Source organism: Paracoccus sp. R12_2, from assembly GCF_017744015.1.
In the GTDB taxonomy this organism is placed as follows: domain Bacteria; phylum Pseudomonadota; class Alphaproteobacteria; order Rhodobacterales; family Rhodobacteraceae; genus Paracoccus.
The window spans coordinates 1-57,671 of record NZ_JAGHRA010000012.1 but is presented as its reverse complement, the minus strand read 5'-3'; the positions used below and the strand labels follow the sequence as shown (position 1 = coordinate 57,671).

At 65.3% G+C, this 57,671-nt stretch carries 50 protein-coding genes and 1 riboswitch (1 of these 51 running past the window's edge); of the genes, 25 read left to right on the top strand and 25 right to left on the bottom strand.

Annotated elements, in window-relative coordinates:
- From J7359_RS14180 to kynU, 4 genes are all read right to left on the bottom strand, one after another.
- Positions 1–2,020 carry the 5' portion of an efflux RND transporter permease subunit gene (locus J7359_RS14180; RefSeq protein ID WP_209057547.1) on the bottom strand. It extends 1,046 nt beyond the left edge of the window, so 2,020 of the gene's 3,066 nt are visible here — the first part of the coding sequence; it begins with the start codon at positions 2,018–2,020; its stop codon lies off the left edge, out of view.
- A complete protein-coding gene (locus J7359_RS14175; RefSeq protein ID WP_209057545.1) occupies positions 2,017–3,126 on the bottom strand; it encodes an efflux RND transporter periplasmic adaptor subunit in 1,110 nt (369 codons plus the stop codon). Before J7359_RS14175 ends, J7359_RS14180 begins: the two co-directional genes overlap by 4 nt.
- Before the next feature lie 14 nt (positions 3,127–3,140).
- Positions 3,141–4,202 carry an efflux RND transporter periplasmic adaptor subunit gene (locus tag J7359_RS14170; protein ID WP_209057543.1) on the bottom strand — a complete coding sequence of 354 codons (1,062 nt, stop codon included), beginning with the start codon at positions 4,200–4,202 and terminating at the stop codon, positions 3,141–3,143.
- Positions 4,203–4,265: 63 nt separating this feature from the next.
- On the bottom strand, positions 4,266–5,453 hold the full coding sequence (kynU, locus tag J7359_RS14165) for a kynureninase (RefSeq protein ID WP_209057542.1): 1,188 nt from the start codon (positions 5,451–5,453) through the stop codon (positions 4,266–4,268).
- 62 nt (positions 5,454–5,515) lie between these two features.
- Here kynU and J7359_RS14160 point away from each other — a divergent pair, with 62 nt between their 5' ends.
- Positions 5,516–6,307, top strand: a complete 792-nt coding sequence (locus J7359_RS14160; protein ID WP_209057541.1) for an alpha/beta hydrolase — start codon at positions 5,516–5,518, stop codon at positions 6,305–6,307.
- Here the strand turns inward: J7359_RS14160 and J7359_RS14155 are convergent.
- Together J7359_RS14155 and J7359_RS14150 are read right to left on the bottom strand one after the other, a co-directional pair.
- Positions 6,297–7,121 carry an aldo/keto reductase gene (locus J7359_RS14155; protein WP_348524395.1) on the bottom strand — a complete coding sequence of 275 codons (825 nt, stop codon included), beginning with the start codon at positions 7,119–7,121 and terminating at the stop codon, positions 6,297–6,299. The two genes, J7359_RS14160 and J7359_RS14155, sit on opposite strands and share 11 nt — an antisense overlap.
- A gap of 61 nt (positions 7,122–7,182) precedes the next feature.
- On the bottom strand, positions 7,183–7,653 hold the full coding sequence (locus J7359_RS14150; protein WP_209057540.1) for a YbaK/EbsC family protein: 471 nt from the start codon (positions 7,651–7,653) through the stop codon (positions 7,183–7,185).
- 162 nt (positions 7,654–7,815) lie between these two features.
- On the opposite strand from J7359_RS14150, the gene J7359_RS14145 reads away from it, so the two are divergent.
- On the top strand, positions 7,816–8,151 hold the full coding sequence (locus J7359_RS14145; protein ID WP_209057538.1) for a hypothetical protein: 336 nt from the start codon (positions 7,816–7,818) through the stop codon (positions 8,149–8,151).
- Between the two features lie 116 nt (positions 8,152–8,267).
- On the top strand, positions 8,268–9,524 hold the full coding sequence (locus J7359_RS14140) for a lytic murein transglycosylase (RefSeq protein WP_247740409.1): 1,257 nt from the start codon (positions 8,268–8,270) through the stop codon (positions 9,522–9,524).
- Between the two features lie 81 nt (positions 9,525–9,605).
- Here J7359_RS14140 and leuB read toward each other — a convergent pair whose 3' ends face one another.
- From leuB to glgB, 7 genes are all read right to left on the bottom strand, one after another.
- Positions 9,606–10,730, bottom strand: a complete 1,125-nt coding sequence (gene leuB / locus J7359_RS14135) for a 3-isopropylmalate dehydrogenase (RefSeq protein WP_209057536.1) — start codon at positions 10,728–10,730, stop codon at positions 9,606–9,608.
- 84 nt (positions 10,731–10,814) lie between these two features.
- Positions 10,815–12,980 carry a malate synthase G gene (locus J7359_RS14130; protein WP_209057534.1) on the bottom strand — a complete coding sequence of 722 codons (2,166 nt, stop codon included), beginning with the start codon at positions 12,978–12,980 and terminating at the stop codon, positions 10,815–10,817.
- A gap of 158 nt (positions 12,981–13,138) precedes the next feature.
- Positions 13,139–15,523, bottom strand: a complete 2,385-nt coding sequence (locus tag J7359_RS14125) for a glycogen/starch/alpha-glucan phosphorylase (RefSeq protein WP_348524394.1) — start codon at positions 15,521–15,523, stop codon at positions 13,139–13,141.
- A 215-nt stretch (positions 15,524–15,738) separates the two neighbouring features.
- Positions 15,739–17,832 carry a glycogen debranching protein GlgX gene (gene glgX, locus J7359_RS14120; RefSeq protein WP_209057528.1) on the bottom strand — a complete coding sequence of 698 codons (2,094 nt, stop codon included), beginning with the start codon at positions 17,830–17,832 and terminating at the stop codon, positions 15,739–15,741.
- Positions 17,829–19,256 (bottom strand): glycogen synthase GlgA, encoded by a 1,428-nt coding sequence (glgA, locus tag J7359_RS14115; protein WP_209057526.1) that lies wholly within the window; start codon positions 19,254–19,256, stop codon positions 17,829–17,831. The genes glgX and glgA overlap by 4 nt, the downstream gene beginning before the upstream one ends.
- Positions 19,253–20,512, bottom strand: coding sequence for a glucose-1-phosphate adenylyltransferase (gene glgC / locus J7359_RS14110; protein ID WP_209057524.1), 1,260 nt, complete (start codon positions 20,510–20,512; stop codon positions 19,253–19,255). The genes glgA and glgC overlap by 4 nt, the downstream gene beginning before the upstream one ends.
- 12 nt (positions 20,513–20,524) lie before the next feature.
- The gene (glgB, locus tag J7359_RS14105) at positions 20,525–22,711 is read right to left on the bottom strand and encodes a 1,4-alpha-glucan branching protein GlgB (protein WP_209057637.1); all 2,187 of its coding nucleotides are present in this window, start codon (positions 22,709–22,711) and stop codon (positions 20,525–20,527) included.
- A 142-nt stretch (positions 22,712–22,853) separates the two neighbouring features.
- Here glgB and J7359_RS14100 point away from each other — a divergent pair, with 142 nt between their 5' ends.
- On the top strand, positions 22,854–24,458 hold the full coding sequence (locus J7359_RS14100; RefSeq protein WP_209057522.1) for an alpha-glucosidase: 1,605 nt from the start codon (positions 22,854–22,856) through the stop codon (positions 24,456–24,458).
- Positions 24,459–24,464: 6 nt separating this feature from the next.
- Here the strand turns inward: J7359_RS14100 and J7359_RS14095 are convergent, their stop codons facing one another.
- The 3 genes from J7359_RS14095 to J7359_RS14085 all read right to left on the bottom strand — a co-directional run bounded on the left by J7359_RS14095 (position 24,465) and on the right by J7359_RS14085 (position 27,213).
- The gene (locus J7359_RS14095) at positions 24,465–24,650 is read right to left on the bottom strand and encodes a hypothetical protein (protein ID WP_209057520.1); all 186 of its coding nucleotides are present in this window, start codon (positions 24,648–24,650) and stop codon (positions 24,465–24,467) included.
- 116 nt (positions 24,651–24,766) lie between these two features.
- Positions 24,767–26,287 carry a malonyl-CoA synthase gene (locus tag J7359_RS14090; RefSeq protein WP_209057519.1) on the bottom strand — a complete coding sequence of 507 codons (1,521 nt, stop codon included), beginning with the start codon at positions 26,285–26,287 and terminating at the stop codon, positions 24,767–24,769.
- Positions 26,284–27,213 carry a LysR family transcriptional regulator gene (locus J7359_RS14085; RefSeq protein WP_209057518.1) on the bottom strand — a complete coding sequence of 310 codons (930 nt, stop codon included), beginning with the start codon at positions 27,211–27,213 and terminating at the stop codon, positions 26,284–26,286. The genes J7359_RS14090 and J7359_RS14085 overlap by 4 nt, the downstream gene beginning before the upstream one ends.
- A gap of 125 nt (positions 27,214–27,338) precedes the next feature.
- On the opposite strand from J7359_RS14085, the gene J7359_RS14080 reads away from it, so the two are divergent.
- The 3 genes from J7359_RS14080 (at position 27,339) to J7359_RS14070 (ending at position 29,705) form a co-directional block, all read left to right on the top strand.
- A complete protein-coding gene (locus J7359_RS14080) occupies positions 27,339–28,280 on the top strand; it encodes a ring-cleaving dioxygenase (RefSeq protein ID WP_209057516.1) in 942 nt (313 codons plus the stop codon).
- 48 nt (positions 28,281–28,328) lie between these two features.
- Positions 28,329–28,871 carry an NADPH-dependent FMN reductase gene (locus tag J7359_RS14075; RefSeq protein ID WP_209057515.1) on the top strand — a complete coding sequence of 181 codons (543 nt, stop codon included), beginning with the start codon at positions 28,329–28,331 and terminating at the stop codon, positions 28,869–28,871.
- Between the two features lie 72 nt (positions 28,872–28,943).
- Positions 28,944–29,705, top strand: a complete 762-nt coding sequence (locus tag J7359_RS14070) for a VOC family protein (protein WP_209057514.1) — start codon at positions 28,944–28,946, stop codon at positions 29,703–29,705.
- Between the two features lie 60 nt (positions 29,706–29,765).
- Here the strand turns inward: J7359_RS14070 and J7359_RS14065 are convergent, their stop codons facing one another.
- Together J7359_RS14065 and J7359_RS14060 are read right to left on the bottom strand one after the other, a co-directional pair.
- Positions 29,766–30,095: a GNAT family N-acetyltransferase gene (locus tag J7359_RS14065; protein WP_209057513.1), complete on the bottom strand. Its 330-nt coding sequence runs from the start codon at positions 30,093–30,095 to the stop codon at positions 29,766–29,768.
- Positions 30,088–31,614: a VOC family protein gene (locus tag J7359_RS14060; protein ID WP_209057512.1), complete on the bottom strand. Its 1,527-nt coding sequence runs from the start codon at positions 31,612–31,614 to the stop codon at positions 30,088–30,090. Before J7359_RS14060 ends, J7359_RS14065 begins: the two co-directional genes overlap by 8 nt.
- A 151-nt stretch (positions 31,615–31,765) precedes the next feature.
- Between J7359_RS14060 and J7359_RS14055 the strand changes: the two genes are divergently transcribed.
- From J7359_RS14055 to J7359_RS14030, 6 genes are all read left to right on the top strand, one after another.
- Positions 31,766–32,701: a pirin family protein gene (locus tag J7359_RS14055; RefSeq protein WP_209057511.1), complete on the top strand. Its 936-nt coding sequence runs from the start codon at positions 31,766–31,768 to the stop codon at positions 32,699–32,701.
- A gap of 9 nt (positions 32,702–32,710) precedes the next feature.
- Positions 32,711–33,256, top strand: coding sequence for a DUF924 family protein (locus J7359_RS14050; protein WP_209057510.1), 546 nt, complete (start codon positions 32,711–32,713; stop codon positions 33,254–33,256).
- Positions 33,257–33,485: 229 nt separating this feature from the next.
- Positions 33,486–34,985 carry a UbiA family prenyltransferase gene (locus J7359_RS14045; RefSeq protein ID WP_209057509.1) on the top strand — a complete coding sequence of 500 codons (1,500 nt, stop codon included), beginning with the start codon at positions 33,486–33,488 and terminating at the stop codon, positions 34,983–34,985.
- Entirely contained in the window at positions 34,982–36,217 is a 1,236-nt protein-coding gene (locus J7359_RS14040; protein ID WP_209057508.1) for a glycosyltransferase family 39 protein, read from the top strand. Before J7359_RS14045 ends, J7359_RS14040 begins: the two co-directional genes overlap by 4 nt.
- The gene (locus J7359_RS14035; protein ID WP_209057507.1) at positions 36,217–36,582 is read left to right on the top strand and encodes a hypothetical protein; all 366 of its coding nucleotides are present in this window, start codon (positions 36,217–36,219) and stop codon (positions 36,580–36,582) included. The genes J7359_RS14040 and J7359_RS14035 overlap by 1 nt, the downstream gene beginning before the upstream one ends.
- 24 nt (positions 36,583–36,606) lie before the next feature.
- Positions 36,607–37,644 carry a histone deacetylase family protein gene (locus tag J7359_RS14030; protein WP_209057506.1) on the top strand — a complete coding sequence of 346 codons (1,038 nt, stop codon included), beginning with the start codon at positions 36,607–36,609 and terminating at the stop codon, positions 37,642–37,644.
- Positions 37,645–37,697: 53 nt separating this feature from the next.
- Here J7359_RS14030 and J7359_RS14025 read toward each other — a convergent pair whose 3' ends face one another.
- The 3 genes from J7359_RS14025 to J7359_RS14015 are packed head-to-tail and all read right to left on the bottom strand — an operon-like array spanning position 37,698 to position 40,915.
- A complete protein-coding gene (locus J7359_RS14025) occupies positions 37,698–38,297 on the bottom strand; it encodes an Isoquinoline 1-oxidoreductase subunit (RefSeq protein ID WP_209057505.1) in 600 nt (199 codons plus the stop codon).
- Positions 38,298–38,308: 11 nt separating this feature from the next.
- Positions 38,309–40,450 (bottom strand): molybdopterin cofactor-binding domain-containing protein, encoded by a 2,142-nt coding sequence (locus tag J7359_RS14020; RefSeq protein ID WP_209057504.1) that lies wholly within the window; start codon positions 40,448–40,450, stop codon positions 38,309–38,311.
- 3 nt (positions 40,451–40,453) lie between these two features.
- A complete protein-coding gene (locus tag J7359_RS14015) occupies positions 40,454–40,915 on the bottom strand; it encodes a (2Fe-2S)-binding protein (protein WP_209057502.1) in 462 nt (153 codons plus the stop codon).
- Positions 40,916–41,093: 178 nt separating this feature from the next.
- Between J7359_RS14015 and J7359_RS14010 the strand changes: the two genes are divergently transcribed.
- Positions 41,094–42,587, top strand: coding sequence for an asparaginase domain-containing protein (locus tag J7359_RS14010; protein WP_209057500.1), 1,494 nt, complete (start codon positions 41,094–41,096; stop codon positions 42,585–42,587).
- A 303-nt stretch (positions 42,588–42,890) separates the two neighbouring features.
- On the opposite strand, the gene J7359_RS14005 is transcribed toward J7359_RS14010, so the two are convergent.
- The 3 genes from J7359_RS14005 to cobO all read right to left on the bottom strand — a co-directional run bounded on the left by J7359_RS14005 (position 42,891) and on the right by cobO (position 45,733).
- Complete coding sequence (locus tag J7359_RS14005) at positions 42,891–44,240, bottom strand: trehalose-6-phosphate synthase (protein WP_209057498.1); 1,350 nt, start codon at positions 44,238–44,240, stop codon at positions 42,891–42,893.
- Positions 44,241–44,251: 11 nt separating this feature from the next.
- Positions 44,252–44,977 (bottom strand): trehalose-phosphatase, encoded by a 726-nt coding sequence (gene otsB / locus J7359_RS14000; RefSeq protein WP_209057495.1) that lies wholly within the window; start codon positions 44,975–44,977, stop codon positions 44,252–44,254.
- A 126-nt stretch (positions 44,978–45,103) separates the two neighbouring features.
- The gene (gene cobO, locus J7359_RS13995) at positions 45,104–45,733 is read right to left on the bottom strand and encodes a cob(I)yrinic acid a,c-diamide adenosyltransferase (RefSeq protein WP_209057492.1); all 630 of its coding nucleotides are present in this window, start codon (positions 45,731–45,733) and stop codon (positions 45,104–45,106) included.
- Positions 45,734–45,772: 39 nt separating this feature from the next.
- Positions 45,773–45,979: riboswitch (cobalamin riboswitch) on the top strand.
- A 98-nt stretch (positions 45,980–46,077) separates the two neighbouring features.
- Here cobO and J7359_RS13990 point away from each other — a divergent pair.
- From J7359_RS13990 to cobJ, 7 genes are read left to right on the top strand one after another with little or no spacing between them, the layout of a single operon-like run.
- The gene (locus J7359_RS13990) at positions 46,078–46,428 is read left to right on the top strand and encodes a DUF1636 domain-containing protein (protein WP_209057490.1); all 351 of its coding nucleotides are present in this window, start codon (positions 46,078–46,080) and stop codon (positions 46,426–46,428) included.
- A gap of 3 nt (positions 46,429–46,431) precedes the next feature.
- The gene (gene cobW, locus J7359_RS13985; RefSeq protein ID WP_209057488.1) at positions 46,432–47,478 is read left to right on the top strand and encodes a cobalamin biosynthesis protein CobW; all 1,047 of its coding nucleotides are present in this window, start codon (positions 46,432–46,434) and stop codon (positions 47,476–47,478) included.
- Positions 47,478–50,711: a cobaltochelatase subunit CobN gene (cobN, locus tag J7359_RS13980; RefSeq protein ID WP_209057485.1), complete on the top strand. Its 3,234-nt coding sequence runs from the start codon at positions 47,478–47,480 to the stop codon at positions 50,709–50,711. Before cobW ends, cobN begins: the two co-directional genes overlap by 1 nt.
- Positions 50,708–51,817 (top strand): precorrin-3B synthase, encoded by a 1,110-nt coding sequence (gene cobG, locus J7359_RS13975; RefSeq protein WP_209057483.1) that lies wholly within the window; start codon positions 50,708–50,710, stop codon positions 51,815–51,817. Before cobN ends, cobG begins: the two co-directional genes overlap by 4 nt.
- Positions 51,817–52,446: a precorrin-8X methylmutase gene (locus tag J7359_RS13970; RefSeq protein ID WP_209057481.1), complete on the top strand. Its 630-nt coding sequence runs from the start codon at positions 51,817–51,819 to the stop codon at positions 52,444–52,446. Before cobG ends, J7359_RS13970 begins: the two co-directional genes overlap by 1 nt.
- A gap of 3 nt (positions 52,447–52,449) precedes the next feature.
- Entirely contained in the window at positions 52,450–53,193 is a 744-nt protein-coding gene (gene cobI / locus J7359_RS13965) for a precorrin-2 C(20)-methyltransferase (protein WP_209057479.1), read from the top strand.
- Positions 53,190–53,933: a precorrin-3B C(17)-methyltransferase gene (cobJ, locus tag J7359_RS13960; protein WP_209057477.1), complete on the top strand. Its 744-nt coding sequence runs from the start codon at positions 53,190–53,192 to the stop codon at positions 53,931–53,933. Before cobI ends, cobJ begins: the two co-directional genes overlap by 4 nt.
- Here the strand turns inward: cobJ and J7359_RS13955 are convergent.
- On the bottom strand, positions 53,897–54,655 hold the full coding sequence (locus tag J7359_RS13955) for a cobalt-precorrin-6A reductase (protein WP_209057475.1): 759 nt from the start codon (positions 54,653–54,655) through the stop codon (positions 53,897–53,899). The genes cobJ and J7359_RS13955 overlap by 37 nt on opposite strands.
- Here J7359_RS13955 and cbiE point away from each other — a divergent pair.
- From cbiE to J7359_RS13935, 4 genes are all read left to right on the top strand, one after another.
- Positions 54,654–55,844 carry a precorrin-6y C5,15-methyltransferase (decarboxylating) subunit CbiE gene (gene cbiE / locus J7359_RS13950; protein WP_209057473.1) on the top strand — a complete coding sequence of 397 codons (1,191 nt, stop codon included), beginning with the start codon at positions 54,654–54,656 and terminating at the stop codon, positions 55,842–55,844. The two genes, J7359_RS13955 and cbiE, sit on opposite strands and share 2 nt — an antisense overlap.
- Positions 55,841–56,194 (top strand): cobalamin biosynthesis protein, encoded by a 354-nt coding sequence (locus J7359_RS13945; protein ID WP_209057471.1) that lies wholly within the window; start codon positions 55,841–55,843, stop codon positions 56,192–56,194. The genes cbiE and J7359_RS13945 overlap by 4 nt, the downstream gene beginning before the upstream one ends.
- Positions 56,191–56,964, top strand: a complete 774-nt coding sequence (gene cobM / locus J7359_RS13940; RefSeq protein ID WP_209057469.1) for a precorrin-4 C(11)-methyltransferase — start codon at positions 56,191–56,193, stop codon at positions 56,962–56,964. The genes J7359_RS13945 and cobM overlap by 4 nt, the downstream gene beginning before the upstream one ends.
- Positions 56,965–56,975: 11 nt before the next feature.
- The coding region (locus J7359_RS13935; RefSeq protein ID WP_209057468.1) for a cobyrinate a,c-diamide synthase at positions 56,976–57,671 on the top strand (696 nt) is incomplete at its 3' end.

Below are 57,671 nucleotides of genomic sequence, written 5' to 3'. Positions count from 1 at the left end.
TGTCGATATCCTGCGCACTGACGCGGTACTGGACCGGCTTGCCGACCGGCGGGCCGATTTCCAGGTTCTTCACATAGATCTCGACCCCCGGAAAATCCTCTGCGGCCAGTTGATTGATCCGCGCCTTGACGCGATCGCGCGCGGCAAGATCCGGCGTCTGGATCACGATCTGGCCCATGTGTGGGCCGGGCGTCGGCACGTCCATCGACAGAACGAACCGGGGCGCGCTGCGGCCGACATAGGATGTCCAGAACAGCACATCCGGGTCATCGGCGAATGTCGCCTCGAGCCGATCCATGTCGGCACGGGTCTTGGCGATCGAGGCGTTCTGGCGTTCGGTGATATCCACCAGAACCTCGGTCCGGTCCGAGGTCGGAAAGAACTGCTGCTCGACAAAGCGCATCCCGAACACGGACAGCGCAAAGACCGCCAGCGTCACGGCGATTGTCAGCCATTTCAGCCGCATCGCCACCAGCAGCAGCGCGTGGAAGTTGCGGCGCAGCAGGCCGGGGCGCTGTCCTTCATGACGCGCGACGGCGGTTGTCAGGAAGGTCACTCCCAGAAGCGGCGCGAACAGAACCGCCACGATCCACGAGATCACCAGGGACACCGCGATCACCACGAACAGCGAGAAGGTGAATTCACCCGCCGCAGAATTGTTCAGCCCGATCGGAATGAAGCCGGCAACCGTGACCAGCGTGCCCGTCAGCATCGGAAAGGCGATCGACGTCCAGGCATAGCTTGCAGCGGCAGTCAGCGATTCGCCGACCTCCAGCCTCGAGATCATCGTTTCGATGGCGATCATGGCGTCATCAACCAGCAGTCCCAGCGCGATGATCAGAGCACCCAGTGAAATGCGTTGCAGCGTGATTCCATAAAGAGCGAGGATCACGAAAGTGATCGCCAGGACCAGCGGAATGGTCAGCGTGACCACGAACCCCGCCCGGAACCCAAGACTGATGAAGCTGACGACCAGCACGATGATGACCGCCTCGGCCAGCGCGCGGACAAAATGGCCGACCGCATGATCGACCACATGCGGCTGATCGGCGACCTTGGCCATCTCGATCCCGATGGGCAAATCCGCGGCGACGTGCTGCATCAGATCGTCAAGCTGGCTGCCGAACTCGAGGATGTTCTCGCCCTCGCGCATCCCGATCTGCAAGCCAATCGCGGGCTGGCCGCGGTAGCGGAACAGCGTGTCAGGAGGATCCCTGTACCCGCGGGTCACGGTCGCCACGTCCGCCAGGTTGAAGAACCTTTCCCCAACCCGCAGATTGACGGCGGCGATCGCGGACACATCGTCGAATTCGCCATCGACCCTGACCAGCACCCGTTCCTGCCCGGCCTGGATCACGCCCGACGGGGCGATGGCGTTTTGTGACGCAAGGGTGGACAGGACCTGCTGTTCGTTCAGCCCTAGCGCCGCCAGCCGCTGGGTCGAGAATTCCAGGTGGATTTCTTCATCCTGCTGGCCCAGAAGTTCGGTCTTGCCCGCCGCGGGAAGCGCAGCCACCTGCCGGCGAATATCCTCGACCCGGTCCCGCAACTCTCGCTGGGTGAACCCGTCCGAGGTGAAAGCATAGATATTCCCGAACACGTCGCCGAAATTGTCGTTGAACTGAAAACCCGCGAATTCTTGCGGAAAATCGGCGCGGATATCGCCCATCATCTGTCGGACACGGTTCCAGATTTCGGGGACCGCAGGCCCGCGCGTGGTCGGCAGCAATTCGACATAGACCACCGCCTGACCTGGCGTCGTGACGGATCGGGTGAAGTCGAGCTCGTCCAGTTCCTCCAGCTTGGTCTCGATCCGCGTCGTGACCTGCTTCAGCGTCTCCTCGATACTGGCACCGGGCAATGCCGCGCCAATGATCATGGTCTTGATGGTGAAATTCGGATCCTCTTCGCGCCCCAGATTGCCATAGGCCAGCACACCGGCCACCATCGACACGACCAGCAGGAACCACACGAAGCTGCGATGCTGAAGCGCCCAGTCGGACAGGTTGAACCGGGTCATGGCACCACTCTCCGACCTACCGCCTGTCCATCATGAAGGGAATGCACACCGCGTATCACCACCTCGTCACCCTCGGACAATCCCGACATGACCATGACCCTGTCCTGCAGGGCGGGGCTGGTCTCGACCACCACGGCCTCGACGCGACCGGCCGCATCCGCGGCACCGCCCTCGCGGATCACGCGCCAGACGATGTCCCGGCCGTCCTCCACACGGATCGCCGCAGTCGGCAATGTCAGGACAGGCTCTCCTGCCGAACCAAGGCGGGCCCGCACCAGCGCACCCAGGCGGAAGGGCGTGTCGGGTGGCAATGTAAGATACAGTCGCCTAGTGCGGGTGGCGGTATCTGCGATCGGGTCGATGCGATCCAGAACGGCGGTCACCTGCTTGTCCGGGTCGGTGCGTTGCCAGACCGTGAAGGTCGCGTCCGACGGCAGTCCGACGATCGCGGATTCCGGCAGATCCACCACGGCCTCGCGGCGATCCTCGGCAGACAGCTGCAGGATCGGCGCGCCGGCACTGACCACCGCGCCCGGTGCCTCGAAGACATCGCTGACCACGCCCGAGAACGGGGCGATCATCGTCGCGTTGTTTTCCGAATCCTGCGCCTGGACCAGTTCGGACCGGGCCTGCTCGGCGGCAGCGTCGGCGGCGGCGGCGGCCTGTTGGGCCTGTTCAAGCTGCGCATCGGATGCGACGTTCCGGGCCGCCAGCGCCTCGGTTCGTTGCAGCGTCGTGCGCGCGGTGCTGAGCTGGACCTCGGCCGCATCGACGGCGGCCTGAGCGGCCCGTGTCGTCGCGGCCATGTCCTCGGTCGCAAGTTCGGCCAGAACCTGCCCGGTGCGGACCCTGTCGCCCAATTCGGCATTGCGAACGACCATGCGACCCAATGTCTGAAACGCCATCGTCACCTGCGTGCGGGACTGCACGATGCCCGGAACCCAGCGCGCCGCCTCGCCGCGATCCTCGACGATTTCGGTGACGACCGGGCGCGGCGCCAGTTGTTCCTGCGCACGGCTTCCGAAACTCAGCCACGCTGGCAGATCAAGTGCGACCGCGGGCATGGTCCACATCAATGCGCCGCCAAGGCACAGGATCCGCGCCATGTGATGCCGGGCAATCACGGCGACACCCCGGCGGGTTGAACCTTGCGGCCCGGATAAAGCAACTGAGACCCGGCCCCGACCACGGTCTGACCCGCCGCCACGCCGTCCGATACATAGACGATCCCGTCCGCGAAACGGTCGATCCGAACCGGCGTCAGATGCACCCGGTCTTCGTCATCGACCACCCAGACCGCACTTGTATCCCCATGCCGCATCAGCGCCGTCCATGGCAGGACAACCCCCGGCTCTGCCGACATCCTCAGATGTCCGCGCACCGCAGCCCCCAGCAACGACACATCGCTGCCCACCTCGCCGATCAGGGCGCGAACCGTGACCGTTCCGGTCTGTGGATCGACAAGCGGGGCGATCTCGGTGATGGTGCCGGACATCTGCTGGCGGTTGAAATCGATCGTCGTCAGTTCGACGGTCAGTCCCATCGCCTCGCGCAGCAGCGGGTGGTCGGCGGCCTGAAACACGGCCTCAAGGCCGTTCAGCGTGGCCAGCGAGAATGCCGGCTGCGCGGCGCCCACGACCTGCCCCGGTGCAATGTCGCGACTGGTGACAACGACGGGCTGCGGAGCTCGCAGCACGGTCTCATCCACGGCGCGGCTTGCCTGATCGACGGCGCTTTCCGCGCGCCTGACCGAACCGTCCGCCTCGGAAAGCGCTTGTGCGGCCGCATCGCGCGCGGCGCGGGTGCCCACCCCGCGTTCCAGCATGGCCCGCGCGCGCTCATCGGCCTGCCTTGCCTGCGCCTGCGCTGCCCGGGCAGCGGCAAGATTGGCCTGCGCAACTTTCAATGCCTGATCCTGCTGGACCGAATCCAGACGCGCCAATGGCTCTCCGGTCTGAAAATGATCGCCTTCCTCGGCCAAGACCTCGACCACGCGCCCGCTCTGGCGGAACCCCAGCGCGATACTGTCCAGCGCCTCGATCGTGCCGGTCAGCTGTATGTCCATCTGCAACGCCTCTTCGCGCGCCACCACGTACTCGACGCGCAGATCGGCGGCCTGCGCCGGCAACCCGCACGCGGCCAACCCTGCGATCAGCAATTTCAGGACGTCCGGGACGTGCATGGAATAAGCTTTCAAATGCGGGCGTTGTGCAACAGAACAAGCTGTTTGGGAAGCCCCCTGCCCTTACGTCACCGCGGCTTGTTGATGAAATTGTTCACTATTCCAGCTTTCATCACGAAGAATTCGCGACAGCGTGTCCACCGCGCGCTCCACATCATGAAGATCGTTATACAGCGGCGCAAATCCGAATCGCAGAACATCTGGCGCACGGAAATCCCCGATCACGCCGTTCGCGATCAGCGCCTGCATCACCGCATAACCCTGCGAATGGCGGAAGCCGACCTGGGAACCGCGCCGTTCCGGATCGCGCGGCGAATGCAGGGTCAGGTCGGGACACGCCGCCTCGACCCTGGCGATGAACGCTTCGGTCAGTTCGACGGACCGGGCACGCAGGTCCGGCAGGTCCACATCGTCCCAGACATCCAGCGCCGCCTCCAGCGCCGTCATCGCGATCACCGGCGGCGTGCCGACGCGCATGCGTTCGATCCCCGGCGCCGGGGCATAGTTCGTCTCAAAGGCAAAAGGCGCCTTGTGGCCCATCCAGCCCTGCAAGATCGGCTGCGCGGCATCCGCATGCCGGGGATGAACCCAGATGAAGGCCGGCGCGCCCGGCCCGCCGTTCAGGTATTTATAGGTGCAGCCGACGGCAAAATCGGCATCAGCCCCGGTCAGATCGACATCCACGGCGCCCGCAGAATGCGCCAGATCCCATACCGTCAGCGCCCCGGCATCATGCGCCCTGTCAGTCAAAGACCGCATGTCGTGACGCCTGCCCGTGCGGTAATCGACCTCGGTGATCATCAGAACGGCCAGATCATCGTCTATCGCTGCCTCGACCTCTTCGGGGGCGACGACGCGCAATTCCGCCCCGACGGCGCGCGCCAGCCCCTCGGCGACATACAGATCCGAGGGGAAATTGCCGCTGTCGGACAGGATCACCCGCCGATCCGGCCGCAACGCGCGCGCAGCACTGACCGCCTGAAACACCTTGATCGACAACGTGTCGCCCATCACCACCTGGCCCGGCCCCGCCCCGATCAGCCGCGCGATCCGGTCCCCGACCCGGCGCGGCTGGGTGAACCATCCAGCCTTGTTCCAGCCGGTGATCAGCATCTCGGACCATTCATCCTGCATCATCGCCGCGACCCGCGCCTTGGCGGCCTGGGGCATCGGCCCCAGCGAATTGCCGTCAAGATAGGTGACGCCCTCGGGCAGGTGGAACGCGGCGCGGGTTCTGGCGAAATCGGTCATGGTCTCTCTCCCTACTTGACCGGATGCTAGCAGCCCGATCTGCTAGGCGGAAGGAGGCCAAGATGCTGTACCGGATCACCGACTGGGACGACGCCTATGCCAACGGCGCGCATATCGCGCGGGCCGAGGACTATCCGCCCCGCTGGTCGCGGCGTGCGGCGGAATTCCGGGCCGCGCACCCGCCCGAACCCCTTGGGCGTGGGCATCTGTTTCGGCCTGCTGGTGCCGCACGCGGCCTCGTGGTGTTCGTGCATGGCGGATACTGGATGAAATTCGACCCCACGTTCTGGTCGCATCTGGCGGCGGGTCCGCTTGGCGCTGGCTGGGCCGTGGCGATACCCGCCTACTCGCTGGCGCCAGCGGCACGGATCGGCCAGATGACCCGGGACATCGCCGCCGCTATCTGCGAGGCGGCAACCCGTGTCGACGGGCCGATCGCGCTGACCGGACATTCGGCGGGCGGGCACCTTGCCGCGCGGATGGTCTGTGATGACGGCACGCTTCCAGACGTCATCGCGTCGCGGATCATATCCTGCCTGCCGATCTCGGGGCTGTTCGATCTGCGCCCGCTGATGCGCACCGCGATGAACGACACGCTTGGCATGGATACAGCCGAGGCGGAAACCGAGAGCCCCGCCCTGCTGCCGCCACGTGCGGGCATGCACCTGACCGCCTGGGTCGGCGGGTCAGAGCGACCGGAATTCATTCGCCAGTCGCGCCTGATCGCCGATATGTGGGCGGGGCTGGGCGCGGCGACCTGCCATGTGGTCGATCCCGGCCGCCAGCATTTCGACGTGATCGACGCGCTGGCCGACCCCGACAGTGCCTTGACGCGCGCCCTGATCAGCCGCTGAAGATATCGGGATCAGGCCCGGTCCGCGCGTCGCTGTCCAGGGCGTCGATCTCGTCAAGTTCGGCGTCGGTCAGGCGCAACTTGAGCGCATCGAAATTCTGCTGAAGCCGCCGGGGATCCTGCGATTTGGGGATCGCGGACAATCCACGCGCCAGATGCCATGCGATGATGACCTGCGCGGGACTTGCCCCGTGGTGCGCGGCGGCCTGCGCGACCGGCGCCGCGTCGAAATCCGCGGTCCGGCCCAAGGGCGCCCAGCTTTGCGTGACGATCCCCAGCCGTCGATTGACCGACCGCATCGCGGGCTGGTTGAAGGTGGGATGCAGCTCGATCTGGTTGACGGCGGGCGCGACGCCGGTTTCGTCGATCAGCCGACGCAGATGCGGTTCCTGAAAATTCGCGACGCCGACCGACTTGATCCTGCCCTGATCGCGCAGTTCGACCAGTGTCTTCCATGTCTCGACATACAGATCCTGCTGCGGAGCCGGCCAATGGATCAGAAACAAATCCAGCCAGTCCAGCCCGATGCGCTGCATCGTGGCATCAAAGGCCCGCAACGTCCTGTCGCGCCCGTGCTGATCGTTCCACAGCTTCGAGGTCAAGAACACCTCGTCACGCGGCACATCGCCATCGCGCACCGCCTGCCCCATCCCGGCTTCGTTGCCATACATCGCCGCACCGTCGATCAGGCGATAACCGATGCGCAGCGCCGTTCTCACGGCGTCGGCGGTGCCTTCATCGGGCATCTGCCACACCCCCAGTCCCAGCTGCGGCATCTGTCGTCCGTCGTTCAGTGTCAGCATCGGTTGGGTCACCGCGGCACCTCTTGTTGGTCAGATCACGACCAACGAACGCATGCGTCTGCGGTCGGTTGCCTCAGCCGGTGAAATCCGCGACCGTCGCGCCGGTGATCGCCAGAAGACGCGCAGGTGCGATGGCAAAGATATGTCGCGGCGTTCCTGCCGCAGCCCAGACGATGTCGAAATCCGACAGGCGGGGGTCGAAGAACGCCACGACCGGGCGCAGATGCCCGACCGGCGCGACGCCGCCGATCGCGAAACCGGTCTCGCGGCGGATCAGATCGGCATCGGCCTTGCCCAGTTCCTGACCGGCGACGGCAGCGGCCTTCAGCGGATCGACGCGATTTCCGCCCGCCGTCAGGAACAGCGTGACATGGCCATCGTCCAACCCGCGAAAGATGATCGACTTGGCGATCTGATCGACATCGCAATCTGCGGCGGCGGCTGCCTCGGCCGCCGTCCGCGTCGATCCGGCCATTTCCATCACCTCGACCGTCTCGCCCGCTTCTTCCAGCGCCGCCCTGACCCGTTTCAGACTCTTGCTCACCACACGCCTCCGGCACTGACCGTCCGAACACTACCCCGCACGCGCCGGACCGCAACCCGTCCCGGCCAACGGGTATCGGGCGCACGCATTTCCCCGTTACGGGCTTGCACAGTGGGGCGAGACATGTTGTTGCGGTCGCGGCGGCCCTGTCGTCCGCCATGCATGATCGCGACGAGGCCCCGCCCGATGGAAGTCTATACGCTGCTGATCCAACTTGGACGCAAGACCGGCGACGGCCTGCCCAAGGGCGCCACCGGCGCCGCCCTGATCTGCTATGCCTCGGGCCATGACGAGGCCGAGGCCGTTCGAGAGACGGTCGCGATCCTGAAACAGGCCGACATGGCCCCGCTGGACGTGACCGGCCACGGAACTCTGGACGAACGGATCGCCGACGGCCATCAGATCGACGCCGACGAACGCGCCCTGATGCAGAGGGCGCTGGATGAAAACGCCGTCATCATCGCCAGTCTGGAACCGTTCTTCGACGATCCGGCCTGAGCAGTCGCCTGCAAATCTGCCGACAGTGAATGTCGCGGCCGATCTATCCAAGCCGAACGGTGACTGCTACATTCGTTCACAACAAGAACAGCAGCAGTCAATAACAGGCGATCCACATGACATTTTCCCGCTTTTTCATGTCCACGGCGCTGATCGGCGCATTGGCGTCCTGCGCCGGCTCGGTCAACCGCACGCCAGCCTCGTACGGGGCGCCGGTGACGCCGGCCAGCATTCCCGCTGCCTCGCCCGGCGACGCGGCGGGGCTGCAGAACTTCGTGCAGTCATTCCGGCCCCGCGCATTGTCGGCAGGGATCTCGGCCGGCACCTATGACCGTGCCATGCGGATCGCCCGCTATAACCCCGACGTGATCCGTCTGGACCGCAAGCAGGCCGAATTCTCGCGCCCGGTCTGGCTGTATCTTGACAGCGCGGTTTCGGACGCACGGATCAGCACGGGACGCGAAAAGAACGCCCAGCTTTCCAGTACGCTGTCGTCGATCGAAGCGCGCTACGGCGTCCCGCGCGAGATCGTGCTGGCCGTCTGGGGGATGGAGTCGAATTTCGGGGCCAATCGCGGCAAGATGCAGATCATCCCGTCGCTGGCCACACTGGCTTATGACGGTCGCCGCGGCGAGATGTTCCAGAACCAGCTGATCGCGGCGCTGCGCATCCTGCAGGCAGGCGACACCGACCCCGAGCACATGCTTGGAAGCTGGGCGGGGGCGATGGGGCACACCCAGTTCATGCCGACATCCTATCTTGATTACGCGGTCGATTTCACCGGCGACGGTCGTCGCGACATCTGGTCCGAAGATCCGACCGATTCACTGGCCTCGACCGCGAACTATCTTGCCCGGAACGGCTGGCAGCGTGGCCAGGCCTGGGGTGCCGAGGTCCAGCTGCCGTCGAGTTTCAACATGGGCCAGGTCGGCAAGGGAAATCGCAAGTCCAGCAGCGCGTGGGCCGCGCAGGGCGTCACGCGGATGGGCGGCGGCGGTCTGCCGGGCGGCACCGGATCGATCATCATGCCCGCCGGCGCACGTGGTCCGGCCTTCCTGATCCTGGACAATTTCCGGTCGATCCTGCGCTACAACAACTCTGACAACTATGCGCTTGGCGTGGCGTTCCTGGGCGAACGCATCGCAGGCCGGTCGGGGATCCAGGGCGCATGGCCACGCAACGACCGGCCGCTCAGCACCGCCGAACGGAAAGAGATCCAGCAGCGACTGAAGGCCAAGGGCTTCTACGACGACGAGATTGACGGGCTGTTCGGCTCTGGCACGACCGAGGCGGTCGTGGCCTATCAGCGGTCGATCGGCGTGACGCCGGACGGGTATCCGACCTCGATCCTGCTGGGTCAGTTGCGGCGCTAGCTGCCGCGACGCAGCCCCCAGATCAGGAAAGGCGGCCCCTCGGGGCCGCCTTTTCGTTGATGCGATGCGGGTCGCGCCTGCCTAGCCTGCGGCAAGCGCGGCGATGATGCGATCACCCATCTGGCTGGTCGATACAGCCGTGCCACCCTGTGGTCCCATCAGATCGGCAGTGCGCACCCCATCCGCCAGCACGCGTTCGACCGCACGTTCCAGTTCGGCCGCGGCGTCTCCCTGATCGAAGGAATAGCGCAGCGCCATCGCAAAGCTGAGGATACAGGCGATGGGGTTCGCCTTGCCCTGACCGGCAATATCGGGGGCGCTGCCGTGGACGGGCTCATACAGCGCCTTGGGCCGGCTATTCGCCATCTTCGCGCCAAGGCTTGCCGAGGGCAGCATGCCAAGGCTGCCGGTCAGCATCGCCGCCGCGTCCGACAGCACGTCGCCGAACAGGTTGTCTGTCACGATCACGTCGAACTGGCGGGGATTGCGCACCAGCTGCATCGCGCCGTTGTCGGCATACATATGCGACAGTTCGACATCGGAATATTCGTTGTCGTGGACCCACTGCACCTCTTCGCGCCACAGGATCCCGGATTCCATCACATTGGCCTTCTCCATCGAGCAGACCTTGTTTCCGCGGCGCCGGGCCAGGTCGAAGGCCGACCGGGCGACCCGGCGGATCTCTCCGCTTGTGTATCGCTGGGTGTTGATGCCGACCCGACCGCCCTCGTTCTCGGGGTTGTTGTTGTCGTCATGGATCCCGCGTGGTTCACCGAAATAGACGCCCGAGGTCAGTTCCCGCACGATCAGGATGTCCAGGCCAGCCACGACCTCGCGCTTCAGCGACGAAAAATCGGCCAGCGCGTCGAAGCATTGCGCGGGGCGCAGATTGGCGAACAGGTCCATCTCCTTGCGCAGGCGCAGCAGGCCCCGCTCGGGCTTAACGCTGAAATCGAGGCTGTCGTATTTCGGCCCGCCGACCGCGCCCAGAAGAACCGCGTCGACCGATTGCGCGCGGGCCAGGGTCTGGTCGGCGCAAGGCGTGCCATATTCGTCATAGGCCGATCCGCCCACCAGATCATGCGAGACATCGAAGGACATGCCGCGATTGTCCTGGAACCAGTCGATGACCTTGACGACTTCGGCCATCACCTCGGGGCCGATCCCGTCGCCGGGCAGGATAAGAAGCGAATAGCTGTCGGGCATGCGGGATCTCCTTCTGGCACGCCAGAGGGGTTAGCCCCCGGCCCGCGTGGGGTCAAGATCGCCGCGATCAGGGCCCACCGAAGGTCAGCCGCCAGCCCGCTTCAATGCCAGCCGTGCGGCGTGCAGAACCGGTTCGGTATAGCCCGACGGTTGCTCGGTTCCCTTGAACACCAGATCGCGCGCCGCATGGAAGGCGATGCCGTCAAAACCCGGCGCCATCGGCCGATAGGACGGATCATCCGCGTTCTGACGATCGACGATTTCGGCCATGCGCTGCATGATCTCATCGACCTCATCGCCTGAGACGATGCCGTGATGCAGCCAGTTCGCGATGTGCTGGGCCGAGATGCGGCAGGTCGCACGATCTTCCATCAGGCCGACATCGTTGATGTCGGGCACCTTGGAACAGCCGATACCCTGATCGACCCAGCGCACGACATAACCTAGGATGCCCTGGGCGTTGTTTTCCACCTCGCGCCGGATCTGATCGCGCGTCCACATCCGATAGCTGGCAACCGGGATATCCAGCAGCGCCTCGACATAGGCGCGGCGTCCGCCCTTGGCCAATTCGGCCTGCACCGCGAAGACATCGACCTTGTGATAGTGCAGCGCATGCAGCGTCGCGGCCGTGGGGCTGGGCACCCAGGCCGTGTTTGCACCGGCCTTCGGATGTTCGATCTTGGCCTCCAGCATCGCGGCCATCTTGTCGGGAACGGCCCACATACCCTTGCCGATCTGCGCCTTGCCCGACAGTCCGCATTCCAGTCCGATATCCACGTTCTGGTTTTCGTAGGCGGTGATCCAGCCCTTGCGCTTGATGAAATCCTTGCGGCTGAACGGCCCTGCCTGCATCGAGGTATGAATTTCGTCGCCGGTCCGGTCGAGGAACCCGGTATTGATAAAGCAGACCCTGTCCCGCGCGGCGCGGATGCATTCCTTCAGGTTGACGCTGGTGCGCCGTTCTTCGTCCATGATGCCAAGCTTGACCGTATTGCGCGGAAGGCCCAGCACGTCCTCGACCAGCGTGAAGGTAGCGTCGGCGAAGGCGACCTCTTCGGGACCGTGCATCTTCGGCTTCACGACATAGATCGACCCGTTGACCGAATTGCGCGGTCCCTGGGTCTTGCGCAGATCATGCATCGCGATCAGCGTCGTGACCATCGCGTCCATCAGGCCTTCCTGGATCTCGCGTCCGTCTCGATCCAGAATCGACGGATTGCTCATCAGATGGCCGACATTGCGGACCAGCAGCAGTGCCCGCCCCTTCAAGGACAGCGCATCACCGTCGGGTCCGGTATAGTCGCGGTCGCCTGCAAGACGGCGATCGACCTGCATGCCGTTCTTCACGAAGCTTTCGGACAGATCGCCCTTCATCAGCCCCAGCCAGTGGCGATAGGCCAGAACCTTGTCCTCGGCATCCACGCAGGCGACCGAATCCTCGCAATCGATGATCGCCGACATCGCGGATTCGATGATCACGTCCGCAAGCCCGGATGCAGCCGTCTTGCCGATCGGGTGGCTGCGATCGAAGACCAGTTCCACATGCAGCCCGTTGTTGCGCAACAGGATGCTGCCTGGCTGCTGAGGGTCGCCGCGATAGCCCGCGAACTTTTCCGGCTGCTTCAACGGCGAACCGTCAACCAGCAACCGGCCATCCTCGACCCGGTATTCCTCGGCCCGTCCGTGGCTGGTGCCGGCCAGCGGAAAAGCCTCGTCCAGGAATACGGCCGAACGCATCACGACACGCGCGCCCCGACCCTTGTCGAAACCGGCCTCCGACGGGGGTGGTCCCATCGCGTCCGTGCCATACAGACCGTCGTAAAGGCTGCCCCAGCGGGCATTCGCCGCATTCAGCACAAATCTGGCATTGGTGATGGGAACCACAAGCTGTGGCCCCGCGACGCTGGCGATCTCGGGATCGACATTTTCCGTGCCGATGCGGAAATCCTCGCCTTCGGGCAGCAGGTAGCCGATCTCGGACAGGAACTTCTTGTACGCGGCGCCATCATGCGCCTTGTCGCGCCGCGCCAGATGCCAGTCATCGATCAGGCGCTGAAGCTTTTCGCGCGTCGCCAGCAGTTCACGGTTGCGGGGACCGAATTCGTGGACCAGTCGCGACAGCCCGCCCCAGAACCTGTCGGCGTCGAAATCCAGCCCGGCAAGCGCCTCGACCTCGATGAAATCGGCCAATCGATCCGCGACCTGCAGTTCGTGGCGAACGACATAGCTGGTTTCCGTCGGTTGGGACATCTTGGCTCTCGCTCTGGTCACTGGCGCGTCACTGCGTTCGCATACCACCGTATACGATCAGCGCACCCGGTTAAATCCGGGCTGAACGGCGCCATTCCCTTTGTCTGGGCAATACTGTTTCGCGGTTTCCTGAAGAATGGCGCGGCGGACGCGCCAAGTCAAAGCCCCATCGGCTGAACGTGCCAGATATCGTCCATATAGCCCCTGATGGTGCGGTCAGAGGAAAAGAACCCGGATCGTGCGATGTTCAACGTCGCCATCCGGTCCCACCCGGCCTGATCGCGATAGGCGGCATCGACCTTGCGTTGCGTCGCGAAATAGTCGTCGAAATCCGAGGCGACAAGGAACGGATCGTCGTTCCATGTGCGATCCAGCAGTGCATAGTAGGGATCCGGACGACCGAACCTGCCTTCGGCGATCAGGTGCAGCGCGGCTTTCAGATCATCGCTTGCCTCGATCGCGGCGCGCGCGTGGCCCGGCATTGCGCGGGCCTTGTCGGCCTCGTCCGTAGTCAATCCGAACAGGAAGAAATTCTCGGGCCCGACACGCTCTCGGATTTCGACATTCGCACCGTCCAGCGTTCCGATGGTCAATGCGCCGTTCATGGTGAATTTCATGTTGCCGGTCCCCGACGCCTCCTTGCCGGCGGTCGAGATCTGCTCGGACAGATCGGCGGCCGGGATCAGGTCTTCGGCCATCGAGACGTTGTAGTTCGGCGGATAGGCGATCTGCAGCAGGTCGCGCGTCACCGGATCGGTGTTGATCTTCGCGGCAACGTCGTTGATCAGGTGGATCACCGTCTTGGCCAGCCAATATCCCGGTGCTGCCTTGCCGCCGAAGATCTTCACGCGCGGGGTCCAGTCGCCATTCGGGTCGTCATGGATGCGACGCCACAATGCGATCGCCTCGAGGATGTTCAGCAACTGGCGTTTGTATTCGTGGATCCGCTTGATCTGGACATCGAAGATGGCGTCGGGATCGACCTTCATGCCCAACCCGGCAAGCAATCCGTCCGACAACCAGACCTTGTTGGCGCGCTTTGCCCCCCGCAGCCTTTCCCGAAAGGCCGGATCGTCCGCATGCGCCTCGATCTGCTTCAACTGATCCAGATCGCCGGTCCAACCCTCGCCGATGGTCTGATCCAGCAGCCCGGCCAGCGCCGGGTTCGACATGCGCAGCCAGCGGCGCGGCGTGACACCGTTGGTTTCATTCACGATCCGGTCGGGGTGCAGCTTGTGCAGGTCGGCGAAGACCGTCGATTTCACCAGATCGGTATGCAATGCCGACACGCCGTTGACCTTGCCCGCCATGATGAAGGCCAGTTCACCCATCTGCACCTGATCGTGCTGGATGATACCTACATGATCGGGGCGCCCGCTGGTCTTGCGGTGATCCTCGTCGATCATCTGGATGATCTGAATGTGACGCGGCAGCACCCGTCCCATCAGCCAGGTGGACCAGCGTTCCAGCGCCTCGGGCAGAAGGGTATGATTGGTGTAGTTCAACGTGCCCCTGGCGATATCACGCGCCTCGGCGAAGCCCATGCCGTGATCATCCATCAGAATGCGCATCAATTCCGGCCCGGCGATGGCCGGATGGGTGTCATTCAGCTGGATCGCCACCTTTTCCGGCAGCATGCGCAGATCGTCATGTTCGGCCAGGAACCGCCGCAGGATATCCTGCAACGCGGCTGCGGTCAGGAAATATTCCTGCTTCAGTCGCAGTTCCTTGCCGGATTCGGTGCCGTCATCTGGATACAGCACGCGGCTGATCGTGCGGGCAAGCGCCTCGGGCTCCGCGGCCGCCGCATAGTCTCCCGCGTTGAAGCGGTGCAGATCGAACAGCGTCGTCGGATGCGCGCCCCACAGCCGCAGGGTGTTGGCCCATTCGCCCTTCCAGCCGACGACGGGCGTATCATAGGCACGCGCGATCACGCTTTCGCCCGGATGCCAGACGGCGCGGCCATCGGCATTTTCGACGTGGCCCTTGAAGCCGATGGTAAAGCTGTAGTCCAGCCGCACGAATTCCCATGGATGTGGCTGGTTCAGCCAGTCCTCGGGGGTCTCGACCTGCTGGCCGGCCTCGAACCGTTGGCGGAACAGCCCATGTTCGTAGCGGATGCCATAGCCGAATGCCGGACATCTCAGCGACGACAGCGATTCCATGAAGCAGGCGGCCAGACGGCCCAGACCGCCATTGCCAAGCGCCGCATCGGGTTCGTCATCCAAAATCTCCTGCTTGTCGAGGCCCAGCATCTCAAGCGCCTCGTCCATCGCGTCGTCCAGCCGCAGATTGATGATGGCGTCACCCAGGATGCGGCCGATCAGGAACTCCATCGACAGGTAATAGACGCGCTTGGCGCCCTGATCGCGCGACGACCGCAGCGCCGACATCCAAGGCGTCACGATCAGATCGCGGATCGTGTAGCTGACGGCAAGACGCCAGTCGAATGTGGTCGCGAACTCTTCTCCCCTCCCTTGGGTGTGGGTCAGGTGATACAGGATCTGGTCACGAAGCGTTTCGGCGGAGGGAAGCTTGATCACGACAGACCTCGCAGATAATGATCTACAATAGAAAACAGGACGCAGAGCGCGCGAACCTGCGACCATCCGATAGCAGGCCGAACCGGTCCGTCACGCTCTGATAGCGCAATCGGCCATCCCGTTCCTGTTGCCAGCTTTTCCGTGCCTTGAAAAGCATGTGCCTGCCTGCGACAGGGTCAAGACGCTGAAATCCGTGGCAGGATTGCCGCGCCTGCCTAACCGCACTTGCTGTCCTCGCACAGCACGAAGGCCGCGACACTGTCCGCATCGATCAGCGCCTCGCCAAGAACTTCCTGATCGGGCGCCGCATCCTGCGCGGTGTCGAACTGTCGCCGCCAGTGCCCGCCGCCGCCATTCGTGTCGGGCACGCGCACGGTCGTCCGCGCCCCGGCATTGAAGACGAAGAACACGGCGCCCGGCAATGCAGCATATCCGGGGGTACCCGAGGCCATGCGCATCTCGGCCGCCAGCAATCGCAGGTCGGGGTCGGTCCAGTCCTCGTTGGTCATGGGCTGGCCGTCCGCGCGACGCCAGAACAGGTCGGGAAGGCCGTCCTGTTCGCGCGGCTGGCTGTGCAGGAACCGCTTTTGCCGCAGGATCGGGTGCGCCTTGCGAAACGCGATGGCGCGGCGGCAGAAATCCAGAAAGGCGGGATCTGCGCCATCCCAGTCGACCCAGCCGATCTGGTTGTCCTGACAATAGGCATTGTTGTTGCCGCCCTGCGAATTGCCCAGTTCATCCCCCGCCAGAATCATCGGGGTGCCCTGGCTCAGCATCAAGGTGGCCATCAGGTTGCGGCGGCGACGCGCGCGGCGTGCCAGAACCTCGGTGTCGTCGGTTGTCCCCTCGACCCCGCAATTGTCCGAGACATTGTGATTGTGCCCATCACGATTGTCTTCGCCGTTCGCATCATTGTGCTTGTCGTTGTAGCTGACCGTATCCATCAGCGTGAAACCGTCATGCGCCGCGATGAAATTCACCGTCGAGGTCGCGGGGCGCCCGTCATGGTCGAACCGGGCTGCCGATCCCGCGACGCGTTTGGCCAGCTTGCCGATCAGACCGGCGTCGCCGCGCCAGAACCCCCGGATCTGGTCGCGGAAGCGGTCATTCCATTCCGCGAAAGGCGCGGGATAGGACCCAAGCTGATAGCCGCCCTCACCGATATCCCAGGGTTCGGCGATCAGCTTGACGCGATTGAGAACAGGATCCTGACGAACCGCCCGGAAGAACGGCCCGTCACGGTCGAACACCCCACGGGTCCGCCCCAACACGCTGCACAGATCGAAGCGGAAGCCATCGACATGCATCACCTCGACCCAGTAGCGCAGACTGTCCATGACCAGACGCAGGGTGAAGGGACTGTCCAGGTTCAGCACGTTCCCCGTGCCGGCATCGTTGATGTAGTAGCGCGGATCATCGGCCAGCCGGTAATAGGCGGCGTTGTCCAATCCGCGAAAGGACAGGGTCGGCCCCAGTTCGTTGCCCTCGGCGGTGTGGTTATAGACCACGTCCAGAATGACCTCGATCCCGGCCCTGTGAAAACGCGCGACCATCTGCTGGAATTCGGCGATGTCGCCATCACGCATATAGCGCGGCTCCGGCGCGAAGAAGCCATAGGACATATAGCCCCAGTAATTCGTCAGCCCCTTGTCGGTCAGGAAGCGGTCGTCTGCGAAGGCATGCACCGGCAGCAACTCGATCGCGGTGACGCCAAGATCGTTCAGATGTTCAAGGATCGGGTCCGACGCCATTGCCAGATAGGTGCCGGAATGCGGAATGTCGGACCGTCCGGCGGTCAGGCCCTTCACATGCGCCTCGTAGATGATCGTGTCGGTCATCGGGCGGCGTGGCGGCTGATCCGGCCCCCACGCAAAGCTTGGGTCGATGACGACGCATTTCGGCATGTGCTGGGCACTGTCGCGGCGATCGAAGGACAGGTCGGCATCGCCGTGCCCCGCGCGATAGCCGAACAGCGCGTCATGATTTCGCGGCGTGCCGGTCAGCCGCTTGGCATAAGGGTCGATCAGCAGCTTGTGGGCATTGAAACGATGGCCCTGATGTGGCGCATAGGGCCCGTGAACGCGGTATCCGTATTTCTGTCCCGGCCGCAGTTCGGGGATATAGCCGTGCCAGACATGCCCGTCGCGTTCGGGCAAGTCGATCCGGGTCTCGCGGTTCTTGTCGTCGAACAGGCACAGGGTCACACGTTCGGCGTGCTGCGAAAAGATGGCGAAGTTGACCCCCGCGCCATCGAAGGTTGCCCCCAAAGGGGTCGGGTGCCCGGCGGCGATCACAAGTCTGTCGTTCATTCGGTCGCGGTCATCTCGGCGTAGAGGGCGGCGTACTGCTTGGCCGACTGATCCCACCCGACCGGTTGCGCCATCGCGTTCTGCTGAAGCCGGGACCATGTTCCGCTGTCCTTGCAAAGGGCGCAAAGCCGAGTCAGCGCATTACGCAACGTCCCCGCATCGACGGGGGAAAACTGGATGCCGGTGGCTACCCCGCGCGTCAGCGCGGCGGGCGAGGCGTTGATGACAGTATCGGCCAGACCGCCGGTCAGCGCGACCAGCGGCACGGTGCCGTAGCGCAGCCCGTAAAGCTGTGTCAGGCCGCAGGGCTCGAACCGCGAAGGCACAAGAATGGCGTCGCCACCCGCGATCATGCGGTGCGAGAACGCCTCGTCATAGCCGATGCGGACCGCGACATGGGGGCTCTGCGCGGCATTCTGGAAGGCGGTCTGCAGTTCCGGATCGCCCGAGCCGAGCAGCGCCAGCTGCCCGCCGCCATCCAGCAGCGCAGGCAGCGCCTGCAGCACAAGATCCAGCCCCTTCTGATGCGTCATCCGCGAGACGATCACACACAGCGGCCCATCGCTGTCCGGCAGCCCCATCTCGGCCCGCAATGCGGCCTTGTTGGCGGCCTTTCCCGCAGGCTTGTCATAGGCGGCGATGTCCGGATCGGTCGCCGGATTCCACGCGTCGTCGTCGATCCCGTTCAGGATCCCCAGCAGCGCGTCGCGCCGGTGCCGCATCACCCCGTCCAGCCCCATCCCGAACTGCGCAGTCATCAGTTCCTCGGCATAGGTCGGCGAGACGGTCGTCAGCCGATCCGCGCCGATCAGCCCGGCCTTCAGCGCCGAGATCGCGCCCCAGTATTCGAACCCGTCGGCATGAAACCGCGCCGGGTCCAGCCGCAACGCATGCAGGCGGGCGGGATCGGCCCGGCCGATAAAGGCGATGTTGTGGATGGTCAGGACGGTGCGGATGTCGGTTGCCTGCATCCGCCGCAGATACTCGGTCACGAAACCGGCTTGCCAGTCGTGTCCGTGCAGGATCTGCGGCCGCCATCCATCAGCGCCCTGCGCGGCGATATGCGCGCCCACCCATGACAGCGCGGCAAACCGTTCGGGATTGTCGGGCCAGTCTTGCCCGTCCGGCCCCAGATAGGGGTTGCCCTCGCGCGCGAAAAGATGCGGCGCATCGATCACCAGAAGATCAAGGCCCGCAGCCTTGCCGGCCAGCAGCCGGGCGTGTCCGCCAAACAGATCCTCGAACTCATCGACCTGCCTAGCCCCCTTCAGCGCCGCCATCACCGCCGGATACCCCGGCAGCAACGTCCGCATCTGAACGCCTTGCTGCGCCAGCGCGGCGGGCAGCGCGCCCGCCACGTCAGCCAGCCCGCCGGTCTTGACCAGCGGCGCGCATTCCGAGGCGACGGACAGAACCCGTCTCAAAGTCCTGCCGCCCGCCTGTCCAGCATGTCCTGCGTGATCAGCGTCACGCCGCCTTCGCTGACCCGAAACCACTTCGCGTCCTCCTGTGGATCCTCTCCGACAATCAACCCTTCGGGAATCACCACCCCACGATCGATCACCGCATTTCTAAGCCGCGCATGTCTCTCGACCGTGACATAAGGCAGCGCGACGACGTGATCCAGCGCCGCATAGGAATTGGTGTGGACCTGGGTGAACAGCAGCGAATTGCGGATCTCGGTGCCGGAAATGATGCAACCGCCAGAGACCATCGAGGAAATCGCGATGCCGCGCCGATCCTCTTCGTCGTGAATGAACTTGGCCGGTGGGGCGCTTTCGGAATAGGTCCAGATCGGCCAGTCCTGATCCCACAGGTTCAGTTCGGGGGTGAAGTCCGTCAGGTCGATATTCGCCTGCCAGAACGCATCCACAGTGCCCACATCCTTCCAATAGGCCGGCGCACCGGACGCCCGCACGCAGGAATCGTCAAACTTGTGCGCCATCGCCTTGCCGTTCCTGACGATGTCGGGGATCAGGTCATGGCCGAAGTCATGGCTGGAATTGCTGTCCTCGGCATCCCGGGTCAACAGATCCCGCAGGAAGGCCCAGTTGAAGACATAGATCCCCATCGACGCCAGCGACTTGTCCGGATCGCCCGGCATGCCCGGCGGATCCTTGGGCTTTTCCAGGAAGCTGGTGATGCGGCCGGCATCATCCACCGCCATGACACCGAAGGCGCTGGCTTCGCCGCGCGGCACCGTCAGGCAGCCGACAGTCACGTCCGCGCCGCTTTCGACATGCTCGCGCAGCATGATCTCGTAGTCCATCTTGTAGATATGGTCGCCCGCGAGGATGATGATGTAATCGACGTCATAGCTGTCCACGATGTCGATGTTCTGGGTCACCGCGTCGGCGGTGCCGCGATACCAGTGATCTTCCGACATCCGCTGGCTGGCAGGCAAAATATCCAGAAACTCGTTCCGTTCGGCCCGGAAGAAGTTCCAACCCCGCTGGCAATGACGGATCAGGCTGTGGGCCTTGTACTGGGTGGCGATGGCGATCTTGCGAATCCCGGAATTCATCGCATTCGACAGCGCGAAATCGACGATCCGCGTCTTGCCGCCGAAATAGACGGCAGGCTTGACGCGTTTGTCGGTCAGTTCTTTCAGCCGACTGCCACGCCCGCCGGCAAGTACGAAGGCCATTGCCCGGCGGGTCAGTCTTTTCGTCTCGACCATGTCAACTCCTCCTCAGGATGACTGTTGATCGGCAGTGAAGATCACCACCGACAGCGGCGGCAACGTGACTGCCATGGATGCGGGCTGCCCATCCTGCGGTCCCCCGTCCGCCTGCACGCCGCCAAGATTCCCCTTGCCGCTGCCGCCATAGATCGCGGCATCGGTGTTGATCGCCTCGCGCCAGCGTCCGGCCTGCGGAACGCCGATCCTGAATCCCTCGCGAGGGACCGGGGTGAAGTTGCAAACCACCACGGCTGGCGCGTCGTCCGCCCTGCCATGGCGGATCCAGGCATAGGTCGATTGAGCCGGATCGGTGGCGATCCATTCGAAGCCACCCGGATCGCAGTCCAGAACGTGAAGGGATGGCGTGTCGCGATAAAGCCGGTTCAGATCGCGCACCAGCGATTGAACCCCCTTGTGCAGCGGCTGTTCGGCCGCGTGCCAGTTCAGTTCGCCGTTGTGATTCCATTCCTCGGGCTGGGCGAATTCGCAGCCCATGAACAGCAGCTTCTTGCCTGGGTGACCCCACATGAATCCGTAATAGGCGCGTAGATTTGCGAATTGCTGCCATTCGTCGCCCGGCATCTTGCGCAGCATGCTGCCCTTGCCGTGGACCACCTCGTCATGGCTGATCGGCAGGATGAAGTTTTCCGAAAACGCATACATCAAGCCGAACGTCATCTGGTCGTGATGGTATTTCCGGTGCACCGGATCCTGCTGGATATAGCGCAGGGTGTCGTTCATCCAGCCCATGTTCCACTTGAACCCGAATCCCAGCCCCCCCGCATCAACCGGTGCCGAGACCTTTGGAAAGGACGTGCTTTCCTCGGCCACAGTCATGATGCCGGGGCATTCGCCATAGCTGACCACGTTCATGTTCTGCATGAAGTCGATGGCTTCCAGATTCTCGCGCCCGCCATGCTTGTTGGGCACCCATTCGCCGTCCTTGCGCGAATAGTCGCGATACAGCATCGAGGCCACCGCATCGACGCGCAGCCCGTCGATATGGTATTCCTTCATCCAATACAGGGCGTTGGCGATCAGGTAATTCTGAACCTCGGTCCGGCCGTAATTGTAGATCAGGGTGTTCCAGTCCTGATGAAACCCCTCGCGCGGGTCGGCGTGTTCGTAAAGCGATGTTCCGTCGAACCGCGCAAGCCCGTGCGCGTCGGTCGGGAAATGCCCCGGCACCCAGTCCAGCAACACGCCCAGCCCCGCCTGGTGCGCGGCATCGACCAGATCGCGAAATTCGTGCGGCGGACCGAAGCGGATCGTCGGTGCATACATGCCGACCGGCTGATACCCCCACGAACCGTCGAACGGAAATTCGCTGACCGGCAGCAATTCCAGATGCGTGAACCCCATGTCGGTCGCATAGGCGACCAGGTCGCGGGCCAGTTCCTTGTAGGACAGCGGACGCCCGTGATCGTCCCAGCGCCTGCGCCAGCTGCCCAGATGGACCTCATAGACGCTGATCGGCGCGCGGCGATCCTGCGCATCGGCACGCGTCGCCATCCAGTCGCCGTCATGCCAGCCATAGCCAGAGATATCGCGCACCACGCTTGCCTTTTCGGGCGGGTGCTGGCTGCCGAAGCCGACCGGGTCAGCCTTCTGCATGACGCTGCCATCGGCGCCGAGAATCTCGTATTTGTAGATTTCGCCTTCACCGACACCCGGCAGGAAAATCTCCCACACGCCGCTGGTGCCTACGCGCCGCATCGGGTGGCGTCGCCCGTCCCACTGGTTGAACTGACCCACGACCGAGACGCGCTGCGCGTTCGGCGCCCAGACCGCGAAATGCGTGCCCGCGACCCCCTCATGGTCAGTCGTATGCGCCCCAAGCGCGTGCCAAAGCTGACGATGCGTGCCCTCGCCGATCAGATACCGGTCCATGTCCCCCAGCACCGGACCGAAGCGATAGGGATCGTCGAATTCCCATTCGACGCCACCACCGGTCCGCGCCTTCAGCCGATAGGGTCCGGCCCCCACCTTGCCCGCGAACAGATCGCCCTCGACCCGCTCCAGCGGCACCTCGCCCTTCTTCGTCAGCGCGCTCAGCGCCGATACATCGGGCTGAAAGGCCGTCACCCAGATACTGCGCCCGCGCTTGTGCGGGCCCAGCACTTCGAAAGGCTGGTCGTGGCGACCGTCGCGAAGGCGCGCACGGTCCTTTTGATCGATCGGGGCAGGATTCGGCATATGTCTCATGACCTCACTCTATCCTGCGCAAAGATTCGGGCAATGCGCCAGTTAACGCTAACATCTCTTGCACCGTCCGGCTATAGTGATGCTGAATACGCTTCGAATCCCCCCGATTTGCCGCAAGACAAGGAGGCAGCCCATGGCCGAATGGTGGCGCGACGCAGTGATCTATCAGATCTATCCCCGCAGCTTTCAGGACAGCGACGGCGACGGAATCGGCGATCTGCAGGGCATCACAAGGCGCCTCGACCATGTGGCCGAACTGGGGGCCGACGCGATCTGGCTGTCGCCGATCTTCACGTCGCCGATGAAGGACATGGGGTATGACGTGTCGGATTATACCGACATCGACCCGCTGTTCGGCACCCTGGCCGATTTCGACGCACTGATCGCCCGCGCCCATGATCTGGGGCTGAAGGTCATCATTGATCAGGTCATCAGCCATACCAGCGACAAGCATCCCTGGTTCGAAGAGTCGCGCCAGAACCGAACCAATCCCAAGGCCGACTGGTATGTGTGGGCCGATCCCAATCCCGATGGCACACCGCCCAGCAACTGGCCCTCGGTCTTCGGCGGCCCAGCCTGGGAGTGGGAGCCGCGCCGGCGGCAGTATTACCTGCACAACTTCCTGATCGAGCAGCCTGACCTGAATTTTCACCACAAGCCGGTGCAGGACGCGTTGCTGGAAACCATGCGCTTCTGGCTAGAACGCGGCGTCGACGGATTCCGGCTGGATACGGTGAACTATTATTTCCATGACCGGGATTTGCGCGACAACCCGCCGAACCCGGACCATACCGGCCCGGAAACCTACGGGTTCCAGCAGCATATTTATTCCAAGAACCGTCCCGAAAACATCGCCTTCCTCAAGCGGATGCGGGCGCTGACCGACGAATATGACGACCGGATGATGGTCGGAGAGGTCGGCGATGGCGGCGAGACAGCGATCCGCATCATGGCCGAATACACCGCCGGCAATGACCGGCTGCACATGTGCTACAGCTTCGAGATGCTCAGCCCGGAATTTACCGCCAGGCATTTCCGCCACACGATCGAAGGCGTGCATGACGGCGCGCCGGACGGCCATTCCTGCTGGTCCTTCTCGAACCATGACGTGCCGCGCCACGTCACGCGCTGGCTGAAACACGCCGAGGATGCGGACACGCTGGCCCGCCAGTCCATTGCCATGCTGGCGTCGTTCCCGGGCACGATCTGCCTGTATCAGGGCGAGGAACTGGGCCAGACCGAGACCGAACTGGTCTATGCCGAACTGACCGACCCGCCTGCCCTGCGCTTCTGGCCCGAGGTCAAGGGACGCGACGGCTGTCGAACACCCATGGTCTGGGACGCAGACCAGCCGAATGCCGGCTTCAGCGACGGCACGCCCTGGCTGCCCGTGAAGGCCCCGCAGTCCGCGCGGGCGGTCAGCGCGCAGCAATCTGCGAATGACAGCGTGCTGGGTGCCTATCGCGACACGCTGGCGTTCCGGAAATCGCAACCTGCCCTGCGCTGGGGCGAGACCGAGTTCCTGGACCTGCCCGAACCTTTCCTCGGGCTGCGCCGGACGCGGGACGGAAAAACCCTGACCTGCATCTACAACCTGTCGCCCAAGGCGCACCACCTGACGCTGCGCGACAAGACGGAACTTGCCGGCCCGTCACGGGCAAGCCTTCAGGGCAAGACGCTCAGCCTGCCCGCCAACGGGTTTGCCTGGCTGGAAGGCGCACCGGCCCTGTCGGCCTGATCGCGTCTATTTCTCGGGCTTGCGCCAGACGAACAGCGCAAGCCCGAGATAGATCCCGGCAGCCCCGAACAGGATCGCCCAGAACGCGTTGCCGTGCCACAGTTCCATCCCGGCCCACAGGAACGGCAGCACAACGCACAGCACGCGCACCCAGGCCGCGCGAAAGAACGGAGCGTTCGGGTCAACCAGCATCTTTTTTCCTTTCCTGTCGCCGAACCGCGCCGACGCCGCTTCTTCTTTGAACAAACACCCGGTGCCACCGGCCGGACAAGGCCCTTCCCATCGGGATCGTGACAGCCCTGACTGCCCTAGCCGGATGCCGGTCCGAACAGGTTGGCATATTCCGCACGCAGGGCCGCCTTCTGGACCTTGCCCATGGTGTTGCGCGGCAGTTCATCCACGATCACGACCTTCTTCGGCTGCTTGAACCGCGCCAGCCGGTCGGCCAGCCCGTCGATCAGCGTCTGCGGATCGGGATCGGCGCCCGGCCGGCGCGCGACGATTGCCACCACGGCTTCACCCAGATCGGGATGCGGCACGCCGATCACGGCGCTTTCCAGCACGCCGTCGATCCGGTCGATCTGTTCCTCGACCTCCTTGGGATAGACGTTGAACCCGCCCGAGATCACCAGGTCCTTGCCGCGCCCGACGATGGTCACATAGCCGTCGGCGTCCTGCGTGCCCAGATCCCCTGTGGTGAACCAGCCATCCGCCGCCAGATCCTCGGCGGTCTTTTCGGGCAGCCGCCAGTAACCCTGGAACACGTTGCAGCCACGCACTTCGATCATGCCGACCTGGCCTTCGGCGACCGGTCTTCCGTCGGTCCCGACAATCCGCAGTTCCACACCGGGCAGCGGCAGCCCGACCGTTCCCGCGCGGCGATCCCCCTCATAGGGGTTCGATGTCGACATGCTGGTTTCGGTCATCCCATAGCGTTCAAGGATGCGGTGTCCGGTCCGATCGGTGAAGGCACGATGCGTCTCGGCCAGCATCGGCGCACTACCCGAGGTGAACAGCCGCATACGAGAGACCAGGTCACGGTCGAAATCGGCCCGGTCCAGCAGGCGGGTGTAGAATGTCGGCACGCCCATCATCGCAGTCGCACGCGGCAACATGCTGATGATCGCATCGGCATCGAATTTCGGCAGCCAGATCATCGCGCCGCTCGACAGCAGCGCAACATTGCCGGCGACGAACAGACCGTGGGTGTGAAAGATCGGCAGCGCGTGCAGAAGCACGTCGTTCGAGGTGAACCGCCATGCGTCCATCAGCACACGCGCGTTGGACAGCAGATTGTCATGGCTGAGCATCGCGCCCTTGGATCGCCCCGTCGTCCCCGAGGTATAAAGGATCGCGGCCAGATCGCGCCCCTCGCGCGGGACAGGCCGATGCGTCTCGGGATGGCTGGTCGCGGCATCCATCAAGTTGCCTTTGCCCTGGGCATCCAGCGTCATCAGCCGCGTGTCGCCATCCATGAACCGGGCGCGCTGGTCCGCACGTGACGGATCGCAGACCACCAACGCAGGTTCGGCATCGCCCACGAAATAGGCGATCTCTGCAGAGGTGTAGGCCGTGTTCAAGGGCAGGAACACGGCGCCCGCACGCAGCGTGGCCAGATAAAGCGCGAACGCCTCGGGCGATTTCTCGACCTGCGCTGCAACGCGGTCGCCGGGTTTGACCCCCTCGGACACCAGCAGGTTCGCCAATCGTCCCGACAGCAGGTACAGCGCGTCGTGGCTGATCGTCCGGCTATCGGGCAAGATCAGCGCGGCGCGGTCGTCCTCGCGATGCGAGCCCATCAGCGCGTCGAACAAGGTATTGGTGGTCATGCGGTTTCCCCGGTTTGTGCGGTATCCAGCCCGCGTTGCCAGGGTGGATCTTCGGCAAATGCGTTGGCCAGGTGGTCGATGAAGGCGCGCGTCTTGCGCGGCATCGGACGGATCGGCGGCCACACCACGCTGACCGGCATGGCACGCTGCGGCAGGTTCGGCAACAGCCGCAACAGCCGCCCATCGCGCAGCGCATCGTGCACGATGAACAACGGCAACAGCGCCAGACCCAGCCCACCGATCGCCAGATCGCGCATCGCCTCGCCGTTATTGGCGGTGATCCTGCCGATGGGCGGCGGCGCGACGTCGTCGCCGAAGGGCCATGTATCGGCGAGCCGCGCATTCAGATAGCCAATGGCATGGTGGCGGCCCAGATCGGCGGCATCTTCAACCGCGCCATGCAACGCAAGATAATCCGGGCTGGCGACAAGCACATGGGGATCCTCGCACAGGCGGCGTGCCATCAGCGTGCTGTCCTTCATCTGCCCGATCCGCAACGCCACATCGAAGCCCGCGCGCCCCAGATCGGCCAGTTGATCATCATAGTCCAGCACGATCTCGACCTCGGGATGGGCGCGGGCGAACCCGGCGATAACGGGGCCCAGATGGCGGATGCCGAAGCTCATCGGGGCCGCGACCGCCAACCTGCCGCGCAGGGGCGCGTCCCTGCCCGCGACGTTTTCGGTCGCCGCGATCAGTTCGGCCAATGCCGGGCGCAGGCGATCGGCCAGCGCATGCGCATTGTCGGTCGGTGCGATCCGGCCGGCGTGGCGCGTGAACAGCGGCACCCCCAGATCGGCCTCGAAATCGCTGATCCGTTTGCTGACGACCGATTTCGACAGATCGGCGCGCGCGGCAGCGCCCGAAATACTGCCAGCATCCAGCACCGCCAGAAAGGTCTGTATGTCCGCGATCCGCCAATTCATGCGCGGAACAATACCCGCCCGCCAGCCGTTCGCAATATCCGAACGCCGCTTTGCCCATGCGCCGGGTGCCACGAACGACCGCCCCCGGCCATATTGAACCCAAGCAACCGCAAAGGAGCCGCATCATGCAGCTGACGGGCATTCATCATCTGACGGCGATCACGGCCGATGCGCCGGGAAACAACCGGTTCTATACCGAAACGCTTGGCCTCCGCCGGGTGAAGAAGACCGTGAACCAGGACGACACGTCGGCCTATCACCTGTTCTTCGCCGATAGCGCCGGGACGCCCGGCACCGACATCACCTTCTTCGACTGGCCGGTGGGCCGCGAAGCCCGTGGCACGCATTCGATCAGCCGCACAGGGCTGCGGGTTGCCGAAGACAGTTTGGACTACTGGGCCGCGCGCCTCGCGGAACTGGGCGTCTCGACCGGCAGGATCGTGACGCTGGACGGCCGCCCCAGCCTTGACGTGGAAGACCCCGAAGGTCAGCGCCTGCGCCTTGTCGCGGCCCCGCAGCCCGACGCCGAGGCATGGGCGAAAAGCCCGGTCCCTGCACAGCACCAGATCCGCGGACTGGGGCCGATCACGATCTCGGTCCCCGACCTTACCCCGACCGAGGCAGTGCTGACGCAGGTGATGAACATGCGCAAGATCCGCGACTATGCCAGCCCGGATGGGCAGGGCAGCGTGCATGTCTTCCAGATGGGCGAAGGCGGCGCGGCAGCCGAACTGCATGTCGCGGTCCAGCCCGGACTGCCCGTCGCACAGCAGGGCGCTGGCGGCGTCCACCACGTCGCCTTCCGCGTGCCGGGCAAGCCCGAGCTGAGCGAATGGGCGAAACGTCTGCAACAGTTTCGCCTGCCGAACTCGGGCGAGGTCGAACGCTATTATTTCCGGTCGCTTTACTTCCGCGAGCCGGCGGGCAATCTGTTCGAGATCGCCACCGACGATCCCGGTTTCGATGTGGACGAGCCGCGCGAAACGATGGGCGAAGGCCTGTCGCTGCCGCCCTTCCTTGAAGGCAAGCGCGCCCGGATCGAGGCCGGGCTGAAGCCGCTGGATTGATACGACGACCGGGCGCCCGCTGCGCCCGGCCACCCAAAGGAGAAGGGCATGACCACGATTCTCGGACTCAGCGGCAGCCTGCGCCGCGCCTCCTACAATTCCGGCCTGCTGCGTGCCGCGCGCGACGCCGCCCCCGAAGGCGTGCAGATCGTGATCGGTTCGATTGCCGAGGTGCCGCTATACGACGGCGATGCCGAGGCAACATCGGGCACGCCGCCGGCGGTAAAGCGTCTGACCGATCAGCTGGCCGATGCCGACGGCCTGCTGCTGGCGACGCCGGAATACAACAACGGCATTCCGGGCGTCTTCAAGAACGCCATCGACTGGATGTCGCGCGGCGAAGGGCTGAGGCTGTTCAAGGGCAAGCCGGTCGCGGTGATGGGTGCCTCGCCGGGCAATTTCGGCACGACCCTGGCCCAGACCCACTGGCTGCAGGTGCTGAGAACATTGAACACGATGCCGTGGCACGAAGGACGGCTGATGGTCTCGCGCGCGGGCGATCTGTTCGATCAGGGCGGCAACCTGACCGACGACAAGACCCGTCAGCGGCTTGCCGATTTCATCGGCGGTTTTGCCGCGACCTTGCGGTGACACCACAGGCTGTTGCGGCAATCGGCTGACAGCCGGTTGCCCGACCGTGCAATCCCTTCACCAGAGGACGAAATGACCCAGACGATGATTGATCATGTCGCCCTGACCGTGCGTGATCTGCGGGGCATGGCGCGGTTCTATGAAACCGCGCTGGGTCTGAGTTCGCACGGGGGAGACGGCGAAACCTGCCGTCTTGGCGCGGGCGACCGGGTCCTGTTGGAGTTGCGCCGCGACATCGCCGCGCCGCCGCGCGATCCGCGTCAGCCGGGGCTGTTCCACACCGCCTTCCTGTTGCCGGGTCGCGCCGATCTGGGTCGCTGGTTGCGGCATGCCGCACAATCGGGCGTGCGCCTGACCGGCGCCAGCGATCACGGCGTCAGCGAGGCTGTCTATCTGGACGACCCCGAAGGCAACGGCATCGAAATCTATCGCGACCGGCCGCAGCAGGACTGGTCCCGGCAAGGCGACCGGATCGAGATGTTCACCATGCGGCTGGATCTGGATGATCTGGCCGCGGCCGCGTCCGGCGACTGGCAGGGCGCGCCGCAAGGCGCTACGGTGGGACATGTCCATCTGCAGGTCGGCGATCTTGACCGGGCCGACGACTTCTTTCGCAATGACTTGGGTCTTGCCCGGACCTTCGATGCGCCGGGCGGCGCCTGGTATGGCTGGAACGGCTATCATCACCATCTGGCGGGCAATGTCTGGAACAGCCGGGGTGCGGGACCGCGCGATCCCAACATGACCGGCCTGGCCGAGGTGATCGTCAAGCATCACCCCCGCGCCGGAAGCATGACCCAGGATCCTTGGGGAACGCACTTCCGCTTCATCTGAAACGAGGGGATTCGAACAGCGGCAGCCCCGAGGCTGTCGCCCCGAAGCCGCCCTCGCTGATCAACCGCGCAGTTTCGGCTTTTCGCCAGGTGCGGTCGTGAACGCATCCGCCCAATCGGGATGCTTGGCGTACTGCGCCTGCACATAGGGGCAGATCGGGATGATCCGAAAACCGTTCTGTCGCGCATCCTGAACCATGTGCCGCACCAGTGTGCCCGCCGCGCCGCTGCCGCGCAGCGGGTCCGGCGCGCCGGTATGGTCGGCACTGATCCGGCCCTCGCCACGATGCGTGAAGGTCAGTTCGGCCTCGGCGTCGATCCCTGCGACACGGGCGACGTATCGCCCGCTGCGGGGTCCGGTTTCTTCCTTCGTGACGGTGATCTCAGTCATTCCGTTCTCCTTCCATCCAGCTTTGCGCGACCGTCAGATCGGCCTCGGACAATTCGTGCCCTGCCGCGACGGTGCGGGCATCAAGATCGGCACCCGACTTGCCCAGCCAGTCGTTCAGCGCCGGTGCATAGGCGCCATAAGGATCCCTTTCGCCCGACAGGCTCACTACATGCGTCCCGGCCAGATCGACCTGGGGCAGATCCGTCAGCACGGCCATGGGCCGCAGCAGGATCGCGCGCTGGATCAGGCCCGGTGACAGGCCCATCACCGCCGCAGCGAAGTTCGCGCCGTTGGAATAGCCCAGGACCGTGATCTGGTCGCGATCCAGTCCATAGGCAGCGATTGCCCCGTCCCAGAAGGCCGCAAAGGCCGCCGCCTCGGACCGGATATCGTCCTGATCGAAGCTGGTCATCGATGTGCGGCGGAAGAACCGCGCAACACCTTCCTCGATCGAACGGCCACGCACCCCCAGCAGCGCAGCGCGGGGCGCGATGCGATGGGCAAGCGGCATCAGGTCGGCTTCGTTCCCGCCGGTGCCATGCAGCAGCACCAGCGTCGAGCCATCGGCACCGTTGGGCCGATGAATGCGATGGGTAAAGGGAAGCTGTCTCATCACGGTCCTTTCCTCGCCCGGACGGGCGAATTGCGGCAGCGAAACGCGCAGATCTTCCGCGCGGTCCGCAAAATGCGGCGGGATCATCAATGTCCGACCAAGACGATCCTCGCTTTCGTCTGCGGTCATCCCCGGCGCATCGGTCGCCAGTTCGACCAGCGTGCCGGCAGGTTCGCGCACGTAAAGCGAGGTGAAATACTTCCGGTCATGGACGTTCACCTCGCCCAGATTGCGAGTCTCCAGCGTGGCGCGATGCGCCTTGATCGCGGCGACGTCAGGCATTCGCAGCGCGACATGATCGATGATCCCGGTGCCCGGAATGCCCGGAACGAAGCCCGAGACATCGCGGATATCCAGCACGTCGCTGTCCGAGATCAGGCGCGTCACCCCCGCCTCGACCGGCCCGGTCTCATAGCCGAAGCGGGCAAGGAACGCGGCAGTCTGTTCGGGAAGTTCGGACCAGATCGTGACGGCACGCAGATGGTGTGGCGCGGCCGGCCAGCCGGTATCGGCGATATCGGTGCCGACCAGCTTGACGATAATACCATCGGGATCCTTCAGTCTCAGAACGGGCTCATCGAACTCGCGGGTCGGACCCTCGATGCGCAAACCGTGCTGCATGGCGCGGGTCAGCCAGTCGCCGATCCGGCCGCGCGGGATCGCCAGCGCGATCTCGGCCACCTGACCGTGCCCCACACGTCCTGGCGCCCCATCCTGCCAGACGAGGAAACTGACCAGCGTGCCGGGCGCACCCGTGGCGTTGCCATAGAATAGGTGCAGTTGATCCGCGTCCTCGAAGCCTGCCGTCTGCTTGACAAGATGAAGGCCAAGAAAACCCATCCAGAAATCGACGTTCGCCTGAACGTCGCGCGTGATCGCGGTGACATGATGCATTCCACTGGTCATGGAGCACCTCCTTTCCCGATCAAGATGGGCGACCGACAGACGCCCGGCCAGCACCTTGCCCACCAACCCGGCGTTCGTCAAAACAGAACGCATAGCCGCTTGGCTGTTCGACGAATTGGCACCATTCTTGTGTCAGACACAGGAGGAAAGCATGAGTTGGAATCCCGCCCTGACCCCCGGCTGCCCCGATGAGATCGGACCCGACGCCATCGAGACGCTGATTATCCCGCGTGCCCGCGACATAGGCGGCTTCGAGGTGCGCCGCGCGCTGCCCGCTCCAAAGCGCCAGATGGTCGGCCCGTTCATCTTCTTCGATCAGGCCGGCCCGGCCGAGTTCCTGACCGGCAAGGGGATTGATGTGCGACCGCATCCGCATATCGGGCTGGGCACCGTGACATATCTGTATCGCGGCGATTTCCACCATCGCGACAGTATCGGCAGCGACCAGATCATCCGGCCCGGCGCGCTGAACTGGATGGTTGCGGGCAAGGGTGTCACCCACTCCGAACGCACCTCGGATGCGGCCCGGCAGGGACCGAACGGTCTGTTCGGCATCCAGACCTGGATCGCCCTGCCTGAAAGCCACGAGGATATCGCGCCCAGCTTCGAACATCACGGCAAGGATAGTTTGCCCGAAATCGCCGACCAGGGTGTCGCAGCGCGGCTGATCCTTGGCCGCGCCTATGGCGAGACCGCGCCCGCGAAGCTGTATTCGGACACGTTCTACCTGGATGTCGTATTGCAACCCCGCGCACGCTTTCCACTGCCGACCGATCACGAAGATCGCGGCATCTATATCACCGAAGGCAGCATCCGCATCGCCGGACAGGAATATCAGGCCGGGCAGATGATGGTGTTCCGGCCCGGCGATGCGATCACCGTGCAGGCTGGCGACGCGGGCGCGCGCATCATGGCGCTTGGCGGCGAGACGTTGAACGGGCCACGCTATATCTGGTGGAATTTCGTTGCCTCATCGCGCGAGAAGATCGAAGAGGCAAAGCGGGAATGGCGCGAGGCGCGCTGGGGTCTTGGCCAGTTCGACCTGCCCCTGAACGATCGAGACGAATTCATTCCGCTGCCCGAGTAAGGAGAAGACATGTCCGTCAAGACACCGCAGGACGTCCGGGATTTCTGGTTTTCCGACCAGATGCAGCCCTTCTGGTTCAAGAAATCCGACGACATCGACCGCCAGATCATCCAGCTTTTCGGCGAGACCTACGAGGCCGCGCATGCCGGGCGTCTGAAACACTGGCTGGACGGGCCGGAAGACGCGCTGGCACTGGGGATCGTGCTGGACCAGTTTCCCCGCAACATGTTCCGCGGATCGGCGCGAAGCTTTGAAAGCAACGATCTGGCGCTGACCGTGGCGCGTCAGGCGCTGGCCGATGGTCATGATCAGCAGCTTGATCCGACCCGCCGGCAGTTCCTGTATCTGCCCTTCATGCACAGCGAGGATCTGCAGGATCAGGAACGATCGGTCAGCCTTTACGAGGCGCTGGGGAACGAACATTCGCTGCATTTCGCGCGCGAACATCGCGACATCGTCGCCCGGTTCGGCCGTTTCCCGCATCGCAACGCCGTCCTGGGACGCGAGAACACGCCCGAGGAGACCGAGTTCCTAAAGACCCATGACGGGTTCTAGAAAGGCCGCGCGAAGGCCGGCATTTCCGCAAACCTGACTATAGAGACAGGCGATTCGGTAAACCTTTGCGTGCATTAAAGATTGCGACAAAACCGCCGCGAGGTTAGGTTTTGTCCGCGCCATCCGCGCTTTTGTATGTGTTCCGAGTAAACCGCCCGCCCTTCGCGACGGGCCCGAGAAAGTGACGTGTCGTGCTTTGTCTTTTCGTCCCGACCCGAGGCCGCCCTTTATGACGGCACATCCCGATCAAGCCGAACTTCTGGACGCGGGTGGCAACGCGGGCTTTGCGTCCGATGCCGTGCCGTTGATCGTCGATATGGATGGCACGCTGTGCCGGACTGACACGCTGCACGAAGGCGTTCTGGGCCTTCTGGCGCAGAACCCGCTTCAGGCGCTGCGCCTGCCCGTGTGGCTGCGCGACGGGAAAGCCGGGTTCAAGCGTCATGTGGCCGACCGCCACCTGATCGATGCCGCCACATTGCCCTATGACGACGATGTGCTGGACCTGATCCGGACCGCACGCGACGAAGGCCGCCCCGTCGCGCTGATCTCGGCCGCCGATCATCGGCAGGTCGAGGCGGTGGCGAATCATCTTGGCCTGTTCGATCTTGCCTTGGGCACCGGCAGCCCGATCGTCGAGGGCAATCTGCGGGGCGAGGCCAAGGCACGCTTCCTGGTCGAGAATTTCGGCGGGGCCGGTTTCGACTATGTCGGCGACAGCAAGACCGATCTGCCGGTCTGGGCGCTGGCGCGGCGTGCCTATGGCGTGCGCGCCGGGAACCCCTTGCGCAAGGCCGCCGGAACCCAGGGCACGGCGTTGGAGACGGTCGGCAATGGCGGCGGCTGGCCCGCCCGTGCGCTGATGCGGGCCTGCCGGCCGCATCAATGGGCCAAGAACGTGCTGATCCTGCTGCCGGTACTGACCGCGCAGGAACTGGGCCATCTGCCTGCCGCGCTGCTGGCGATGCTGTGCTTTTCGCTTGCGGCATCGGCGATCTACATCATCAACGATCTGGTCGACCTGCCGTCAGACCGCGCGCATCCGCGCAAGCGCCTGCGGCCATTCGCATCGGGGGCCGCGAACGCGCAGCAGGGTCTGGTCGTCGCGGCGTTCCTGCTGGTCGTGTCGGTGCTGGCGGCGGCAGTCCTGCTGCCTGCCGCCTTCCTTGGCGTTCTTGTGACCTACCTGGCGGCGACCTCGCTTTATTCATTCTGGCTCAAACGCAAGATGGTTGCGGATGTACTGGGCCTTGCCGCGCTTTACACGCTGCGGATCGTGGCCGGCGCGGCTGCGACCGGGATCGTTCTGTCGCCATGGCTGCTGGTCTTTTCGATGTTCCTGTTCTTCTCGCTGGCCACGATCAAGCGCCAGGCCGAGCTTGAGGATATGGCAAAACGCGGAACCGAAACCACGGCGGGCCGCAACATGCTGATCGGGGATCTGCCGATCCTTCAGGCCATGTCCATCGGCGCCGCGCAGATGGCCGTTCTGGTCTTCGCCCTGTATTCTCAGGATGCCGAGGTTCAGACCCATTTCGGCACCCCCGATCTGCTGCTGCTTGTCTGTCCGGTGCTATTCTTCTGGCTGGGTCGCATGCAGTTGCTGACCCGTCGGGGGTTCATGACCGACGATCCGATCGTCTTCACCATCCGCGACAAGGTCAGCCTCGCCAGCGGCGTGGTGATGCTGCTGATCTTCGCCCTTGCAGCACGCGGGGGAACACCATGACCACTGCTCGTGCTTTCTGGATCATCCTTGCCATCGGCATGGTGCTTCGGGTGCTGTGGGCCATTGCGGTGCCGGTGATGCCTGTTTCCGATAGCTGGGCCTATCACCAGTTTGCCCGCAACATCGTCGATCATGGCGTTTACGGCTGGACCGCGACCGAGCCGACTGCCTATTGGGCGGTCGGCACCTCGGCCGCCATCGCCTTTACCTACCTGTTCACCGACAGCTACTGGGGGGTTGTGGCGCTGAACCTGCTGGCCGGGTTCCTGACGATCACGCTGACCCATCAGCTTGCGACACGCTGGTTCGGCGCGGCCGTCGGAATCGCGGCCATGGCGATCGTCGCGCTGTGGCCGAACCTGATCGTCTTCACCACCGTCCTGTCCAGCGAGTTGTTCTTCATTGCGCTGACCTTGGCGGGGCTGTTCTTCTGGCAGCGGCCTGCGGGCCATCCGATGGCCAACCTGATGCTTGCCGGGCTGATCTGGGGCGTCGCGGGCTATGTCCGACCGGTGATCCTGCTGGTGCCCGTGGCGCTGGCGCTGGTCGATCTGGCGCAGGGACCGCGCCGCTTTGCGATCACCGCGCTGGAGGCCGGGATCACCGTCCTGCTGATCCTGCTGGTCGCCCTGCCCTGGACGATCCGCAATGACCGGGTGCTTGGCGCGCCGGTCATGGTTTCGACCAATTTCGGACCGAACCTGTGGATGGGCAACAATCCGGACAGCCATGGCGGATACATGCCCCTGCCGCCCGAAGTCGAAACCATGTCCGAGATCCAGCGTGCAGACCATCTGAAGGAAAAGGCCAAGGATTTCATCCGCGAAAATCCTGCCGACGCCCTGAAGCTGATGGCGGTCAAGCTGGTCAAGCTGAACAGCCGCGAGACGATCGGCGTGGTCTGGAATGGCGACGCCCTGGAACCCCGGATTGGCGGCAGCGGCATGACCCTGCTGAAGCTGATCGCGACCGGCTACTGGTATCTGGTCTTCCTTGGCGGCTTCGCGGGCATCGCCGTGCTGGTCCGTCAGTCCGGCTGGTTGGCCGGGTTCTTCAACCCGCCCGTGGCGCTGTGGGGCTATTTCACCTCGCTGCATGCCGTCGTGGTGGCCGAGGACCGGTATCACATGCCCAGTTCCGCGTTCATCGCGATGATGGCCGCCGTCGCGCTGATCGCGCTGGTCCGCAAACGTGCGCTGCGCACGATATCGACAAAGGCAAGCTTCGCATGATGAACCACTGGCTTCTGATCGTCATCGCCGCGGGGTCGAACGTGGCACTGAATCTGTGCCTCAAGAAGGGCGGGCAATCGCTGGACACCGGCAGCCTGTGGCGACTGGTGCTGTCGATCCTGTCATCGGGATGGATGTGGCTGGCGGTGATCAGCGCGGTCGCGCTGCTGACCGCCTTTGTCGCGGCGATCCGGATCTATTCGCTGAGCCTGACCTATACCGCCGTCACGGCGCTTGCGATGGTGACGCTGACCGTGGTCGGCGCGCTGTTCCAGCAAGAGGTCATCAACCTGACCCGCGTCGCGGGCCTCAGCCTGATCGTCGCAGGTCTGGTTGTCACCGCGATGGCGGGCAATGTAGGCTAGGCCGATCCGCATTCCAGAGACGCCATGCCCGACCTGCCCTGCTTCTACGCACCCGAAACCCAGGCGCATGATCCGCGCTTCTGGATGCTGCGCGGTGTCCCAAGCCCGAACAAGGAACTGCCCGAACGCGCCGCGCGCCTGTTGACGGGGCTGGCGCGGCTGGATCTGACGGTCGTAACGCCGCCGGAATCCGACCGGGCGGCGATGCGGGCCATTCATACCGAACGCTATCTGTCCTTTCTGGAAACCTGCTGGGACGAATGGCAGGAATTTCCCGGCGCCGGCCCCGAAGTGGTGGCGAACCTGCATCCGCAGAAAGCCTCTCAATCCTATCCCGGCGGCATCGTGGGTCGCGCCGGCTGGCATCTTGCAGACACCGCCTGCCCGGTCGGACGGCACAGCTGGACCGCGGCGCTGCGAGGCGTCGACACCGCATTGGCGGCAACGGCATCGGTGCTGGATGGTGCGCCCGCAGCCTATGCGCTGTGCCGGCCCCCCGGCCATCACGCCGACGCAGACAGCGCGGCGGGGCATTGCTTCCTGAACAATTCCGCCATTGCGGCACAGGCCCTGCGCGGTCGCCACGAACGGGTTGCGGTGCTGGATATCGACGTCCATCACGGCAACGGCACGCAAGAGATATTCTATGATCGGAATGATGTGCTGACGGTGTCGGTCCACGCTGCGCCCGAAAACTTCTATCCGTTCTTTCTCGGCTATGCCCACGAAACGGGGCGCGACGCGGGCAAGGGCTACAACCTCAACCTGCCTCTGCCGATGGGATCGGGCGATGAGGCGTGGCTGGCTGCGATCGAGGCCGCACTTGGCCGCGTCCGGGACTTCGCCCCAGGCGCGCTGGTGCTTGCGCTGGGGCTGGACGCGCACGAAAACGACCCATTGCGGGGATTGGCCGTGACCACCCCTTGCTTCGCCAGGGCGGCGCGGTTGATCGCGGATCTGGGCCTGCCGACGGTCATGGTTCAGGAAGGCGGCTATCTTTCCGACGACCTGACCCGCAACATCGAATCATTCCTGGGCGGTTGGCTGAACCGCCGACCATAAAGAAAGCGCCCCGCGGTGATCGCGGAGCCCTGTTCGTTTTCATATCCGGGGCCTTATCCGGGACAGGCCGCCCCGGTGTCGATCCATGCCCGCGTCAGCTGGCCGAAAAGCTGCTGGGATCCGGGCGCGGGCGTCCTGCCTTCGCCCGGATCCCAGCCCCAGCCGACCAGGCCGTCATTGGCCATGTGATCGTGGATCTCGTCCATGGTCCGGTCGCCGTTGCGCTCGGGATCCTTCAGTTGCGTGCAGATCTCGCCCAGGCTCATGTCGGTCCAGGCCATCTCGACCGGGGCCAAGGACCATGGCTCGTGACCTGGAACGCTTTCGATTCCACCAACGCCGACGGTTTCATAGTTTTCCGGCCCATGACATGTGTTGCAGGTCATGCCCGGCGCCCCGAAATCCGCAGCACCCCGCACCACCGGCGGCATATGCGGATGCATATCATCGCCCTGCGTCGGACTGTCGCCCTTGGGGTGGCAATTGAGGCAGCGGGGATGGGTCAGAACCTTGCCCATCTCTTCGAAGATGGCGGCCGACCGTTCGGACGGGTCCGCGATGCTTTCAAATTCCGACGGGGCGCGCAGGTCCTGCGCCGCAGCGGGAAAGGCCAGCACAACCGCAAGCGTGACGGGCATCATCAGGCGTGTCATCATGTGCCTCCTCATGCGACGGGAACGATGGGCAGACGGCGCAGCGCCTTTCCGGTCATGCGACGCCAGGCATTGGCGACCGCAGGGCCGATGGGCGGCGTGCCGGGTTCGCCGACGCCTGTCGGCGGCTCGGCGGACTGCACGATCTCGACCTCGACCGCGGGCATCTGCGGGATGCGCATGATCGGATAGCTGTCCCAGTTCTGCTGACGGATGGTGCCGCCCTGATCCAGCGTGATCTCGCTGAACAGCACGGCAGAGAGACCATAGCCGATCCCCCCCTCCATCTGCGCGCGCACGATGTTGGGGTTGACGGCCAGCCCGCAATCTACCGCGCACCAGACACGGCGGACATGCGGAACGCCGCCACGATCCTCGACTTCGGCGATCTGCGCCACATAGCTGTCGAAGGATTTGACAACCGCCACGCCATATCCGAAATCGCCCGACATGTCAGCCATTTCGGCCACGCGCTGCAGCACAGCCTTTTCGCGCGGATGATCGTCGCCCAGCAAGGCCAGCCGACCCTCGATCGGATCGCGTCCGGCCTTTTCCAGCAGTTCATCGACGAAACATTCGACGGCGAACCCCGTGTGGCTGTGACCGACCGACCGCCACCACAGCGTCGTCACCGGCGATTCCATCTGTGCCCAACGAAGACGATGACTGGCGGTCGCGTATCGCAGTTCGGATGCGCCCTCGAAAGCGCTGAAATCGGGTCCGCCCTGCAGCATCCCTTCGAACGGGGTGCCGACGAAGATCGGCTGCGCTGCGATCCCGTGATCCCAGGCCGTGATCTTGCCATCCGCATCCAGCGCCGCGCGGATGTTGTGCACTGTCAGCGGGCGATAATATCCCCCCTGGATGTCATCCTCGCGCGTCCAGAGCAACTTGACCGCGCCGGGACCATGCGCCTTGGCGACCTCGCCCAGTTCGGCGGCGAAATGCGCGTCAGGCTGTGCGCGACGGCCGAAACTGCCCCCCGCCAGCATGGTATTCAGGCGCACGTTCTGAATGCCAAGCGTGCTGACCAGCGTGCCGACATCGCCGGTCTGCATCTGACTGCCCATCCAGACGTCAGCCTCGCCATCGCCCAGACGGATCACGCCATCCAGCGGCTCCATCGGGGTATGGGCGAGGTAGGGAAAGACATAGGTCGCCTCGACCATCTCGGCGCCACTCAGCGCCTGATCGACATCGCCTGTGGCCTCGACCTCCCAGTCGCGCGCCGCGTGTCCGGTGGCCCGCGCAGCCGCTGTCCACTGGTCGATCATCTGGTCGGTGCTGCGCGTTTCGGCGGAACTGTCGTCCCAGGCGATTTCCAGCGCCGCACGACCTTTCAGCGCAGCGAAGGTGTTGTCGGCATAGACCGCGACCCCTTGCGGGATCTGGGCGACCTTCTGCACGCCCGCCACCTGCAGCGCGGCGGAATCGTCGACCGAGGCGACAGTCGCGCCGAATTTCGGCGGATGGGCTACGACCGCAGTCAGCATCCCGTCCAGATAGATATCCAGCGAGAATTCGGCCTGCCCGTCGGTCTTGGCCTTCGTGTCCACCTTTGGCAGGTCGGTGCCGATCAGCCTGAACTGATCGGGCGACTTGACCTGCGGATCATCGGGGGCGGTCTGGCTGGCAGCGGCCTCGGCCAGTTCACCGAAGCTGGCAGACTGATCGCCAGCTCTCAGCACACCTTTCTCGATGGTGATCTGATCGGCAGGCACGCCGAATTTCTCGGCGGCCGCCGCGACCAGCATGGCGCGGGCAGCGGCACCTGCCTTGCGCATCTGCATGAAGCTGTTCGCCATCGAGCTTGAACCGCCCGTGCCCTGCATCCCGAAGGCCATGTTCGCGTATTTCTCGGCATCGGCGGGGGCGGCTGCGGCGCGCATCTGGCCCCAGTCCGCGTCCAGCTCTTCGGCCACAAGCGTCGTCAGGCCGGTATAGGGACCCTGGCCAAACTCGATATGCTTGATCAGGACCGTGACGGTGTTGTCGGGCGCGACGCGAATGAAGGCATTCGGCGCCCAATCTCCGTCAAGCGCGGGCAGTTCGTTGAAATAGCCGGGACGCGCCTCGGCGCGCGCAAGTCGCGGCAACGCGACCGCGACGATCAACCCGGTCAGGAAACCGCGGCGAGAAGTGTGGATGTTCATCGCCTAGCCCTCCAGCGTCTTGGCAGCATCATGGATGGCCTGCCGGATACGGACATAGGTCGCGCAGCGACAGATATTGCCGGCCATCGCGTTGTCGATGTCCTCGTCGGTCGGCGCGCCGTTCTGCTGCAGCAGCGCAGCCGCCGACATGACCTGCCCCGACTGGCAATAGCCGCATTGCGGCACGTCTATGGCGGTCCAGGCGGCCTGCACGGCTTCGGCCTCGGGACCGGACAATCCCTCGATCGTGGTCACATCGGACCCCTCGACCATCGAAATCGGGGTGACGCAGGACCGCCGCGTCATGCCGTTCAGATACACGGTGCAGGCGCCGCACTGGGCGATTCCGCATCCGAACTTGGTGCCGGTCAGGCGCAATTCATCCCGCAGCACCCACAGCAAGGGGGTATCAGGATCGACATCCACGCTTCGATCCTGTCCGTTCACGGTAAAGCTGATTGTCATCGCTGGCCTCTCCTTCTGGCTGGCTGAGGCGAGCTTAACAGAAATCCCGCAAGACGCGACCTCTTGCCGCAGAAAACCCGCCAGCGGTTAACGCGCGCATGCGCGATCCGTTCCGCGTGCCTGTCGCTTTACCCGCCCGCTGCGTCGGACTATCACAAATCCACGACAGGAGGGGCTAATGCGGATCTGCATCATCATCGCCGGCGGCACGATCACCTGCGCCGGAAAACCGCTGGCGCCGATGCCTGCGGACCGTTTTGCCGGCGCCGCAAGACAGTTGCTGGGTCCGACCCTTGCCGCCACATTCCCGCAGCTGGATCTGCACTTTGATGATGGGCTGCGCTTTGACAGCGCTTCGGGACTGCTGGACAGCACCGATCTGCGACCGGGCGACTGGTGCCGCATCGCCCGTCACATCCTGACAGGTTATGCCGATCACGACGCGTTCGTCGTGCTGCATGGCACCGACACGATGGATTACAGCGCCGCCGCGCTGCCCTTTCTGCTGAATGTCGTCGACCCGCTCGGCATTGGTCGTGCGGTGCTGTCCAAGCCGGTGATCCTGACCGGCGCCCAGTTGCCGCTGTTCCGCGAGACCAGCGACGATCTGGTCTTGAACGCGGGCGGCGACGGTTTCGCGAATCTTTCCGGTGCGCTGGCCTGCGCCGCACTGCGCATTCCCGAGGTGTCGTTGTTCTTCGACGGCAAGCTGTGGCGCGGATCCAGGGCGATCAAGGTCTCGACCACGCGCTTCGCGGCGTTCGACAGCCCGCATTTTCAGCCATTGGCAGAAGTGGGCATTGGCGTCTGGCATGGGCACGCAGCGCCGCTGCCGGGCCCTGCCGATCCACGGCTTGCACTGGATGACCCCTCGGCGCGGGTGATAGCCACGGCCCAGCTTGATGCGGTAGAGGCTTCCATCGAACAGCATCCGGTCGTCGAAATTCCGGCCACTCCGGCGGATCATGGCCGCCAGCATCCCCCCTTGGCCGCGATGATCGATGCGGCGGTGGCACAGGGCGCGCGCGGCATCCTGCTGACCGGCTATGGCGAGGGGAACCTGCCTGCGGGCGGCGGCGGGATAGAGGCCGCCCTGAGACGCGCGGACGACGCGGGGGTGACGACCATCGTCGGCAGCCGGGTCATAGGCGGAAAGGTCGGCACCTTCAACTACGCCGCCGGCGCGTGGATCGCCGGAACCGGCGCCATCGGGGCGGGCGACATGACCCCGCTCGCGGCCTTCGCCAAATTCTCGGTCCTGTCGGCCGCCGCAAACCACAACGGCTGGGACCGCGCTGGCCTGCGCCGGCTGATGCAGAGAAATCTTGCCGGCGAATGCACCGGGCAGGACCGGCTTGTGGATGGCGCGGTCCTGCGGCCGGGCATGGCGCTGAAATCGGCCTGCGGTGGTGCGTCTCTGGACAATGGCCCCGACGGGCTGGTCCTGCGGACGGGCGATGGGCGGCCCGTATGGTCACTGGACAGGCCCGGTCGGCTGATCATGCGTGACGCACCCGCCTTTGTTGCCCCGGATGGCGCGGTGCTGTGGCAGTCCGACGTCCGGTTGCCGGGCGGCGTGCTGATCCTTGAAGGCGACACCTACCCTGTCCTGATGCTGCACGATCCGGCGGGCCGCATTGCGCCGCTGAAAGTCGTGCCGACCCGAGATTGAGACGCAAGACCCGGACTTATCCGCGACCGAAAATGAAAAAGCCGCCGGAACACCTGCCGCAGGGAGGAGGGGGGCGGCGGTGCCCGGCGGCTTTCCCGAAAGGTCCAAGCACACGGACCGGGGAGGAAATGCCCGAGGTTTGTTCGCCTCGACAATCTCAGTTTGTCCGACGATCCCGGCCGGGTCATGCAAATGCGGCACGGAATTGCCGCAACGCAGCAAGATGCATCTTCTTTCGGCAGTCACGCGCGGAAAGATGAAAAATTCAGCCGTTCCGCAACGAAGCCGGACAGACGCGCCTGATCACGCCGCCGCAAGAGCGTCCAGATAGGTTGCCGACCACCAACCGACATCATGTTCCACGACGTCGCGCAGCAGCGCCGAATGGCGTCTGCGGCGTTCGTTCGCGGTCATGTGCATGGCGCGCGCGATGGCCTCGGCCAGTTCCCAGGGATCATGCGGGTTGATGATCAGCGCATCCCCCATGGTTTCCGCCGCGCCGGCGAATCGCGACAGGATCAGGACGCCGGGATCGGAAACGTCCTGCGCTGCCACATATTCCTTGGCCACCAGGTTCATGCCGTCGGCCAGCGGTGTCACCAGACCGATCCGCGCCTGCCGATACAGCCCTGCCAGCACGTTGCGGGGGATCGGACGATGGATGAAACGGATCGGCGTCCAGTTGACCGTCGCGAACTGACCGTTGATCCGTCCGGCCAGATGCTCGGTCTCTTCGCGGATATCCCGATACGCCTCGACCGCCTCGCGCGTCGGCGGGGCGATCTGCAGGAACGAGATCTTCTCGTGAAGATCGGAATTGTTTTCCATCAGCAACTGAAAGGCGCGAAATCGGTGCGGGATACCTTTCGAGTAATCCAGCCGGTCGACGCCGATCATCATCTGCGCGCCGGTCAGCGACCGCATCCGATCCTCGTCCGGCGCGGTGCGCGCCTCTTCGATGAACGCCGCCGTATCGATTCCGATGGGATACACATCCGCCCGCAGGACCCGCCCCTGCAATAGCAGCCGATGATCGTGCAGCGGCTCGATCTCGGCCAGTTGCCGGGCGCTTTCGGTGAAATTCGACAGATCGCGCCCGGCCTGAAATCCCAGCAGGTCGTAATGGGACAGCCAGTCGAACAATTCGCCCGGATTGGGCAATGCCGCGCAGTCGGCGGGACCGGGAAACGGGATATGCAGGAAATGGCCGATGGGGCATTCGACACCCAGCTTGCGCAGTTCAAAGGCAAGCGCGAACAGGTGGTAATCCTGCACCCAGATCCGGTCGTCGGGCCGCAGATGCGGCACCAGCAGCTTCGCGATTCGTTCGTTCACCCGGCGATATCCTTCGACATGACCGGGCAGGATGCGCATCAGATCGACGCGCCCGTGGCACAGCGGCCAGAGGACCGAATTGGAATAGCCCAGATAATAGGCCTCGTAATCTTCCTGTGTCAGATCGAAACTGGCGCGCTGGAACGCGGCGCCGGGATGCCAGGCCAGTTCGTCTTCCGGGGACTCGACCGGCTCGCCGGCAAAACCGACCCAGAGCCCGCCAGAACTGCGCAGCGCGTCCTGCAACGCGACGACAAGCCCGCCCGAGGGGTTGTCACCCAGCGGAAGGCGGTTCGAAACGACAACAAGCCTGGACATGATGCTTCCTCTCAGACCGCCAGCGCGCGGTTCAGCCAACGCGACAACGCGGCGGGGTCGGCAAGCCGATAGCGGGCACAACTGTCGCCCTCGCCGATCTTGATGCCGAAACCGCCCCGCGACTGCGCCTCGGCCATCGCGACCTCGTCAGTCAGGTCGTCACCGGCATAGACAGGCACGCGCCCGGCAAATAGCGGCAGATCCATCAGCCGGGCCAACGCGCGGTCCTTGCCGGCATTCGCGGGACGCAGTTCGATCGCCATCTTGGCCTGCTGAACCGCAAGCTGGGGATAATGGGCAACAAGCTCCGTCATCGTGCGATCCACCCATTCGGCCAGATCGGGGGCGGCGCGATAATGCATAACCACCCCGTGCGGCTTAGGCTCGATCATCAGGCGGTCGTCATGGGCGGCAAGATCCCTGGCCCTGACATGCAGGGCCTGGACATCCAGATCCGCAGCATCGACCGGGGCGATGTCCTGCCCTGGCAAGGCCATCTCGGCCCCGTGGCTGCCGGCGATCGCGCCTGGAAAACCCGGCAGATACTGGCGCAGATCATCCACGTTGCGCCCCGACACCAGCGCCACCGCCCCACCAAGGGCGTCGTGCAGTTCTGCAAGCATGGCTGGCGTGCCGGGCGGCACGATGATCGCATCGGGTCGGTCGGCGATCTCGACAAGGCAGCCGTCGAAATCCAGAAACAGCGCGGTATCGCGAGGCAGATCTGGCGGTGTCATCTGTCGGCTGTCTCCTGTGTCGCGGGCCTTCCGCCGCGCTGCCTGCGAAGACAACCACGAGACCCGTTGAACGGTTCATTTCAAGCGTGTCGAAACCCTGCCCCGCGACGCCTTCGGGGGCAAGCGTCAGAATTCCACCCCCGCCTGCGCCTTGATCCCCGCCCGGAACGGATGCTTGATCATCGCCATCTCGGTCACAAGATCAGCGGCGTCGATCAGCGGCTGGGGCGCTCCGCGTCCGGTCAGAACGACATGGCTCATCGGCGGCTTCTCGGCCGCAAGAAAATCAACGACCTGCGCCGTGTCCAGATAGCCATAGCGCAGCGCGATGTTGATTTCGTCCAGAAGCACCATCCGGATCGCGGGATCGCGGATCAGTTCGCGGGCCTTCTGCCATCCGGCGCGGGCCGCGGCGATGTCGCGCGACTTGTCCTGCGTTTCCCATGTGAACCCTTCGCCCATCGCGTGGAACTGGCACAGATCCCCGAAATGGTCGGTCAGCAGACGCCGTTCGCCGGTCTCCCATGATCCCTTGATGAACTGGACCACCGCGCAGGGCATGCCATGCGCGATGCAGCGCATGATCATGCCGAAACCGCTGCTGCTTTTCCCCTTGCCCGGTCCGGTATGAACAATCACCAGACCTTTTTCACCGGACTTGTCCATCATCATCCGGTCGCGCGCGGCCTTCTTCTTCGCCATTTTCTGCGCGTGCCGGGCCTGATCCTCGGGGGTGATGTCGCATGTCTCGCTCATCCGTCTGCTCCCTGCGCTTGACAATGGCTGCGCGCCGGCCTCAGTTGAGAGCGCGCTGGTTCCTGTCACTGTGACAGGCGAAGAGGGAATGCGAAAGGCCCCGCCCGAAAGGGCAGGTCCCGAACGCAGCCGCCCCCGCGACCGTGACCGGAGAGGTCGCCCATGCCACTGGCCCAAATGGTCGGGAAGGCGGGCAGACCGTTTGATCCGCAAGCCGGGAGACCTGCCAGCGCCGATTGTTGACGGGCGGACGGGGTGTTCCGCGACCGGCAGGCAGAGGCTGGCCGTGCGCCCGTGTCTGTCCTTCTGGCCCCACCCCTGACGCGAAAAAGGAAGGGGCCGCGATGCGCGCCATTTTGCATGTCTGCACGACCTGCCGCGGGGTTGCGGCAGAGCCGGTCGAACCACGCCCCGGCACACGCCTGCACCAGGCGCTGGAAACCGGTCCGTTGCCAGATGGCGTGGAACTGCGCGCCGTCGAATGCCTGTCCGCCTGCTCTCAGGGCTGTTCGGTGGCGCTGTCCGCACCGGGCAAATGGACCTATGTTTATGGCCGCCTTGGCCCCGAACATGCCGACGACATCCTGACGGGGGCCGCAGCCTATGCCGCCACCGCCGACGGACTTGTTCCATGGCGGGAACGGCCGACGATCTTTCGCAAACAAAGCCTTGCCCGAGTCCCACCGCAGGAGTGATCCATGACCGATCTGACCAAGACCCCCGTGACCATCATCACCGGCTTTCTGGGCGCCGGAAAGACCACGCTGGTCCGCCACCTGATGCGGAACCCGCAAGGCAGGCGACTGGCCGTTCTGGTCAATGAATTCGGCACCGTCGGCGTCGATGGCGAGATCCTGAAGGGCTGCGCCGACGACAACTGCCCGGCCGAGAACATCATGGAACTGTCGAACGGCTGCATCTGCTGCACCGTGGCCGACGATTTCATCCCGACGCTGGAGACGCTGATGGCACTGCCGCAAAAGCCCGATCACATCCTGATCGAGACATCCGGGCTGGCCTTGCCCAAGCCGCTGCTGAAGGCTTTCGACTGGCCCGCGATCCGGTCGCGGATCACCGTGGACGGGGTGATCGCGCTGGCCGACGCCGAGGCGGTGGCGGATGGCCGCTTTGCCCCCGACGCGGCAGCGGTGCAGGCACAGCGCGAGGCGGATGACAGCCTGGATCACGAAACCCCTCTTTCCGAGTTGTTCGAGGACCAGATCGCCTGCGCCGATCTGGTGCTGCTGACCAAGGCCGATCTGACCGGGGCCGAGGGTGTCGCGGCGGCTCGTGCCGCCATCGACGCCGTGGCCCCCCGCAAGCTGCCGATCCTGCCGGTGACCGAGGGGGCGATCGACCCTCAGGTGGTGCTTGGGCTTGGCGCGGCGGCAGAAGACGATCTGGCCGCGCGGCCCAGCCATCACGACGGCGCCGACGATCACGAACACGACGATTTCGACACGGTCGTGATCGAACTGCCGCAGATCGACGATGTGGCAGGACTGATGACCGCCATAGAACGCCTTGCGCGTGAACAGAACATCCTGCGCGTGAAAGGCCATGTCGCCATCACCGGAAAGCCCATGCGGCTGTTGGTGCAGGCCGTCGGCGCGCGGGTCCGGCACCAGTTCGACCGTCCGTGGGGCGATGCCCCGCGCGTCTCGCGGCTGGTCGTGATTGGCGAACATGCCCACGTCGACGAATCCGCGATCCGCGACGTTCTTCTGCGGGCCGTGCCCGCCTGATGCATGTCGTCTTCCGCGAAAGCCACGGTCTGGATGAGACCGACACCCCCTTCGATCCCGGTCAGACGCCCGCGGATCTGGTGGTGCTGTCCTATTCCGACAGCGATCTGGGCGCTTTCGCGACGGGCTGGAAACGCGCGAAAGGCGCGCTGCCGTCGATGCGGCTGTGCAATCTGGTGGCGCTGCGCCATCCGGTGTCGGTCGATACCTACCTGGAAAACACTCTGGCCGGGGCAAAGGGTATCCTGATCCGCCTGATCGGCGGCGAGGCCTATTGGTCCTATGGCCTTGCCTCGGTGCAGGATCTTGCGCGGCGCAAGGGCATCGCGCTGGCTGTGCTGCCCGCAGACGGGCGGGACGACCCCCGGCTGGATGCCGTCTCGACCGTGCCGGGTTCCGTGCTGCGGCAACTCAAGCGGCTTTGCGATCAGGGCGGCGCGGTCGCCGCACAGGCGGCGCTGGCGCAGATGGCACTGGCCGCAGGTCTCTATGCCGGTCCGGTGACGGGTCGGACGACATTGCCCGACTGGGGCTTCTACGATCCCGATGCCGGCGTGATCCCGGCCGCGCCAGAGGGGTCGCTGGCCATCGTCAGCTTCTACCGCAGCTATCTTGCCGCTGCCGATACGGGGCCCATCGACGCGCTGATCCATGGCTTGCGACGGGCCGGGTTTGCCAGTTGCGGGGTCTTTGCCCCGTCGCTGAAATCGCCGGGCTTCGGGGCGTGGTTTCGACAAGCCTTGCGTGACACACCTGCGGCGATCGTCAACGCAACCGGATTTTCGGTCCGGGCCGAGACCGCTTCGGGCCCGTTCGACGACTTGGCCTGCCCTGTCTTCCAGGTGGCGCTGTCCACGAATCGCCGGCACGAATGGGCGCGGGCCGAGCGCGGGCTGTCGCCGGCGGATCTGGCGATGCATGTGGTCCTGCCGGAAATCGACGGCCGCATCTTCGCCGGCGCTGTCAGTTTCAAGGCGCCTGGGCCGCGCGATCCCGACCTGCAATTCAGCCGCTTCGCGCATCGCGCAGATCCAGTCCTCGTCGCACAAGCTGTTGATCGGGTCGCGGCATGGCACCGATTGCCGATCACGCCACCCGCCGCGCGGCGGGTGGCGATGATCCTGTCCACATATCCCGGTCGCGACTGGCAGATGGCGCATGCGGTGGGGCTGGACGCGCTGGCCTCGGCCGATGCGGTCGCAAGCGTGTTGGCGGACGAAGGCTATTGCGTCCCGACCGGGGCTTCGGCGCAAGCCCTGCAAACCGAACGTATCGCGTTTCCGGTCGCGGATTATCTGGCGGCCCTGAAATCGCTTCCCCCACGCCTGCGGGACGAACTGTCCAGGACATGGGGCGAACCCGCCGAAGACCCGGCCTTCGCGGATGGCGCGTTTCATTTCGCCGCTGCGCGTCGCGGCAACCTGTTGCTGGCACTGCAGCCCGAACGCAGCGACCAGCGACAGCGGGACGATGACTACCATGACCTCAGCCGCGTGCCGCGCCACGCCTATGTCGCCTTCTATCTGTGGCTGCGGGCGCAGGGCCTGCACGCGCTGATCCACATGGGCGCGCATGGCACGCTGGAATGGTTGCCCGGCAAGGCCGTGGCACTGTCGGCCGAATGCTGGCCCGAGGCATTGGCGGGCGCGCTGCCCATCATCTACCCGTTCATCGTCAACGATCCGGGCGAAGCCGCGCAGGCCAAGCGGCGTCTGGGCGCCGTGACGCTTGGCCATCTGCCGCCGCCGATGCAGCAGGCGCGGATACCGGCGGGGCTAAGCGATCTTGAGCGGCTGCTGGACGAATATTCGACCGCCGACGGGCTGGACCCCGGTCGCCGCGACCGGCTGATCGCCGATATCCGGGACGAGGCGCGCGGCGCGGGCGTCGAAACGGATCTGGGCATTCCGGCCGGCGCATCGTCCGCCGAGGCGATCACCCGGATCGACCGCTTCGTGTGCGACATCAAGGAAAGCCAGTACGGCGCAGGACTGCATGTCTTTGGCGCGGGTTCCTGCGGCACCGCGGAACGCGCGGGCCTGCTGGCCGCGCTGAACGGAGACCACGTTCCCCCCGGCCCGTCGGGGTCGCCCGCGCGCGGGCGCAGCGACGTTCTGCCCACCGGACGTAATCTCTACAGCGTCGATCCACGCGCCGTGCCGACGAAATCGGCCCATGCGCAAGGTGTGAAACTGGCCGAAGAGGTGTTGCGTCGGCACCTTCAGGATCACGGCGACTGGCCGCGCGGACTGGTCGTCGATCTTTGGGGCAGCGCGACGATGCGCACGGCGGGCGAAGAATTCGCGATGGCCCTGAACCTGGCCGGTCTGAAACCGGTCTGGGACGCAGGATCGGGCCGCGTCTCGGGCATCGAGGTGATCCCGCTGACGTTGCTGGACCGCCCGCGCATCGACGTGACGCTGCGGGTGTCAGGGCTGTTCCGCGACACGTTCCCGGTGCTTGCGCAGCTGTTCGAAACCGGTGCGTCGGCGTTGGCTGGGCGCGACGAGGCCCCATCCGACAATCCCTATCTTGCGCGCAGCCCACGCGTCTTCGGCCCCGAACCGGGTCAGTATGGGCTGGGGATGGGCGTCGCCGCCGGAACATTCACCGAAGCCGCGCGGCAGGCCGCCGCCGAGGCGTGGCTGGCGGCATCAAGCTGGGCGATCGGTCAGGACGGTGTCCCCCGCCGCGAACGCCCGGCACTGGAAGCCAGGCTGGCATGCGCCGACAGTTTCGTCCATGCGCAGGACCTGCCTGAAAGCGATCTGCTGCTGGCCGCCGACTATGCCGCGCACGAAGCCGGTTTTGCTGCGGCAATGTCCCGGATCGGCGCGGACGCGCCGGCGATGTATCACCTTGACACCACCCGGCCGGACCGTCCCCGCGCCCGTGCCCTGACGGAAGAAATCGCCCGCGTGGTGCGCGCGCGGGCCGCCGATCCGCACTGGGCCGACGCGATGACGGCGCATGGGTTTCGCGGTGCGGCGGAAATCGCCGCGACGCTGGACCATATGGCGGCGTTCGCGCATCTGGCCCAGGCCGTGCCCCCGCATCTTTTCGACCTCTATCACGATGCAACGCTTGGCCGGGCCCGGATCGTGGCGTTCATGGCGGATGCCAACCCCGCCGCGCTGGCCGCCATGCGCGACCTGTTCCGTCGTCTGGCCGAGGCCGGTTTGTGGTTCACACGGCGCAATTCGATCGCGGCCACGCTGGAGACCGGATCATGACGCCGATCAGGGGATGGTGCCCCGGCGCGCTGCGCCCGATGGAGTCAGGCGATGGCTGGGTGGTGCGGCTGCGGCCGCCCGGCGGGCGGCTGACATCGGCGCAGGCGGCGGGCACCGCACAGGCCGCACGCCAGCACGGAAATGGCCGGATCGACCTGACCGGGCGTGCCAATCTGCAACTGCGCGGCGTCACGCCCGGCAGCCACGCCCCGCTGGTGGCCATGCTTCGGACGCTGGGACTGGTCGATCCCGACATCGCGTCCGAGACGCGCCGCAACCTTGTCGTCACGCCCTTCGCGGACGCCGATACGGACCGGATCGCCGCCGAACTGATGACCGCGCTGGCCTTGTGCGATCTGACCCTGCCCGCGAAATTCGGCTTTGCCGTCGATACCGGCCCGGCCCCGGTCCTGGCCGACACGCCCGCCGATATCCGGCTGGAACGTGGCGCGGATGGTTTGCCGATCCTGCGCGCCGATGGCATGACCCGCGGGCAAAGACTGTCCGGTGCGGCACAGGCCATCGCCATGGCCCGCTGGTTTCTGGACCTGGGCGGCGCGGCCGATGGCCGGGGCCGCATGGCGGCGCTGATCGCGCGCGGGCCGCACCCTGAGAACGCGGTGCACGCCTCGGCTTTGCCGCGACGCGCCCCCGGTCCGGGACCGGTCGCGCAGGGCGTGCTAGTCGCGCCGGAGTTCGGCCAGATGACAGCCGACCTTCTACAGGCAATTTCCGAATTTGGTCCGCTTCGCGTCACCCCGTGGCGCATGCTGCTGATCGAGGGGCTCGCGACCGTTCCAGCGCTGAGCGGCCTGATCCTGTCCCCCGACGATCCCCGCCTGCGGCTGCGCGCCTGCACCGGCGCGCCCCGATGTGCGCAGGCCTGTGCGCCCACGCGCGAACTGGCGCGGCAACTGGCCCCCGCGATACCGGACGGTGCGATCCTGCATGTGTCGGGCTGCGCAAAGGGCTGCGGCTGGCCACGCCCGGCCGACCGGACGCTGACCGCGACCCCGCAAGGTTTCGACCTGATCCGCAACGGTCGCGCGGGCGATGCCCCGCAGCGGACCGGGCTGCGGCCCGATGAATTGCCAGGAATCCTGTGATGCCACATGTCTATGAAACCGACGGCGCCGCGATCTATCGCCAATCCTTCGCCACGATCCGGGCCGAGGCCGATCTGTCCAGCTTCGACGATGACGAGGAGCCCGTGGTCGTCCGAATGATCCACGCGGCAGGTCTGGTCGGGCTGGAACGCGATGTCCGTTTCACCCCCGGCATGGCCGCCGCCGCGCGACGCGCGTTGCAGGGTGGCGCACCGGTGCTGTGCGACGCGCGCATGGTCAGCGAAGGGATCACCCGTCCGCGCCTGCCCGCCGAGAACGCGGTGATCTGCACGCTGCACGACCCCCGCGTCCCCGACATGGCGCGCGCGATGGCCAATACCCGCAGCGCCGCCGCGATCGAATTGTGGCGCCCCCATCTGGCCGGTGCAGTGATCGCGATCGGCAACGCGCCCACGGCGCTGTTCCATCTGCTGAACATGTTGGAAGACCCGGCCTGTCCCCGCCCCGCAGCCATCATCGGCTGTCCGGTCGGTTTCGTCGGGGCCGCAGAATCAAAACAGGCCCTGATCGACGCCGCGCCGGTGCCCGCGCTGATCGTCAGGGGGCGGCTTGGCGGCTCGGCCATCACCGTGGCCGCCGTCAACGCGCTGGCAAGCCGGAGGGAATAGGCGATGGGCAAGATCATCTGCGCGGGCCTTGGCCCCGGCGATCCCGACCTGATCTCGGTTCGCGCCGATCGGGCGATCCGGTCCGTGCGTCATGTCGCCTATTTCCGCAAGGCGGGACGACCGGGGCAGGCGCGCCGCATCGTCGATGGAATGCTGGCATCGGGCGCCCACGAACACCCGATGGAATATCCGGTGACGACCGAACTGCCCTTCGACAGCCCCGCCTATAACGATCTGCTGGCGGCCTTCTATGACGACTGGGCGCATCGACTTGCGGCGCTGGCCGCCCACGAGGATGTCGTGGTGCTGTGCGAGGGCGATCCGTTCTTCTACGGCTCTTTCATGCATCTGTATGTCCGGCTGCGCGACAGCGCTGCGATCGAGATCATTCCCGGCATTCCCGGCATGGCCGGCTGCTGGAACGCCACGGGACAGCCGATCACATGGGGTGACGATGTGCTGTGCGTGCTGATGGGCACCCTGTCCGAGGCGGATCTGACGCGGCACATGCAAGGCGCCGACGCGCTGGTGGTGATGAAGACCGGGCGCAACCTTCCCAAGATCCGGCGTGCGCTGGCCCGTGCGGGCCGGTTGGATTCGGCGTGGCTGATTGAACGCGGCACCATGCCGGGTCAACGCGTCGCGCGGCTGGCCGAGATCGAGGATCGGGACTGTCCCTATTTCGCCATCGTGATGGTCCACGGCCAGGGGCGCCGTCCCATCCGATTGGCCGGGGCCGCGGAATGAGCGGCTGGATCACCGTCGCCGGAATCGGTCCGGGCGCCGAGGCGCAGATCACCCCCGAGGTCATTGCGGCGCTGGCCGAGGCGACCGATATCGTCGGCTATGTTCCCTATGTGGCCCGCATCACGCCGCGCCCCGGCCTGAGATTGCACCCATCGGACAATCGGGTCGAACTGGACAGGGCAAGATCGGCACTGGACATGGCCGCCATGGGCCGCCGCGTCGTGATCGTGTCATCGGGCGATCCGGGCGTCTTCGCGATGGCCTCGGCCCTGTTCGAGGCGTTGGAGGCGCATCCCGGCCAGGATTCCGACATCCGCGTCCTGCCCGGCATCACGGCGATGCTGGCCGCCGCCGCCCGCGCGGGTGCGCCATTGGGCCACGATTTCTGCGCGATCAACCTGTCGGACAATCTCAAGCCATTCGCGATCATCGAACACCGGCTTCGCCATGCCGCGCGGGGCGATTTCGCGATGGCATTCTATAACCCCCGCTCGGCCAGCCGGCCGGACGGTTTCGTCCGTGCGCTGGCCATCCTGCGCGAGGAATGCGAACCCGACCGGCTGATGATCTTTGCCCGCGCCGTCTCGACCCCGGCCGAGACGCTACGCATCGTCACGCTGGCCGAGGCCACGCCCGACATGGCCGACATGCGGACTGTCGTGCTGGTCGGCAACAGGGCCACGCAACGCGTCGGGCGATGGGTCTATACACCGCGCAGCCATCGCGCAGGGGTCGTCTGATGCACCCAGTCGATTGCAGCCTCCGGGGTGTCGACACTGTCGCATGGCGGCAGGGCCGGACGGTCGACCATCACGACCGACAGGCCAAGTCGCCGTGCCGCGATCAGCTTGGCCTTGGCGCCGGTTCCGCCAGCGTTTCTGGTGACGAGATGGGTGATCGCATGGTCACGCAGCAGCGCCTCGTCCGCGTCGGGCGTGAACGGGCCACGCGCGATCACTGCATGCGCGTTGCGCAAGGACAGCGGGGCATCGGGCGGATCCACCAGTCGCAGCAGCCAGTGATGCGAAAGTTCCGCAAACGCTGCCAGATGCTGCCTGCCGATGGCCAGAAACACGTGCGCCGGTTCTTCGGGCAAAACCTTCGCGGCTGCCTGAAGATGAGGCACATGCAACCAGTTGTCGCCAGCGTCGGGTTGCCATGGCGGTCGGTGCAGCGACAGGATCGGAACCGTCGTGGCCTTTGCTGCGGCGATGGCATTGCGGCTGATCTGGGCAGCGAAGGGGTGTGTGGCGTCGATGACATGGCCGATCGCCTGCGCCCGCAGATAATCGGCCAACCCATCGGCACCGCCAAAGCCGCCAATGCGGATGGGCAGCGGCTGATCCACCGGGTGCGTGGTCCGGCCGGCATAGGAATAGACCGCGTCCATCCCCGCATCGGCCAGCAACCGCGCCAGACGGCCGGCCTCGGTCGTGCCGCCCAGAAGAAGGATGCGTGACATGGATGAACCCTGGCTGACCATCATCGGCATTGGCGAAAATGGCCTGTCGGGACTGCCGGATGCAAGCCGGTCGATGCTGTCGCGGGCCGATATCGTCTTTGGCGGCCCGCGTCACCTTGCGCTTGCAAAGGCGGGCGACAAGGGTCGGGAATGGCCGGTGCCGTTCGATATCGCGCCGGTCCTGGCCGAACGAGGTCGCCGCGTCGTGGTTCTTGCGTCAGGAAATCCCTTCTGGTTCGGCGCGGGCGGCAGCCTGACGGCTCAGTTGCAGCCCGGCGAATGGCGCGCCCTGCCCGCGCCGGGCGTCTTCTCGCTGGCCGCCGCACGGTTGGGATGGCGGATCGAGGACACGACCTGCCTTGGCCTGCATGCCGCGCCGCTGGCCCGGCTGCGCCCCTATCTGTCGCGCGGTTGCCGGATCATCGCCACGCTGCGCGACGGTACGGCGCCGCCTGGGCTGGCGCGATGGCTGTCGGCGCAGGGTATGGGTGCGATGGGCATGGTGGTGCTGGAACGCATGGGCGGGCCGCAGGAACGGGTGCGCTTCACCCGTGCCGAAAGCTTCGGCGCGACCGGTGCCGATACGCCCGTCGCGGTAGCGCTGAACGGCGATGATCTGCCGCGAGAGATCGGCCTGTCCCGCGTGCCCGGCCGCCCGCAGGCGACATTCACCCATGATGGCCAGATCACCAAGTCCGCCATCCGCGCGATCACGCTGGCCGCGCTGGCTCCACGCCCGCGCGAGATCCTGTGGGATATCGGCGGCGGGTCGGGTTCCGTCTCGGTCGAATGGGCGCTGGCGGGCGGACGGTCCTGGACGGTAGAGCCGCGCGAAAATCGACAGCGCAATATCGAGGCGAATATCAGGGCGTTCGGAATGGACAACCAGGTGACCCTGTGCCCGGGCGCCGCGCCGCAGGCGCTGGACGACCTGCCCGAACCCGATGCTGTCTTCGTCGGCGGTGGCGGCAGCCCGGCGCTGTTTCGCGATCTGTGGTCCCGGCTGCCGACGGGTGTGCGAGTCGTTGCCAATGCCGTGACGCTGGAGACCGAGGCATTGCTGTTCGACCTGCAACACCGCCATGGCGGCAAGTTGCAGCGGCTCGAGATCGCCGAAGCCACGCCTTTGGGCCGTATGCGGGGCTGGCAGGCCGCCCGCCCGGTCACCCAATGGCAGGTGACGCGATGAGGATTGCGGGCATCGGGTGCCGCAGCGGCGCCCCGGCGAAGGCGTTGCGCGACGCCTTGACCCGGGCCGAGGCGCGCGGCGGACCGGCCTGCGCGCTGGCGACCATCGACGCCCGCCGGACCGAGGTCGCCGCGTTGGGACGGCCCCTCCATCTGGTCGCCGTCGCAGGCATCACGACGCCCAGCCAGTCCGCGCGCGTGCTTGCGACCCATCTGACCGGATCGGTGGCCGAGGCCGCCGCACTGGCCGCATGCGGTCCGGGCGCACGCATCGTGGTCCCGCGCATCATCAGCAGTTGCGGCAGCGCCACCGCCGCCATCGCCGAATCCCAACCCGAAGGAACAAGATGACCGTCCATTTCATCGGTGCCGGTCCCGGCGCCGCCGATCTGATCACGCTGCGCGGGCGCGACCTGATCGCCGCCTGCCCGGTCTGCCTTTACGCGGGATCGCTGGTCCCCGACGCGCTGCTTGCCCACTGCCCGCAGGGCGCGCGGATCGTGAATACGGCCCCCCTCAGCCTCGACCGGATCATTGCCGAGATTCGGGCGGCGCATGAAGCAGGCCAGGATGTCGCGCGGCTGCATTCGGGCGATCTGTCGATCTGGTCCGCGATGGGCGAACAGCTGCGACGGCTGCGCGATCTGGGCATTCCCTGCCAGGTCACGCCGGGCGTCCCCGCCTTCGCCGCCGCGGCCGCCCTGCTGCAGACCGAACTGACGCTGCCCGGCATCGCGCAATCGGTCGTGCTGACGCGAACTCAGGGACGCGCCACATCGATGCCCGAGGGCGAGACATTGGCGAATTTTGCCAGAACCGGCGCGACGATGGCGATCCATCTGTCCATTCATGCGCTGGACCGCGTCGTGTCCGAATTGACGCCCCATTTCGGACCGGGCTGCCCGGCCGCTGTGGTCTGGCGGGCAAGCTGGCCCGACCAGCGGATGATCCGCGCGACACTTGCAACCATCGCCGATCGGGCACAGGGCATCGATCGGACCGCGCTGATCCTTGTCGGCCCCGCGCTGGCGGCAGAAGGATTTGATGAAAGCCGCCTTTACGCCGCCGATTACGACCGCCGGTATCGCCCGTTCGGCCCCAGCCCGCGGTTTTCCGAATGACGCCGGGCCTGATGATATCCGCCCCAGCCTCGGGGACCGGCAAGACGACGCTGATGCTGGGGCTGCTGACCGCGCTGAGGGCGCACGGCATGTTGGTGCAGCCTTTCAAGTCGGGCCCAGACTATATCGACCCGGCATTTCATCTGGCGGCCTCGGGTCGCGCGTCGTTCAATCTCGACACATGGGCAATGGGTGCCGCGCAGATCGCAGCCCACGCAGCGCTGGCGGATGACGCGGATCTGGCGCTGGCCGAGGGGTCGATGGGGCTGTTCGACGGGGTGGCGAAACCGGGCGAGACCGGCATCGGCGCCAGCGCCGAGATCGCGGCGCTGATGGGGTGGCCGGTGGTCCTGATCCTTGACGTGTCCGGTCAGGCACAATCGGCGGCGGCGGTGGCACGAGGCTTTGCCTCGCTGCGGCCGGATCTGCCGTTCGCGGGCGTGGTGCTGAACCGCGTCGCATCCGTGCGGCACGAGGCGCTGATCCGCGAGGGAATGCAGGCGGCGGGGATCGCGGTTCTGGGCGTGCTGCCCCGACAGGGCAATATCGATCTGCCCGAACGCCACCTGGGCCTTGTGCAGGCCGAGGAAACCGCCGGTCTGGACGATATCCTGCAGCGTGCCGGCGACTTCATCGCAGCCCATTGCGATCTTGACCGCATCGTCGCGGCCGCCGCCGCGCGCGCCCTGCCCCCCGCCGCCCCGCAT

Excerpts from the sequence above, each read along its gene's own strand:
- J7359_RS13955 (WP_209057475.1), bottom strand. The coding sequence starts at position 54,655 with ATGTCACGCATCCTTCTTCTGGGCGGCACGACCGAGGCCGGCCGTCTG.
- J7359_RS14160 (WP_209057541.1), top strand. The coding sequence starts at position 5,516 with ATGCTGTACCGGATCACCGACTGGGACGACGCCTATGCCAACGGCGCG.
- J7359_RS14045 (WP_209057509.1), top strand. The coding sequence starts at position 33,486 with ATGACGGCACATCCCGATCAAGCCGAACTTCTGGACGCGGGTGGCAAC.
- J7359_RS14080 (WP_209057516.1), top strand. The coding sequence starts at position 27,339 with ATGCAGCTGACGGGCATTCATCATCTGACGGCGATCACGGCCGATGCG.
- J7359_RS14170 (WP_209057543.1), bottom strand. The coding sequence starts at position 4,202 with ATGCACGTCCCGGACGTCCTGAAATTGCTGATCGCAGGGTTGGCCGCG.
- J7359_RS13990 (WP_209057490.1), top strand. The coding sequence starts at position 46,078 with ATGCGCGCCATTTTGCATGTCTGCACGACCTGCCGCGGGGTTGCGGCA.
- leuB (WP_209057536.1), bottom strand. The coding sequence starts at position 10,730 with ATGCCCGACAGCTATTCGCTTCTTATCCTGCCCGGCGACGGGATCGGC.
- J7359_RS14065 (WP_209057513.1), bottom strand. The coding sequence starts at position 30,095 with ATGACTGAGATCACCGTCACGAAGGAAGAAACCGGACCCCGCAGCGGG.
- J7359_RS14040 (WP_209057508.1), top strand. The coding sequence starts at position 34,982 with ATGACCACTGCTCGTGCTTTCTGGATCATCCTTGCCATCGGCATGGTG.
- kynU (WP_209057542.1), bottom strand. The coding sequence starts at position 5,453 with ATGACCGATTTCGCCAGAACCCGCGCCGCGTTCCACCTGCCCGAGGGC.
- J7359_RS14015 (WP_209057502.1), bottom strand. The coding sequence starts at position 40,915 with ATGACAATCAGCTTTACCGTGAACGGACAGGATCGAAGCGTGGATGTC.
- J7359_RS14085 (WP_209057518.1), bottom strand. The coding sequence starts at position 27,213 with ATGAATTGGCGGATCGCGGACATACAGACCTTTCTGGCGGTGCTGGAT.
- cobG (WP_209057483.1), top strand. The coding sequence starts at position 50,708 with ATGACGCCGATCAGGGGATGGTGCCCCGGCGCGCTGCGCCCGATGGAG.
- J7359_RS14090 (WP_209057519.1), bottom strand. The coding sequence starts at position 26,287 with ATGACCACCAATACCTTGTTCGACGCGCTGATGGGCTCGCATCGCGAG.
- J7359_RS14175 (WP_209057545.1), bottom strand. The coding sequence starts at position 3,126 with ATGGCGCGGATCCTGTGCCTTGGCGGCGCATTGATGTGGACCATGCCC.
- J7359_RS14050 (WP_209057510.1), top strand. The coding sequence starts at position 32,711 with ATGTCCGTCAAGACACCGCAGGACGTCCGGGATTTCTGGTTTTCCGAC.
- J7359_RS14140 (WP_247740409.1), top strand. The coding sequence starts at position 8,268 with ATGACATTTTCCCGCTTTTTCATGTCCACGGCGCTGATCGGCGCATTG.
- otsB (WP_209057495.1), bottom strand. The coding sequence starts at position 44,977 with ATGACACCGCCAGATCTGCCTCGCGATACCGCGCTGTTTCTGGATTTC.
- glgC (WP_209057524.1), bottom strand. The coding sequence starts at position 20,512 with ATGGTCGAGACGAAAAGACTGACCCGCCGGGCAATGGCCTTCGTACTT.
- J7359_RS14100 (WP_209057522.1), top strand. The coding sequence starts at position 22,854 with ATGGCCGAATGGTGGCGCGACGCAGTGATCTATCAGATCTATCCCCGC.
- cbiE (WP_209057473.1), top strand. The coding sequence starts at position 54,654 with ATGGATGAACCCTGGCTGACCATCATCGGCATTGGCGAAAATGGCCTG.
- cobI (WP_209057479.1), top strand. The coding sequence starts at position 52,450 with ATGGGCAAGATCATCTGCGCGGGCCTTGGCCCCGGCGATCCCGACCTG.
- J7359_RS14055 (WP_209057511.1), top strand. The coding sequence starts at position 31,766 with ATGAGTTGGAATCCCGCCCTGACCCCCGGCTGCCCCGATGAGATCGGA.
- J7359_RS14005 (WP_209057498.1), bottom strand. The coding sequence starts at position 44,240 with ATGTCCAGGCTTGTTGTCGTTTCGAACCGCCTTCCGCTGGGTGACAAC.
- J7359_RS14025 (WP_209057505.1), bottom strand. The coding sequence starts at position 38,297 with ATGACACGCCTGATGATGCCCGTCACGCTTGCGGTTGTGCTGGCCTTT.
- J7359_RS14060 (WP_209057512.1), bottom strand. The coding sequence starts at position 31,614 with ATGACCAGTGGAATGCATCATGTCACCGCGATCACGCGCGACGTTCAG.
- J7359_RS14035 (WP_209057507.1), top strand. The coding sequence starts at position 36,217 with ATGAACCACTGGCTTCTGATCGTCATCGCCGCGGGGTCGAACGTGGCA.
- cobN (WP_209057485.1), top strand. The coding sequence starts at position 47,478 with ATGCATGTCGTCTTCCGCGAAAGCCACGGTCTGGATGAGACCGACACC.
- J7359_RS14145 (WP_209057538.1), top strand. The coding sequence starts at position 7,816 with ATGATCGCGACGAGGCCCCGCCCGATGGAAGTCTATACGCTGCTGATC.
- cobO (WP_209057492.1), bottom strand. The coding sequence starts at position 45,733 with ATGAGCGAGACATGCGACATCACCCCCGAGGATCAGGCCCGGCACGCG.
- cobJ (WP_209057477.1), top strand. The coding sequence starts at position 53,190 with ATGAGCGGCTGGATCACCGTCGCCGGAATCGGTCCGGGCGCCGAGGCG.
- glgX (WP_209057528.1), bottom strand. The coding sequence starts at position 17,832 with ATGAACGACAGACTTGTGATCGCCGCCGGGCACCCGACCCCTTTGGGG.
- cobW (WP_209057488.1), top strand. The coding sequence starts at position 46,432 with ATGACCGATCTGACCAAGACCCCCGTGACCATCATCACCGGCTTTCTG.
- J7359_RS13945 (WP_209057471.1), top strand. The coding sequence starts at position 55,841 with ATGAGGATTGCGGGCATCGGGTGCCGCAGCGGCGCCCCGGCGAAGGCG.
- J7359_RS14130 (WP_209057534.1), bottom strand. The coding sequence starts at position 12,980 with ATGTCCCAACCGACGGAAACCAGCTATGTCGTTCGCCACGAACTGCAG.
- J7359_RS14030 (WP_209057506.1), top strand. The coding sequence starts at position 36,607 with ATGCCCGACCTGCCCTGCTTCTACGCACCCGAAACCCAGGCGCATGAT.
- J7359_RS13970 (WP_209057481.1), top strand. The coding sequence starts at position 51,817 with ATGCCACATGTCTATGAAACCGACGGCGCCGCGATCTATCGCCAATCC.
- J7359_RS14010 (WP_209057500.1), top strand. The coding sequence starts at position 41,094 with ATGCGGATCTGCATCATCATCGCCGGCGGCACGATCACCTGCGCCGGA.
- J7359_RS14070 (WP_209057514.1), top strand. The coding sequence starts at position 28,944 with ATGACCCAGACGATGATTGATCATGTCGCCCTGACCGTGCGTGATCTG.
- J7359_RS14095 (WP_209057520.1), bottom strand. The coding sequence starts at position 24,650 with ATGCTGGTTGACCCGAACGCTCCGTTCTTTCGCGCGGCCTGGGTGCGC.
- J7359_RS14075 (WP_209057515.1), top strand. The coding sequence starts at position 28,329 with ATGACCACGATTCTCGGACTCAGCGGCAGCCTGCGCCGCGCCTCCTAC.
- cobM (WP_209057469.1), top strand. The coding sequence starts at position 56,191 with ATGACCGTCCATTTCATCGGTGCCGGTCCCGGCGCCGCCGATCTGATC.
- J7359_RS14020 (WP_209057504.1), bottom strand. The coding sequence starts at position 40,450 with ATGAACATCCACACTTCTCGCCGCGGTTTCCTGACCGGGTTGATCGTC.
- glgB (WP_209057637.1), bottom strand. The coding sequence starts at position 22,711 with ATGCCGAATCCTGCCCCGATCGATCAAAAGGACCGTGCGCGCCTTCGC.